Source organism: Kitasatospora sp. NPDC056184 (assembly GCF_042268405.1).
Taxonomy (GTDB): Bacteria; Actinomycetota; Actinomycetes; order Streptomycetales; family Streptomycetaceae; genus Kitasatospora.
Genome location: NZ_JBHJUI010000017.1, coordinates 115532 through 159319 on the forward strand (window position 1 = coordinate 115532; position 43788 = coordinate 159319).

The following is a 43788-nucleotide window of genomic DNA, read 5'->3' on the forward strand; positions in this document are numbered from 1 at the left end:
AAACGCTCTTCTGTGGGTTCTGGTGGGAGGTTTTTTTTTTATACGAGCCCGGGCCTGGGGGGGGGTCCCCCCCCCCCCCCCCCCCGCCCCGGGGGCCCCGGGGGGGGGGGGCGGGGGGGGCCACCTCTTTGTCGTCTTCTGTTTCTGTTGTTCCTAGAAGTCGTCGTCGAAGGAGACCGAGCCCTCGACGGCGACCTGGTACGCGGAGACCCGGCGCTCGAAGAAGTTGGTCAGCTCCTGGACGTTCTGGAGCTCCATGAAGCCGAACGGGTTCGTCGAGCCGTACCGGATCGGCAGGCCGAGCCGCGCGAGGCGCTGGTCGGCCACGGCCTGGAGGTACTCCCGCATCGACTCGGTGTTCATGCCGGGGAGGCCGTCACCGCACAGGTCCTGGGCGAACTGGAGCTCGGCCTCGACGGCCTCCTCCAGCATCTCCGTGACCTGCTTGGCCATCTCCTCGTCGAAGAGGTCGGGCTCCTCCTCGCGGACGGTGTCGACCACCGACATCGCGAAGTCCATGTGCATGGACTCGTCGCGGAACACCCAGTTGGTGCCGGTCGCCAGACCGTGCAGCAGGCCCCGGCTCCGGAACCAGTACACGTAGGCGAACGCGCCGTAGAAGAACAGGCCCTCGACGCACGCCGCGAAGCAGATCAGGTTCAGGAGGAACGCGCGGCGGTCCTCCTTGGTCTGCAGCGAGTCGATGTGGTCGACCGCGTTCATGTACTTGAAGCAGAACTGGGCCTTCTGGCGGATGGAGGGGATGTTCTCCACCGCGGCGAAGGCCGCGTTGCGGTCCTCCGGGTCGGGCAGGTACGTGTCCAGCAGCGTCAGGTAGAACTGGACGTGCACGGCCTCCTCGAACAGCTGCCGGCTCAGGTAGAGCCGTGCCTCCGGGGAATTGATGTGCTTGTACAGGCTCAGCACCACGTTGTTGGAGACGATCGAGTCCCCGGTGGCGAAGAAGGCGACCAGTCGGCCGATGAGGTGGCGCTCACCCTCACTCAGCTTCGCCAGGTCGGCGACGTCGGAGTGCAGGTCCACCTCCTCGACGGTCCAGGTGTTCTTGATCGCGTCGCGGTACCGGTCGTAGAACGACGGGTAGCGCATCGGGCGCAGCGTCAGCTCGAAGCCGGGGTCGAGCAGCATCTTGCGGTCGTCGTCGGACATTACTGGCAGGCCTCGCAGGACTCGGGGTTCTCCAGGGAGCAGGCCAGCGCGGCCTCTTCCTCGGGGGTGAGGGTCGGGGCGTCCACCGGCACCGGCGCGGCGGCGCGGGCGGTGCCCGAGGCGGCCTGGGCGATCCGGGTGGCCGGGCGCGAGCGCAGGTAGTAGGTGGTCTTCAGACCGACCTTCCACGCGTACGCGTACATCGAGCTGAGCTTGCCGATGGTCGGCGCGGCCATGAACAGGTTCAGCGACTGGCTCTGGTCGATGTACGGCATGCGGGCCGCGGCCAGGTCGATCAGCGCGCGCTGCGGCAGCTCCCAGGCGGTGCGGTACAGCGAGCGGATCTCCTCGGGCAGCCAGCCGAGCTCCTGCACCGAGCCGTTGGCGTCGCGCAGCGCGTCGCGGGTCTGCTGGTCCCAGACGCCCAGCTCCTTGAGGTCGCGCACCAGGTACGGGTTGACCTGGAGGAACTCGCCGGAGAGGGTCTCGCGCTTGAACAGGTTGGACACCTGCGGCTCGATGCACTCGTACACACCGGCGATGGACGCGATGGTCGCGGTCGGCGCGATGGCGAGCAGCAGCGAGTTGCGCAGGCCGGTGGTGGCGATCCGGGTGCGCAGCGCGGCCCAGCGGTCGGCCCACGCGGGCGCGGCCGTCGGGAAGTGGTCGATGTGCAGCTCGCCGCGGGCGGCGCGGGTCTCGCCGTAGGCCTCGTGGCGGCCCAGCTGCTCGGCCAGGTCGGCGGAGCGCTCGTACGCGGTGAGCATGATGCGCTCGGCGATGAGCGTGGACAGGCGCGCGGCCTCGGCGGAGTCGAAGTCGATCCGCAGCTTGAAGAAGACGTCCTGCAGGCCCATGACGCCGAGGCCCACCGGGCGCCAGCGCGAGTTGGAGGCGCCGGCCTCGGGGGTCGGGTAGAAGTTGATGTCCACCACGCGGTCGAGGAAGGTGACGGCGGTGCGGACGGTGGCGTCCAGGCGCTCCCAGTCCAGCGCGTTCAGCAGGTCGTCGGCCGACGCGCCCTCGGCGACGTGCGCGCCGAGGTTGACCGAGCCGAGGTTGCAGACGGCGGTCTCGGAGTCGTCCGTGACCTCCAGGATCTCGGTGCAGAGGTTGGAGCTGTGCACCGTGCGGCCCGGCAGCGCGGTCTGGTTGGCGGCGCGGTTGGAGGCGTCCTTGAAGGTCATCCAGCCGTTGCCGGTCTGCGCCAGGGTGCGCATCATCCGGGCGTACAGGGTCTGCGCGGGGATGGTGCGCACGGCCTTGCCGGCCAGCTCGGCCTTCAGGTAGGCCTCGTCGAACTCCGCGCCCCACAGGTCGACCAGCTCGGGGACGTCGGCGGGGGAGAACAGCGACCAGTCCGCGTTGGCGTTGACCCGGCGCATGAACTCGTCCGGGATCCAGTGCGCCAGGTTGAGGTTGTGGGTGCGGCGCGCCTCCTCACCGGTGTTGTCGCGCAGCTCCAGGAACTCCTCGATGTCCGCGTGCCAGGTCTCCAGGTAGACGCAGGCCGCGCCCTTGCGGCGGCCGCCCTGGTTGACGGCGGCGACCGAGGAGTCGAGGGTGCGCAGGAACGGCACGATGCCGTTGGACTTGCCGTTGGTGCCGCGGATCAGCGAGCCGCGCGAGCGGATCCGGGAGTAGGACAGGCCGATGCCGCCGGCGTGCTTGGACAGCCGGGCGATCTGCGCGTAGCGCGAGTAGATCGAGTCCAGGTTGTCCAGCGGCGAGTCCAGCAGGTAGCAGCTGGACATCTGGGGGTGGCGGGTGCCGGAGTTGAAGAGGGTCGGCGAGGAGGTCAGGTACTCCAGCCGGCTCATCAGGCGGTACAGCTCGGCGACCTCCGCGACCGACTGCTCGGTGTCGCCGACCGCCAGGCCACAGGCGACGCGGAGCAGGAAGTGCTGCGGGGTCTCGACGACCTTGCGGGTGATCGGGTGGCGCAGCAGGTACCGGGACTGCACGGTGCGCAGGCCGAAGTACTCGAAGCGGTCGTCGCCCTGAGGGTCGACCAGCGCGTCCAGGGCTTCGGTGTGCTTGGCGACGAAGTCGGCGGTGGTGTCGCCGATGAGGCCCTCGGCGTGGCCGACCGCGATCGAGGTGGAGAACGAGACCACGCCCTGGCTCGCCGCCTCGTCCACGATCTCCAGCGCGAGCAGGCGGGCCGCGAGCTTGGAGTACTGGGGGTCCTCGGCGATCATCGACGCGGCGGCGTCGACGGCCAGCCCGCGCAGCTCGGCGAAGTCGGAGCCGGCGTGGCGGCCGCGGAGCGCGGCGGCGGCGACGTGGCCGGGGTCGACCTGGGGGAGGTCGGCGCTGCGGTCGGTCAGGAGGCGCAGGAGCGCACCGCCGGGGTCGGAGACCGTCGGGTCGGCGGGGGCGGAGCTGGAACCCTGGGCGGGCAGGGTGGCTGAGGCAGCGGTGGTCAAGGCGCTCTCTCCTGGCGGCGGTCGACGGCGGTGGCTCGGGCCGGGCCGTTCGGGGCAGGGGAGGACGCCGCGCGGACCCGGAGGCGTCGCGCGTGTGTCGTCCCCGGCCCGCCCGCGAGGCCCGGAAGGTGGTGCTGGTGCCATGGCCCCTGCGGGGAGGCGTCGGCACCGCCGTCGGCAGGTACTCGGACTCGTGGCGCGCCTGGGGAGGCGGCCGCACACCGCTGCGGGGCAGTCCCGGAATCGCACCGGGTTCCCCTGCGTCGACAGCAGGAGTGAGCATACATCTAGTGCTGTCCGTCCGACGAAGCACCACATGTAGTGTCGCGCGGCTGCGTGTCGGGGGTCGGGTGCGATAGGCTGCCGGGGTTTCGGGCGCCCCTCAGACGGGCGCGTGCCACTCCTGCGCGGGGCGCGCGGAGCACAGCCGCATCCGCACCTGCTGGGAGCCCGCGCCGGTGCCGGTGGGGCCGGCGGACGGGTTCTCCACGCACTTCCCGGTGCCCTCGTTCTGCAGCTGCCCGGTGCCGGTGGTGCGCCAGCGCTGGTCGGGCCGGCGGGTGCAGCCGGTCAGGACCGGGAAGCCGATGTCCGGGTCCTCCAGGCAGCGCGCGGCCTGGCCGACGGAGCCGTCCTCGCCCATGGTCCAGGTCTGGGCCGCGGAGCCGTCGCAGGTGGCGGCGCCGACGGCGGCCGGATCGCCGGCCACCCGGCTGTCCAGGCAGGAGCCGGGCACCGCGGAGGTGATCGCGCCGCTCGGACGGCCCGCGGCGACGTCGAAGGAGAACGCGTCGGTGCTGAGGCCCGCGCCGCCCTCCCAGATCTCGAAGCCGGCCTGGACGGCGCACAGGTAGGAGCCGGCCGGGACGTAGCCGCGCTGGACCGCGTCGCGGGTGAAGGCGCGCAGGTCGAGATCGGTGACGGCGTTGGTGGCGGAGGTCGACTCGTAGGTGATCAGGGTGTGGCTGCTCTTCTTCGGCGCCTCGTACACCCGGTAGGACTGGCCGCCGGTGCGCAGCTCGCCGGACTGCTTGCCGAACGGCGAGGTGCCGTTGCCGCGCAGCCAGACCATCACCTCGGCGCTCTCGGTGAAGGAGCAGCTGCCCCGGGTGGTGCTGTACCAGAGGTCGTAGGAGGCGTTCCAGATGCCGCCGTCGACCTGGGTGGTGCGCCAGCTGCTGGTGGCGTACCGCAGGTTGTCGACGGCGACGGGCAGCGGGCTGACGCCGTCGCCGCCGACCGGGGTGCTGATGTGCGGGTAGGCGCCGGGGCCGCGGGCCGGGTCGGTGAGGTTGCCGCGGGCGACGGCGCTGCGGGTGACGGCGAAGCCGGCGCCGTCGGCGCTGCCGCGGATGCACAGGCCGCCGGAGGCGTTCCACTCGTTGGGGTTGATGATGTAGCGCCCGGAGTCCACCGGCTGCGAGGGGTAGCGGTTCTGAGCGGTGGAGCACAGCTCGCCGGGTTCGGCCGAGCCCAGCGGCGGCGGGGCCGGCGGCGGGGCGACGGCCGCGGTCGAGGGGGAGCCCTCGCGCGGGATCAGCACGGCGCACAGGCAGAGCACCAGGAGGGCGGCGGGGGCGAGCCACCACCAGGCGCGCGGACGGGGGCGCCCGGGGCCGGGCAGGAAGGGGCGGGCCATGGTCGTCGCCTCCCGACGGGTACTGGTGTTCGCTGTGCGGGCCGTCCGGGGCTTCCGGCGGCGTTCCGCGGGCCGGCGGGCCCGCGGTCGGTCGAGGCTATCCGGCGTCGCCCGGTGGAGCCGTCCGGGGCTTGGTGGTGGTCGGCTTCTTCCCCGGACCGGCCGAACCGGAGGGCTTGGTGCCGGTGGACCCGGTGGTGGGCTTCGCGCTCGGCGAGGGCGACGGCGCGGGCGGGGCGGACGGCGACGGCGGGGCGGACGGCGGGGCCGTCGGCGGCGCGGCCTTGAGCGGTTGCGAGCGGACGGTCCACTGCCCGGCGTACCGGGGCGCGGAGACCCCGGCGGCGTACGCCGCGCTGGCCGCGTCGGTGGCGGTGACCCGCCAGTCGACCTCCTTGACGGCCTCGTACCAGATCAGGCCGATGATGTCCGGGTGCTGGGGGAGCTGGGCGAACATCTCGGTGATCCAGCGGGCCTTCTGGCCGGAGCTGTCGGTGGCGGCGGTCTCGGTGATGACCACGGGCTTCTGGCTGAAGGCCCGGAGCTTGCGCAGCGTCGGCTCGAAGATCTGGTCGAACGAGGCGTACTTCTCCAGGCCGACGGTGCCGTAGTAGCCGGACAGGCCGATCCAGTCGACGTAGTCGTCACCGGGGTAGAGCGAGTCCAGCGGGGTGGCGTTCTCGTAGTCGATGTTCGGGCTCCACACCCAGACCACCTTGTCGGCGCCGGCCTGCCGGAAGAGGTCGTGGACGTGCTTCCAGGCCTGGACGTACTGGCCGCGGCGGTTGCCGTTGGCCTGCTCGGCCCACGGGTACCAGTAGCCGTTCATCTCGTGGGCGAAGCGCAGCGCGATCGGGTAGCCGAGGTTCTTGACGCCCTCCGCCCACTGCTTGACGTAGGCGTCGAACTCGCCGCCGATGATGCGGCTCAGCGCGTAGTCGGGCTGCTCGCCGCGGAGCTTGTCGACCTTGGACTCCTTGTGGAAGTCCCAGGGCTCCCAGGCGACCATCGGCATGATGCCGCGCTCGGCCACGGAGTCGAAGATCCGGCGGTCGAACTGCTTGTCCCACCACCCGACGGAGAACTCCAGCACGTTCGGTCGGTGCTGGACGGCGGTGGCGAACTCCTCGACCGGGTCGAGGTCGTAGGGGCCGGCCTTGGTCATGATGCCCATGAAGGCGCCGCCGGGTGCCGGGAACGGGGCCGGCGCGGGCTCGGCCGGGGCCGGGGTGGCGGGCGCGCCGGACGGGGCGCCGGAGGGGTCGGTCGCGGTGGCGGTCGGGGTGGCCGTCGGGGCCGGAGCGGCCAGCGCGGCCACCAGCCAGTCCGGCATCGCGGTCGGCGCGGCGCCGGCGAAGGCGTACGGGGCGGGCGCGTTGCGGGCGTTGTACTTCGGCGCCAGCACGAAGGTGTAGCTGACCATCAGCGCGAGCGCGAGCAGGCCGACGAGCCTGGGCACGGTGATCCGCAGCATCAGCGGCCGCCCTTCCGGCCGCCGCCGGCCGGGGCCGGCTCCAGCAGTTCCGCCAGCTCCGGCCCGGGGTCGGCCCCGGTGCCGTCCGTCCCCGTGCCGTTCCTTCCCGCGCCGTCCGTTCCCGTGCCGAGCGTCCCGGCGGCGGTGTCCGGGCGGCGCGGGGAGGGCAGCCGGGCCGCGTCCTGCCGCTCGGCCCGCCGCTCGGCCCGGGCGATCCGGCGCGCGCTGACGAAGGAGATGACCGGCGGCGCGATGCCGGTGAACATGCTGAGGCCGGCCCAGAACCGGAGCAGCCAGATGCCGTGGTGCAGGGTGAAGCTCGCGCCGAGCAGCCCGGCGGCGACGGCGGCCCAGAGCAGGTGCAGCCGGAAGGTCGAGAGCCGCTCGGCGCTGCGCAGGTCGCCCTTGGCGGTCACCGCGTAGGCGAGCGGGCGGCGCAGCAGCGCGGCGACGGCGGCGGCGACGTACACCGGCCCGGCGAACAGCGCCAGGCCCATGCCGGCCATGCCGATCTCGCGCCGTTCGTGGGCGGCCAGGTTGAAGCGCCGCAGCCACAGCCAGAGCAGGAACCAGCTGCCCATGCTGGCGCCCCACAGCGAGGTCCAGAGCAGGGTGTCGAGCTGGATCGAGGTGATCCCGCAGGCCAGGTAGACGGCGGTGGCGAGGCTGCCCAGCACGGTGGTCGCGGCCACGCTCGGGTAGTAGAACTGCACCAGCCCGTACAGCACCCGCTGGCGCAGCCGCAGCTTGATGCCCTTGCGCAGCCGGGTCCTGATCAGGATCTCCCAGATCCCGAACGCCCAGCGCTTCTGCTGGTTGAAGTAGTCGGTCCAGGAGGTCGGGCCCTCGCCGATGGCGAGCACGTCCGGGGTGTAGACGCCCTTCCAGCGGCGGCCGGTGGCCGGGTTCTCGGTGGCCTGCACCCGCATGCTGGTGAGGTGGTCCTCGATGATCGAGTCCTGGTAGCCGCCGATCTGCTGCCAGGCGGCGGGCCGGTAGAGGTGGTTGGTGCCGATCAGCAGCGGGGCGTCCATGCCGTTGCCGCCGCGCTCGACCAGGCCGGAGAACAGGTACTGCTGCACGGAGGCGCCGTGCGCGACCCAGTTGTCGTACATGTTGCCGTACACCTGGGGGGCGACGACGAAGGCGGTGTCGGGGTCGCGGAAGTAGCCGAGGGTGCGCTCCAGGAAGCACGGCAGCGGGACGTGGTCCGGGTCCATCTGGGCCACCACGTCGTACTTGTGCTCGTGCTCGGCCCGCCAGGAGTTGTGGTTGCCGGACTTGGTCTTCGCCCGGAACTCGCCCTCGGTCCGGTTGTACTCGGGGCGGCCCTTGCGGCTGAAGTGGTGCACGCCCAGCCGGGCGGCCATGGCCTTGACCCGGTCGTCGTCGCCCTCGTCGAGGATCCAGACGTCGACCTCGCCGTCGTACTCGATCTCCAGCATCGCCGCGAGGGTCTGCTCGACGATCTCGATCGGCTCCTTGGACGGCACGATCGTGGTGAGCACCGCGACCTTGAGGCCGGGCCGCGCGGTGAGCGGAACCGGGTCCTTGGCGCGGAAGGCGAAGACCCAGACCGCGAGGTTCTGGACCAGCCGCACCACCTCGACGGTCACCACGGCGCAGAAGCAGATCCGGGCGACGTTGATCCGCCAGTCGGGGGACCAGCCGACGCCCGGCCCGGGTATGTGCGAGGGCAGCAGCAGCCAGCCGACGAACACCAGGCCGGCCACCGCGTTGAGGGAGACCAGCAGCGTCAGCACGATCTTGACGCCGGGTGAGGAGGCGGTGCGGTAGCGGACGGTCTCGACGCCCTCGCCGTCCTCCAGCGGGCCGGTGGTGTCGGCGCAGGCCAGGTAGGCCCGCCGGGCCGAGGCGTTGCGGGACTGGCTGCGGGTGGCGCGCCGCTCGTGCGGGGCCTCGGGGAGGAGTCTGCTGTGGCGTCCTCGCCCGCGCCGGCCGGCGGCGTGCGTCGTCCGTTCCTCGGTGGAGTCCACCAGCCAGTCCCCCGTTGTGGGCCGCCCCGTTGCCCGGGCGGTCGTTGTCGTCCTCGTCCTGGCCCGTGCGTTCCGTGGTGCCCGCCGTGTGGGCGGCGGGCCCGGTGGCCGCTAGTGAGCATACGGGCACACCCCGGTGACGGATCATCGGGGGGCGGGGACGACGGTCGGACGCCGTTCGTCCGGTTGTTCCCGGATCAGGGGGTGATCTTCACCGAGTTGGCGATCTGGTCCATCAGCGCGAGCGACGGGCCCTCGGGGGACTGGTCCAGGCAGATCTGCAGCACCGGCACGGTGGTGGCCCCGGCCGCCGGGGTCACCTCCAGGACGCCGCAGTAGGAGTCGGGGGTCGAGGAGCCGCTGGACATCGGTACGTGCCAGAGCGCCAGATAGCCGTCCAGGCCCTGGATCTTGACGGTGGACTGCTTGACCGGCTCGGGCGGCGTGGGGGCGTCGGAGCCGAAGCGGGCGTTGTACAGCAGCTGGCCCATGCCGAGGACCATGGACTTCGGGTCGGACCAGCCGCCGTTGAACACCCGGAGGTTCTGCACGACCAGGCCGCGGGTGCAGGCGCCGCTGCCGTGGCCGACGCAGGCGTACGGGGAGACCGCGTAGCGCACGTCGGTGGGGTTCTTGGCGTCGCTCTGGACCTGCCAGTCGGCCGGCAGCATGAAGTTCATCTTCGACTCCTGGCCGGTCACCGGCTTCCCGCCGGACAGCTGCTGACCGCCGGTCAGGGCGGTGCCCATGAAGCCGTTGGGGCTCTTCGGGTCGGCGGCGACGTCCGGGCCCGTGGTGCGGCCGGCCGAGGGGGTGGCTCCGGTCTCGTCGGCGGTGCGGTTGCCGACGACGTAGCCGCCGGCGGCCATGACCACGGACAGCACCACGGCGCCGACGCCGATCAGCACCCGGCGGCGGGTGCTGCTGGGCTCGACGGTCTCGAAGACCACGGAGGTCGGGGTGAAGGGCCGCGGCGCGGCCGGGGCGGTGGACGCGGCGGGCGTGGTCACGGTGGGCGTCGCGGCGACCGAGGGGGCGGGGCCGAAGGCGCCCGGGACGCCCTGGTTCGGGACGCCGCCGGCGGTCCCGGTCGTCACGGTGGCGGCGTCGGTCCCGGTGGTCGGCCGGGTGCGGCCGCTCCATGCGGATCCGTCCCACCAGCGCTCCGTGTTGGGCTGCCCGGAAGGATCGTCGTACCAGCCAGCCGGCGTGCTCCCCGTCGTCATGCGGCGGATCCTAGCAGTCGGTCAAATGCGATCGTCATACCCGTTGGCGGATCGCGCCCTTGGGCTCAGGGGCGGCGATCGAGGGGCCTGACGGCCGCTCAGAAGGCCGTGCTGTAGACCATCAGGTCGATGCCCGGGACCGGCGACCAGTCACGCTCCGGGGCTCGGCGGAAGCCGACCCGCTCGTAGATCCGGTGCGCGGTGGTCATCCCCGGCTGGGTGGAGAACGCCATGCCGGCCAGGCCCAGCTCGCGGCTCCGGGCGACGGCGGCGCGCACCAGCGCCTCGCCGGCGCCGCGCCCGCGGGCGGCCGCGGCGGTGGCGAGCATCCGGATCTCGCCCTCCTCGGGGGTGGCGATGTCGGCCCACTCGGTGCCGCCGACCGCGAAGGTGACGCAGCCGAGGACCGTCCCGTCGGCCGCGTCCACCGCGACGAGGAGTTCGGCCTCGGCGGCCCGGGTGGCCGCGTCGCGCAGCCGGTCCACGTAGACGCTGTCGGGCGCGGTGAAGCCGTCGCCGACGAAGGCCTCGACGGTTATGCGGCCGGCTTGCTCGTACTCCTCGGCGCGGGCCGGGCGGATGACGATGTCCATCCGGCCAGTGTGCCGGAATCCCGCCGGACGGCGCTGAGCGGGGGGCGGGCCTCCGCTTCGGCGGCCGTGGCGGTGGCGGCAGCCGTGGCAGCGGCGGTGGCGGGGTCGGCGGCCGGGCGGAGCGAGGCGGCGGGCAGGGTGCCGTAGAGCCGGTCGGGCAGGGCGGGGTCGTCGGGGTAGCCGCCAGGACGGTGCCAGTTGTCGCGTCCGGTGGCCTTCTGCCGCGCCACGTCGCGTCCGATCAGTCCGCCGAGCAGGCCGAACCCGCCGACGGCCCCGAGCAGGGCGAGTGCGCTGGCGAGCGTGTCGGAATCCATGGCTCCACCTTCGCCGCAACACCGCGCGGCGGCGAGTGGCAGGAACGCCTTATTGCATCGAAAAACTGCCAGCGGTCGGGCTACCCTGGCGGCATGCTGAAGAACGTCGTGGCCGTGGTCATGGAGGACGTCCACCCCTTCGAACTCGGGGTCGCCTGCGAGGTGTTCGGCCTGGACCGGAGCGAGGACGGGCTGCCCGCCTACGACTTCGCGCTCGCCGGCGCCCGGTCGGGCCTGCACCGCACCCACGCCGGCTTCGCCGTCGACGTCCCGCACGGGCCCGAACGGCTCGCTGCCGCCGACCTGGTGGTGGTCACCGCCAGCTCGATGCGCGCCGAGTACCCGGCCCCGCTGCTGGACGCGCTGCGGGCGACCGTCGAGCGCGGCGCCCGGGTGCTGTCCATCTGCAGCGGCGCCTTCGTGCTCGGCGCGGCCGGCCTGCTGGACGGCCGCCGGGCCACCACGCACTGGCGGTACACCGCCGAACTGGGTGCCCGCCATCCGAGGACCACCGTCGAGCCGGACGTCCTCTACGTGGACGACGACCCGGTGATCACCTCCGCCGGCACGGCGGCCGGCATCGACGCCTGCCTGCACCTGGTGCGCAAGGTGCAGGGCGCCGAGGTGGCCCGGGGGATCGCCCGCCGGATGGTGGTGGCGCCGCACCGGGAGGGCGGACAGGCCCAGTTCGTGCACCGCCCGCTGCCGGAGGGCGACGGCGAGTCGCTGGCCCCGCTGCTCGACTGGATGCGCCACCACCTCGACGAGGAGTCGACCGTCGAGCAGCTGGCCGCCCGGGTCCACATGTCGCCGCGCACCTTCGCCCGGCGCTTCCACCAGGAGACCGGCACCACCCCGCACCGCTGGCTGATCGGGCAGCGGCTGCTGCTCGCCCAGCGGCTGCTGGAGTCGACCACCGAGCCGGTGGACGCCATCGCGGCCCGGTGCGGCTTCGGCAACGCGGCGACCCTGCGGCACCACTTCGGCCGCCGGCTCGGCACCACGCCGCTGGCCTACCGCCGCTGCTTCGCCGAGCCGGCCGCCGCCGTCGCCGTCCGGGTCTGAGCGCCGCCGTCCCGGGCGGCCCGCCGTCCCGCCGCCCTGGGCACCCCGCCGCCTCGACCGCGGCGACCGCGGCGTCCGCGACCGCGCTCGCCGCCCGCGTCCGGCGCCCCGCGGGCTCAGCCCGCGTCCTCCAGGTGCCCGGTCTGGTTCCAGCGGTCCGGCCGCAGCCGGCCGCCCTCGGCCCGCCAGACGCTGGCGGAGCAGTTGCGCACCGGCTCCAGCGCGGTCAGCTGCTCCTCGGTGAGCCGGTCCAGCACGTACCGGAGCATGAGCACCGTGCAGTCGTGCGCGACCAGCAGGACCGGACGCCCGGCCTCCTCCGCGCAGATGTCGCGCAGCGCGCTGCGCACCCGCAGCGCCACGTCCGCCCAGGACTCGCCGCCCGGCGGACGGTAGTACAGCTCGCCCATCTTCCGCCGCCGGGCCGCCTCCGCGGGGTGATCGGTCTCGATGGCGGCCTTGGGCAGCATCTCCAGCACGCCGAGCTCGCGGTCGCGCAGCCGCTCGTCGTAGCGGACGGTGAGCGAGACCGGGACGGCGCCCAGGCCGGCGGCCTGGGCGAGCGCGATCCGGGCGGTCTCGGCGGTGCGGACGTAGGGCGAGCACCAGACGCTGCGCGGCCGGTCGGCGCTGGGCAGCCCGGCCCACCAGCGGCCGAGCGCCTGGGCCTGCTGCTGGCCGTGCAGGGAGAGCGGGATGTCCGCGTCCCGGCTGCTGATCGGCACGCTGAGCGCGCCGGCCGCCTCGGCGAGCTGGAACTCGACGTTGGCGGTGGACTCGCCGTGGCGGGTGGCGATCAGGACGGAGGGGACGGGGGGCAGCCCGGCGGCCGCGGTCGCCGCGGCGGCGCCGGCGGTCCGGTGCGGGGCGGCCGGCCGGTGCCGTCCGTCGGTGTGGTGCTGGCCGTTGAGGGTGGTGCCGAGTTCTGCCATACCGCCGCTCCCCGTGGGTCGATCAGTTGCCGGCCGGTTGCCGGTCCGGTCTGGTTGGTGCCCTGAGTGTGGTGCCCCATGCACCCGGCTGTTCATACATATGATCGCGCCGCCCCCTCCAGTGTTGACCGAGGAGACGGCGCGACCACAGGGCGCGCAGGGCGTATCAGTGCGCCGCCACGGGCTCCGGCGCGTCCTCGGGCTCCTCCTCGCCGCCGTCGGCGCTGTAGTCGCCCGGCCGGGTCTCGTCCGGCCCGTCCGGCGCCTTCACGGCGCGCAGGACCAGGGTGAGCGCCACCGCGACCAGCAGGTTGAGGACGAAGGCGGTGAGGCCGATGTAGCCGATCTCGCCGATGCCGGGGATCTCGGCGGCGTTCCCGCCGAAGTGCCTGGTCTTGGGGCTGGCGATCCCGTAGGCCTCCCAGGTGCCGTAGACCATGCCGGCCGCCCAGCCGGCGAGCAGCGCCCAGTGGTGGAACCAGCGGGTGAACAGGCCGCCGACGATCGAGACGAAGGTCTGCAGGATCCACAGGCCGCCGAGCAGCTGGAGGTTGATCGCCGCCTGCTTGTCCATGCCGAGCACGAAGACCAGCGCGCCGACCTTGACCAGCAGCGAGACCAGCTTGGCGACCCGGGTCTCGTCGGCCGGGGTGGCGGAGGGCCGCAGGTACTCCTTGTAGACGTTGCGGGTGAACAGGTTCGCCGCCGCGATGGACATGATCGCCGCCGGGACGAGCGCGCCGATGCCGATGGCCGCGAAGGCGACGCCGGTGAACCAGTCGGGGAACATGTCCTCGAACAGCTGCGGCACCGCGAGCTGGGTGTTGAAGCCCTTGTCGCCCTTGCCGATCCCGGCCGCGATCGCCATGAAGCCGAGCAGCGCCAGCAGCCCGAGCATCAGCGAGTACGCGGGCATGATCGCCATGTTCCGGCGCACCGTGGTGCGGGACCTGCCGGCCAGCACGCCGGTCACCGAGTGCGGGTACAGGAACAGCGCCATCGCCGAGCCGAGCGCCAGCGTCGCGTACGTCCACTGCTTGTTCTCCGGCAGGGTGAGCGAGCCGACGGACCCGGGGGCGGCGAACCGCTCGCCGACCGCGTCGAAGATGTGGCCGTAGCCGCCGAGCCGGATCGGGATGTAGACCACCGCGACGATGATCACCACGTAGACGAGGGCGTCCTTGACGAAGGCGATCAGCGCCGGCGCGCGCAGCCCCGAGGAGTAGGTGTACGCGGCGAGCACGCCGAAGGCGATGAACAGCGGCAGGTCCTTGACGAACCAGTTGGCGCTCTCGCCGCCGCCGACGCCCAGCACGTCCAGCACCGCCTGGATGCCGACCAGCTGGAGCGCGATGTACGGCATGGTGGCGAGGATGCCGGTCAGCGCGACCACCAGCGACAGCGGCCGGGAGCCGTAGCGCCCGCGCACGAAGTCGGCCGGGGTGACGTAGCCGTGCACCCGGGAGACCGACCAGAGCCGGGGGAGGAAGAGGAAGACCAGCGGGTAGGCGATGATCGTGTAGGGGACGGCGAAGAAGCCCGCGGCGCCGGTCGCGTAGACGGCCGCGGGGACGGCGACGAAGGTGTACGCGGTGTAGAGGTCGCCGCCGAGCAGGAACCAGGTGATCCAGGTCCCGAAGCTGCGCCCGCCGAGGCCCCACTCGTCGAGGTGGAGCGCGTTGTCGGCGCGCCGCCACCGGGAGGCGAGGAAGCCCATCACGGTGACCAGCAGGAAGAAGAGGACGAACACCGCCAGCGCGGGCACGTTGACCCCGTTCACCGGGCGCCACCACCCTTCCGCGCCCGGGCGGCCCGGCGGGCCTTCTCGTCCCGGTCGACCAGCAGGTAGGCGGCGACCGTGAAGACGGCGGAGACCGGCACCCAGAGCAGCTGGTACCAGTAGAAGAAGGGGACACCGCCGGCTTCGGGCCCGGTCTTGTCGTACGAGCCCACCCAGAGCATCGCGACGATCGGCACCAGCAGGGCGAGCGCGGCCAGCACCCGCTCGGCGGTGACCGCCGGGATGCCGGGGCCGCCGGGTTCTTCTGGCTCGGGCATGACAGGTCGGTCGGTGAGGTCTGACGACATGGTTCGGCTCCGCTCCGGAGGGTTCACCTCGCCGGCGCCGCAACCCCCGGGCAGCCGCACGCCCCCCGTGGGTCCGCCGAGCAGCACCACTGGTGATCGGCAGTCAGTACGGATGCGGAATCTAGAGCATCGGGTGATCCGTGTCACCGGATCCGGGACACTTTCCCGCCATCCGGATCTCCCGCGCGCCCTCCCGACGCAACGAGCCCCGGCGCGCGCCCCTCGCGCGCCGGGGCCCGGAAGCGTACGGGCGCCGGGCCGGACTACTCCGGCCGCTTGAGGCGGGTGATGAACTTGTAGCGGTCCCCGCGGTAGATGGAGCGCACCCACTCGACCGGGTCCCCGTCCGGGTCGAAGGAGTGCCGGGAGAGCTGGAGCATCGGCAGGCCGAGGTCGGAGCCGAGCAGCCCGGCCTCGCGGGGGTTGGCCAGGGTGGTCTCGATGGTCTCCTCGGCCTCGGCCACGGTCACCCCGTAGACCTCGCGCAGCGCGGTGTACAGCGAGTTGTGCTTGGCCAGGTTGCGGCGCAGGGCGGGGAAGCGCTTGGCGGACAGGTGGGCCACCTCGATGGCCATCGGGTCGCCGTTGGCCAGCCGCAGGCGCTCGATCCGCAGCACCCGGCCGCCGGGCTTGATGTCCAGCAGCGGGGCCAGCCGGTCGTCGGCGGAGATGTAGCCGATCTCGATCAGCCGGGAGGTGGGCTCCAGGCCCTGGGCGCGCATGTCCTCCGTGTAGGAGGTGAGCTGGAGGGCCTGGGCCACCTTGGGCTTGGCGACGAAGGTGCCCTTGCCCTGGATGCGCTCCAGCCGGCCCTCGACGACGAGCTCCTGCAGGGCCTGCCGGACGGTGGTGCGGGAGGTGTCGAACTGTGCGGCCAGGGCACGTTCGGGCGGAACCGGGGTGCCGGCCGGCTGGGTCTCGGTAAGCTGCAGCAGGTGGCGCTTGAGGCCGTAGTACTTCGGCACCCGGGCGGTGGGGTCCGCGCCGCCCTGCGTGGCGGGAATCCTCGCCTGGGGGTCGTTGACCTGGGCCGTGCTGCCCCCGTCGCTGCTCATCGGACCTGTCTCCCGCTTCTCGCAGGGCTCCCGGGGAGCCCCACCACATGATTAACGGCTCACATCGTTGCATGTATGGCTACGGAACGAATACCTCATCACGCGATGAACGATGTGCGGTGTCGGCTTGATAACGGGTGGTCCGGATCGGTCGAACAGCCGTTGACAGGCCCATTGGTCTAGGCCAAGCTCCAGGCATCTGGTCTACACCACTAGGCCGGTCACTATGAATCCCCCCACCCGTTCGCTGGAGTCCGCGGCACCATTCCTCCCACCTTGCGTGGGTATGCCGCTGCCACCCGACGGGGGTAACCAAGGCATCCCTCAGGAGGATGGCGTGAAGCGTCAGCTCATCGCGGCGGTCGGTGTCGCGGCCATGGTTGTTGGTCTCGCGGCCTGCGGCTCGGACGCCAAGAAGGACGACAGCAACAACAACGCGTCGGGCAACTCGTCCGCTGCCGCGGGCAAGAAGGACTACAACGGCAAGACGCTCAAGGTGTGGCTGATGTCCGGCTCCGCCCCCAAGGGCTGGGACGACGCGGTCAAGACCGAGTTCGAGTCCACCTACCCGGGCTCGAAGGTCGAGTACCAGGTCCAGGAGTGGACCGGCATCGGCCCGAAGGTCACCGCCGCGCTGTCCGAGGGCTCCGTCGACGTCCTGGAGATCGGCAACACCCAGACGGCCGGCTACGCCGCCACCGGTGGTCTGCTGGACATCACCAAGGACAAGGCCGCCCTCGGCGGTGCCGACTGGGCCGCCAACCAGAGCGAGTCCGCGATCCTGGACGGCAAGCAGTACGCCGCCCCGTGGTTCGTCACCAACCGCGCGGTCACCTACAACAAGGACCTCTGGGCCGCCGCCGGGCTGAGCATCCCGAAGACGCTGGACGAGTTCTACACCGCCCTGGAGAAGCTGAAGACCACCGCGGGCGTCACCGACCCGATCTACATGCCGGGCCAGGAGTGGTACGTCTACTTCGGCCTCCTCACCAGCGAGGGCGGCAAGCTGGCGAAGAAGGACGGCGACAAGTGGGTGGGCGGCCTGTCCACCCCCGAGGCGCAGAAGGCCTTCGACGTCTACAAGAAGCTCCAGAGCTACTCGACCACGGGTCTCAAGGACAAGGACGAGGCCAAGCCGCAGCAGAAGGACGTCTTCGGCGGCGGTGGCATCGGCACCATCATCGGCCTCGGCTGGGAGGTGCCGGACGAGAAGTCCCCGGTGACCAAGGACAAGATCGGCCACTTCGCCCTCCCGGGCAAGACCGCCGACAAGCCCTCCGGCGTCTTCCTCGGCGGCTCGAACATCGCCATCGCCTCGGCCAGCAAGAACACCGAGATGGCCAAGGACTTCCTGAAGATCGCCCTGAACGACAAGAACGAGGGCGCGATCGCGGCCGCGGGCAACATCCCGAACAAGGCCTCGCTCAACGACAAGGTCGCCGGTGACTTCGCCATCGCGGCGAAGGCGGCCTCCTCGGTCGGCGGCATCACCCCGACCACCCCGAACTGGTCGGCGGTCGAGAACGACCCGAACCCGATCAAGGAGTTCCTGACCGGGGCCCTGACCGGCGACTACAACGCCGCCGCGAAGAAGGCCGACGAGGAGATCGCGAAGCGCCTCAACGCCAAGCAGTAGCAGTCGAGCGGCGTCGCTCACCGGCTCCCGGCGGGGGGCCGGTGGGCGGCGCCTGTCCGTCGTGGTCGGGTTGTGAGGAAGAGAGAACGATGGCTGTGCATTCGGAGCGGGTGCAGACACAGTCCCCGGATTCAGGGAAGGCTGCTGTGGCCACTATGAAGACGGACGCCGTGCGCGGTGGCGGCGCCGGCACCCCGAAGAAGAGCGCCAGACCGGCCGACGGGCGGAGCCTCGGCTCCCGGTCCGCGCCGTACCTGCTGCTCCTGCCGGCCACACTGGCCACCCTGGCCCTACTGGGCTGGCCCCTGCTGAAGACCATTCTGGTCTCGTTCCAGAACCTGAACGCGCGCCAGCTCGTCCAGCACCTGACCGAGTGGAACGGCTTCGAGAACTACACCGAGCAGCTGTCCGACCCGGAGTTCTGGTCGGTCACCGGCCGGTCCGTGGTGTTCACCGCGCTCAACGTCTTCCTGATCATGGCGGGCGGCGCGCTGGTCGGTCTGCTGCTCAACCGGCTCGGCAAGAAGATGCGGCTGCTGCTGTCGATCGGCCTGCTGCTCGCCTGGGCGATGCCGGTGGTCGCCTCGACCACGGTCTACACCTGGCTGTTCGAGGCCCGCTTCGGCGTCGTCAACTGGATCCTGGACGCCCTGGGCTGGCACTCGATGGCCGCCTACAACTGGACCAGCACCCAGTACTCGACCTTCTTCGTGATCCTCCTGCTGCTGGTCTGGGGCTCGATCCCGTTCGTGGCGTTCAACATGTACGCGGCGCTGACCACCATCCCGAAGGAGCTCTACGAGGCGGCCCGGATGGACGGCGCCGGCCCGGTCAAGATCTTCACCGCGGTGATGTTCCCCAACCTGAAGCCGTTCTTCCTGGCCACGACCTTCCTCGAGGTCATCTGGATCTTCAAGGCCTTCACCCAGATCTACGCGATCAAGGCCGGCGGCCCCGACGGTCTCACCCGCACGCTGCCGATCCACGCCTTCCTGGAGGGCTCCGGCCGCCAGCACTACGGCACCGGTGCCGCGATCGCGGTGCTCACCATCCTGATCCTGGGCGTCCTCATGGCGTACTACTTCCGGATCATTCTGAAGCAGGAGGACGAGCTGTGAGGCGCTCGCTCATCGGACGCACCTGGCCGAACGTCGTCGCGGTCGTCCTCTTCGTCTTCTTCGCGTTCCCCGTCTACTGGATGATCAGCACGGCCTTCAAGCCGACGAAGGACATCGCCAGCTCGACGCCGGTGTTCATCCCGTTCGACGCGACCCTGGACCACTTCAAGACCGCGGTCAACGTCCCGAAGTTCTGGACGTACACCGCCAACAGCTTCATCGTCACCGTCCTCGCGGTGGTGATCTCGCTGGTGATCGCCACCCTGGCGTCCTTCGCCATCGCGCGGATGAGGTTCCGCGGCCGCAAGACCTTCGTGCTGGTCATCATGGCCGCCCAGATGGCGCCCTGGGAGGTCATGACCATCGCGGTCTACCTGATCTCCCGCGACAACGGCATGCTGAACAGCCTCGTTCCGCTCACCGCCTTCTACATGATGATGGTGCTGCCCTTCACCATCTGGACGCTCCGCGGCTTCATCGCCGCGGTGCCGAAGGAGCTGGAGGAGTCCGCGATGGTCGACGGGTGCACCCGCACCCAGGCCTTCGTGAAGGTGATCTTCCCGCTGCTGGCACCGGGCCTGATGTCCACCTCGCTGTTCGGCTTCATCACGGCCTGGAACGAGTTCCCCCTCGTCCTGATCGTCAACAAGACCGACGGCCAGACCCTGCCGCTGTGGCTGTCCTCCTTCCAGACCGCCTTCGGCAACGACTGGGGCGCCACGATGGCGGCGTCGACGCTGTTCGCCCTCCCGGTGCTGATCCTGTTCGTCTTCCTGCAGCGCAAGGCGGTCGGTGGCCTCACCGACGGCGCCGTGAAGGGCTGATCCCCCGTGAGCATCCTCGTTCCCACCCTCCCGGCCTCCGGCCAGCTGCACCGTGACGCGCTGACCGTCCTGCAGCCCGGCTTCGTCGGCACCGAGCCGCCGGAGTGGCTGCGCCGCCACCTCGCGGCCGGCCTCGGCTCGGTCGCGCTGTTCGACCGCAACGTGGCCGACCTCGGCCAGCTCGCCGCGCTCACCGCCGCGCTGCGGGCCGAGAACCCCGACCTGCTGATCGCCATCGACGAGGAGTCCGGCGACGTCACCCGCCTGGAGGCCGGCTCCGGCTCGTCCTGGCCGGGCAACCTCGCCCTCGGCGCCATCGACGACCCGGCGCTGACCCGCGACGTCGCCCGCGAGCTGGGCCGCGCGCTGGCCGCCGCCGGCGTCAACTACAACTGGGCGCCCACCGCGGACGTCAACTCCAACCCGCGCAACCCGGTCATCGGCGTCCGCTCCTTCGGCGCCGACCCGGAGCTGTGCGCCCGGCACACCGCCGCCTGGGTGGAGGGCCTGCAGTCGGCCGGTGTCGCGGCCTGCTCCAAGCACTTCCCCGGCCACGGCGACACCGCCGTCGACTCGCACCACGGCCTGCCGGTCATCGACGTCGACCTGGACGTGCTGCGCGACCGCGACCTGGTGCCGTTCCGGGCCGCGATCGCCGCCGGGACCAAGGCCGTGATGACGGCCCACATCATGGTCCCGGCGCTCGACCCCAAGCTGCCCGCCACGCTCAGCCCCGCGGTGCTGCGCGACCTGCTGCGCGCGGCCCCGGAGGACGGTGGCCTCGGCTACCAGGGCCTGATCGTCAGCGACGCGATCGAGATGGGCGCCATCGCCGACACCTTCGGCATGGGCGAGGGCACCGTGCTGGCCCTGGCGGCCGGCGCGGACGCGATCTGCGTGGGCGGCGGCCTGGCCGACGAGGACACCGTGCTGATGCTGCGCGACGCCATCGTGGCGGGCGTGCAGTCCGGCCGGCTCCCGGAGGAGCGGCTCGCCGACGCGGCCGCCCGGGTGCGCGCGCTCGGCAGCTGGGCCCGGATCGCGGCCCAGGGCGAGCGGCCGGAGGCGGACCTCGCGGTCGGCCTGCGGGCGGCCCGCCGGGCGCTGCGCGTGGTCCGCGCGCCGGGCCGGGAGGTCCTGCCGGTGACCGAGCGCCCGTTCGTGGCCTCGTTCTCCGCCGAGCCGAACATCGCCGTCGGCGACGTCACCCCGTGGGGCGTGGCCGGCATGCTGGCCGACCGCTTCCCGGGCACCCGCACCCGCGAGGTCGGCCCGGAGGCCGCCGAGGCCGCGGTGCTGGACGCGACGGTGTCCGAGGTGCTGGCCGGGGCCGCCGACCGCCACCTGGTGCTGGTGGTCCGCGACGCCCACCGGCACGAGTGGATGGCGGCCGCGCTGGCCCGCCTGCTGGCGGCCCGTCCGGACGCCGCGGTGGTCGAGATGGGCCTGCCGCAGTCCGAGCCGGTCGGCGCCCTCCACATCGCCACCCACGGTGCCGCCCGGGTCTGCGGGCTGGCCGCCGTCGAGGTGCTCACCGGCCAGTCGGTGGCCGTCGGCTGAGTCCTCGTAGGACCGTCGCACCGGGTGCCCGAGGCACCCGCCCAACGGGCCCGTCATGCGCATGCCGCATGACGGGCCCGCTGCGTTCTCCCGCCGTTGGGTGCCGTGTGACCTGCGGCTTCGTGATCTGACCGTGTTCCCTCAAATCTCCCTTAAGGCAGCCTTAAGTTCTACTTAGGGTGATCGTCGGGCGACTGATCGCCACGCGGTACAACAGGTCTGCAACGGCCTTGACCGCCAGGCCATTTGGCGTTGACAGCAACAGTGGTCTAGGCCAGGCTCCAGTCCATCCGGTTCGAATTTCAATTTCGCCGGATGTGGTATTGGCCCACCCCGAAGCTCTTCGCCGCCCCTCCCCGGACACCCGTCCCGTCGGGCGCCGGCGCGCCGCCGGCGGGCACAAGCACTAAACCCTCGGAGGATGGCGTGAGAAAGCGTCGGTTCATGGCGACGGTCGGCATCATGGCGCTGGCCGCCGGACTGACGGCGTGTTCGTCGGGCGGCTCGGCGTCGGACGGCGCCAAGACCGCCTCGGCGGACCCGCAGTCCGAGACCGGTACGGTCACGGTCTGGCTGATGGACGACGCCCAGAAGAACTGGCCCGACCTCGTCCAGCGGGTCAACGACGAGTTCGCCGCCAAGTACCCGAAGGCCACCCTCAAGCTGGCCTACCAGGGCTGGGCCGACAAGGTGGCCAAGCTCGACAAGGCGATCACCGACGGCAACGCCCCGGACGTGGTCGAGCTCGGCAACACCGAGACCATGAAGTACGTGCTCTCCGGCGCGCTGGCCCCGGTGGAGCGCAGCAGCTTCGACAACTCCGACACCTGGATCAAGGCGCTCGCCAACACCTGCACCTACCAGGACAAGCTCTGGTGCGTGCCCTACTACGCGGGCGCCCGGGTCGCCATCTACAACTCGGCGGCCTTCCAGCAGGCCACCGGCAGCGCCGACTTCCCGAAGACCGAGGACGAGCTGCGTGCGGCGCTCGACAAGATCGCGGAGAAGAACAAGAACGACCGGACCTTCTCGGCGCTCTACATGCCCGGCGCGTTCTGGTACGCCGCGATGAGCTACGTCTCCGCGTACGGCGGCGCCATCGCCCGCTTCGACAGCGGCGGCAACTGGCACGGCACCCTGAGCGACCCCAAGTCCCAGCAGGGCATCAACCACTTCGTCGACCTGGTGCGCAAGTACAACAAGGGCGACCAGGTGCTCAACGAGCAGAACCAGTTCGAGGCGATGGCCCGCGGCCACGCGGCGTCCTTCTACGGCAACGGCTACGAGTCGGCCAGCGTCGTCGCGCCGGTCACCGGCGACCCGAGCCTCAAGGACGCCGTCAAGCTGGCCACCATGCCCGGCCCGGGCGGCAAGCCGCTGCCGACCTTCATCGGCGGCTCGGCCCTCGCGGTCACCGCGAAGTCGCCCTCGGCGGCGCTGGCCACCGACTGGGTCCGGATGTTCACCAGCGCCAAGTCCGAGCAGGCGCTGGCCGACAAGGACATCCTGCCGAACAACCTGAACCAGCTGAACCCGCTGAAGAGCAAGCCGGCCACCGCCGCCGCGGCCAACGCGGTGCCGGACGCCTGGTTCACCCCGCTGGCCCCCGGCTGGGGCGCGGTGGAGAAGCAGAAGATCCTGCCCGACATGCTGACCGCGATCCTCAAGGGCAAGCCGGTGGACCAGGCCACCAAGGAGGCGGACGCCGCCATCGACCAGCTGATCAACAAGGCCGGCTGAGCCGCCGTCCCCCGGACGCCGGAGCCCCTCCCCGCACCGCCGGGAGGGGCTCCGCGCACGCCGGGGCCGGGGGCACCCGCCGTGACCGCCTCCTCGGATGTGCCCCGGGCGGGCGGCCCCCGTAGGATTGCCGGAGTATTCACCGCAGCGAGTGTGCGGACTCGCCGCCGTAGAGGTCCCCGCCGGGCATTCCCGTCCGGCCGGGGTGGAACCATCTCATCGGAGGCCCCACACGATGTCCGACACGCAGACCGTCCCTGGCCGGATCATGGCGGCGGAGATGGCCGAGCAGCCGGCCGTCCTGCAGCGCATCCTCGACGAGGGCGCCCCCAAGATCTTCGAGATCGCGTCCCGGATCGCCGCCCGCAAGCCGCGGTTCGTCCTCCTGACCGCGCGGGGCACCTCGGACAACGCCGCGCTGTACGCCAAGTACCTGATCGAGATCCTGCTGGGCAAGCCGGCCGGCCTGACCTCGATGTCCACCACCACCGCCTACGGCGCCAAGCCGGACCTGACCGACGTGCTGGTGATCACGGTCAGCCAGTCGGGCGGCTCGCCGGACCTCGTCGCCTCCACCAAGGCGGCCCGCGAGGCCGGTGCGATCACCCTGGCGGTGACCAACAACGCCGGTTCGCCGCTGGCCGAGGTCTCCGAGTTCCACATCGACGTGCTGGCCGGCCCGGAGAAGGCGCTGCCCGCCACCAAGACCTACACCGCCGAGCTGCTCGCCCTCTACCTGCTGATCGAGGGCCTGCGCGGCGGCGACGGCGCGGCCGCCAAGGGCCTGCCGGAGCTGGCGTCCGGCATCCTGGCCCGCCAGGACGAGGTCAAGGCCCTGGCCGAGCGCTACCGCTTCGCCCAGCGCCTGGTCATCACCTCGCGCGGCTACGGCTACCCGACCGCCCGCGAGGCGGCGCTGAAGCTCATGGAGACCACCTACATCCCGGCCTCCCCGTTCTCCGGCGCCGACCTGCTGCACGGCCCGCTGGCCATGGTCGACAACGTCTCCCCGGTCATCGCGATCGTCCCGGACGGCAAGGGCGGCGAGGCCCTGCAGCCGGTCCTGGACCGCCTGCGCGGCCGCGGCGCCGACCTGGTCGTGGTCGGCCAGCAGGCGCAGGTCGAGGCGGCCTCGGCGGGCTTCGCGCTGCCGGCCGGCGTGCCCGAGGAGGTGCAGCCGATCCTGGAGATCCTGCCGCTGCAGCTGCTGGCCTACGAGGTCACCATCGCCCGCGGCCAGGACCCGGACGCCCCCCGCGCGCTCGCCAAGGTCACCGAGACCCACTGACGCGCCCCGCGACGCACGAGCCCCCGTCCACAGCCTGTGGACGGGGGCTCGGCCGTTCTCCGCCGGTTTCCGGTCTCCTCCGGCCCGCGGGGCGGAACCGGGTCCGGGAAACACTACGGGCCACGGCGCCGACACGGGACCCTCAACCCATGCGGCTCCGCGGCCCGGAGCTGTCGTCGGGCGCCGGTGACGATCGAGAACTGTGCGGGGTCCTCGTTCGGCGGCGTCCGACCGAGGAGCGGCATCGCGCGGTCAGGGCAGTTGCGCGGGTGCCTCTCCTTGGTGCCCTTTCATTGTGGACTAGACCAATCTGGGTTGTCCAGGCCTCCCCGAAAATTGGTCTGGACAACTTGGGGGAGGGGTGCGCGCCGCACGTCGCCGGGGGTACGCGGGGCCCGTCCGCACGCCCCTGGGGCTACGCTCGCCCTGTGCCCTCGCTGAACGAACTCGTCCGCCGCCACACGACCCTGACCGGTGCCGATGTGGAGTGGCTGCACATGCTGGTCTCGGAGTGGCAGCTGCTCTCCGACCTGTCCTTCGCCGACCTGGTGCTCTGGATCCCCACCTGGGACGGCATCCGCTACGTCTCGGTCGCCCAGATGCGGCCCAACACCGGTCCCACCTCCTACCAGGACGACATGGTCGGCCACCTCGTCCCGCGCGGCCGCCGGCCGCTGCTGGACGCCGCCTACGACGAGGGGCGGATCGTGCGCGAGGGCGACCCGGAGTGGCGCGAGGAGGTGCCGGTCCGGGTCGAGTCCATCCCGGTGCGGCGCGAGGGCAAGGTGCTCGGCGTGATCGCCCGCAACACCAACCTGCTGACCGTGCGCACCCCCAGCCGGCTGGAGCTCACCTACCTGCAGAGCGCCTCCGACCTCGCCCAGATGATCGCCGCCGGCACCTTCCCCTACCCCGGCGTCGAGCAGGCCGACATGGACGCCGCGCCGCGGGTCGGCGACGGCCTCATCCGCCTCGACGCCGACGGCGTCGTCACCTACGCCAGTCCCAACGCGCTCTCCGCCTACCACCGGCTCGGCCTCACCACCGACCTGGTCGGCAGTCACCTCGGCCGGACCACCGCCGACCTCGCCCCGCCCTCCCGGGCCGCCGTGCACGAGGCGCTGGTGAAGCTGGCCAGCGGCTGGGCCCCCCGGCAGACCGAGATCGAGGCCCAGGGCGGCGTGGTCACCCTGCGGGCCATCCCGCTCAAGCCCAAGGGCACCCTGACCGGCTCCCTGGTGCTCTGCCGGGACGTCACCGAGCTGCGCCGGCGCGACCGCGAGCTGATGACCAAGGACGCCACCATCCGGGAGATCCACCACCGGGTGAAGAACAACCTGCAGACCGTCGCCGCGCTGCTGCGCCTGCAGTCCCGCCGGATGGAGTCCGAGTCCGGCCGGGCCGCGCTCGACGAGGCGGTGCGCCGGGTCGGCTCGATCGCGATCGTGCACGAGACCCTCTCCCAGGCGCTGGACGAGCAGGTGGCCTTCGACGAGATCGCCGACCGGGTGCTGGCCATGGTGATGGAGCTGTCCCAGGACGGCCGGGTGGCGACCCGCCGCAGCGGCAGCTTCGGCATCCTCTCCGCCGAGGTGGCCACCCCGCTGGCGATGGTGCTGACCGAGCTGCTGCAGAACGCGCTGGAGCACGCCTTCGGCCCGAGCGCCTCCGGCAACCTGGAGGTCAGCGCGCTGCGCGGGCGGGCGCCGGCCACCGGCATGGGCTGGTCGGACAGCTGGAACGGCGGGGCCCGGCCGGAGGAGTACCTGCTGATCACGGTGCAGGACGACGGCAAGGGCATGCCGGAGGGCTTCGACCCGCAGCAGGCGGGCAACCTCGGGCTGCAGATCGTCCGGACCCTGGCCACCGGGGAGCTGGGCGGCACCTTCGACATGGTGGCCGGCCCGAACGGCGGCACCAAGGTGATCCTGGAGATCCCGGTGCGCTGAGGCGCGGAAGCGCAGAGGGGGCGTGCGTCCGCTGGAAGCGCCGGGCGCACGCTTCTTCGCACCAACGGCTTCACCCGGAGGCGCGGACCGGAGAAGAACAGGCCGGAGAAACAGAAACGAGGCCCTGTCGACCGGGGGGGGGTGGGTCGACAGGGCCTCTCAACCCGTTCCGGCCGTCGGGGGGAGTCGGCCGGAACGGGGGCTCTGAGTGGTGCGACACCAGCCGGTGCGTTGCACACGGTGAGCGCCACAGCTCCACAATATTGCTCTAAGTGAACAGTATCAAGTGGCTGGGCGGGCGGGTGTCGCGGGGCCTCGTCGAGCAAGGCCCTTTGTGCGGAAGGCTTCACCAGGAGGTGCAGGGGAAGCCTGTGATCATGTGTTGATCGGTGCTGCGGTTACTGCTGGTACTACGGCGTGTGATCAGGCGGTGCGGGCGCGGTTGCGGGCGGCACGGCGCTTCATGGCGCGGCGCTCGTCCTCGCTCATGCCGCCCCAGACGCCGGCGTCCTGGCCGGTCTCGAGGGCCCACTGGAGGCACTGCTCCATGACCGGACAGCGGCGGCACACGGCCTTGGCTTCCTCGATCTGCAGCAGAGCAGGACCGGTGTTCCCGATCGGGAAGAACAGCTCCGGGTCCTCTTCGCGGCAGACAGCGCGGTGGCGCCAGTCCATGGTCGTCCAACTCCTCCTGCCGGCGGGGGTTGCCCGATCGGCACATCGATGGTCCTTGTGAATGTGAACGCTTTCACGAATCCCGCAACAGCAAAAGAGACCAAAGGCCCACCGGGCCCGGGAGGTCTGTGCTGGGGAGGGATTCGCGCGATTCGAGGGACACCCCGCGGTCGGCCCCCCAGGTTTCGAGGGTTGCCGTCGCTGCGATGTGTCCCGATCGCCATGTAGAGGTTCGCAAACCTCGGGCCCGGATACAACCCCCTTCAGGGAGGAATTTTGGATTCTTCGGTGTCGCCTAGCTCACAGCCAGTACTTCTATGGAGTGAAGGGGGCTTGTGCGTTCGAGAAGAAGGAGGAATGGCCCTTCTAGTCACACAATCACACGCAGTGCCCGCCGTACGCCTGTGAAACTGACGCGACTCCTGGATCCAAGGTGGTCGCCGTCGACCTGGAACGGGACCGGTTCCTCCGAAACCAAGGTGAAGTGGCGGACGTCGTGATAGGAGACGACATGCTTCCCGGAAGGGCCGGTCGGCGCGGGCTTGTTGCTCGAAGGACCGTGCGACCGCAGGATCTGACGGACCGTTCGAGCGATGCCGAACGCCGTCATCCGAGTGATGCCGAAGACGTCGAGATCCGCGTCGAAGGAGGCGCGCGGAGAGGGGTAGACGGGGCGGTTGCCCAGGAACGTCCACGGCGAGGTGTTGCTGACTATCGCCAGCGCCAGGCCCGGCACGGGCTCGCGGCCCGCGAGCAGCAGTGAGACCGGGCCTGATCTGCGCTGCTCACGCTGGGTGACGAAGTGGCGGAGCGCCTGGGTGACGTAGAGCGCGTGGGTGGACTTGCGTCCCGCCCGGCGCTGCTCCTCGACCCGGCCGACCACTCCGGCGTCGAAGCCCAGGCCGGCGGTGAAGGTGAACCAGCGGTCCGGCAGCCCGTCGGTCATCGCCTTGCCGAGCCCGATCGGCCGCTCGCGCCGGTGCTCCAGGGCGTCCAGCAGGGCGCCGGTCGCCTCCACCGGGTCGTTCGGCAGGCCCAGCGCGCGGGCGAACACATTGGTCGACCCGCCGGGGACCACGGCCAGCCGCGGGACCCGGTCGCCCGGGCCGTGCGCGAGCAGTCCGTTGACCACCTCGTTGACGGTGCCGTCCCCGCCCAGCGCCACCACCAGGTCGACCGCGCCGTCCTCCACCGCCTCGCGGGCCAGGTCGCGCGCGTGGCCGCGGTACTCGGTCTGCGCCACCTCCAGCTTGAGGTCGCTCCGCAGGGCGTGGATCAGGACGTCCCGGGTGCGACCGCTGGTGGTGGTCGCTTTCGGGTTGACGACCAGGAGAGCGCGCATGGGCCCAGCCTACGGGTCGGTACGGACCGACCGGCGGCTACCCTGCTGGAGTGACCGCAGAATCCTCCGCACCCGTACCCGCGCCCGGCGCCGACCGGCCGGCCGCCCTCGCCCTGGGCGCCGCCATCACCGCCGTGGAGGGCGCCGCGCTGGCCGTCGTCGGCGTCTGGGACATGGTCGCCGCCCTGTCCGGCCAGTCCAAGCAGCTCGCCCTGAACGAGTTCGGCGGCCTGGTGATCGTGATGCTCGGCGTGCTGCCGCTGCTGGCCGCCCGGGCGCTGCTCAAGGGCCGCCGCTGGGGCCGCAGCCCCGCCGTGCTGACCAACTCGATCTGCCTGCCGGTGGCGTACTACATGTGGCAGAGCGGCGGGGCGATGGCCGGGGTCGGCGTGGGCGTCGGCCTGCTCGGCCTGGTCGGCATCGGCGCGCTGCTCAGCCCGAAGGCGACGGCGGCCCTCTACGCTCCGCACGAGGGCTGAGCGCGGAGGACCGCCGCTTCCGCACGACCTTCACGACCGGACGGCCGCCGCTGAGCGGCCGTCAGTCGTCTTCCCGGGCCTACTCCTCCACGAGGAGCTTCTCCCGCAGCTGCGCCAGCGTCCGGGCGAGCAGCCGGGACACGTGCATCTGCGAGATGCCCACCTCGGCGGCGATCTGCGACTGCGTCATGTTCCGGAAGAACCGCAGCACCAGGATCTTCTGCTCGCGGGGCGGTAGTTGGGCCAGCAGCGGCTTGAGGGACTCGCGGTACTCGACGCCCTCCAGCGCCTCGTCGGTGGCGCCCAGGGTGTCCGCGACGGCCGGCGACTCGTCGTCGCTGTCCGGCACGTCCAGCGACAGCGTGGAGTACGCGTTGGCGGACTCCAGCCCCTCCAGGACGTCCTCCTCGGAGATCCCCAGGTGCTCGGCCAGCTCGTGCACCGTGGGGGAGCGGCCGTGCCGCTGGGAGAGCTCGCTGGTCGCCGTGGTCAGCGACAGCCGCAGCTCCTGGAGCCGGCGCGGCACCCGGACCGCCCAGCCCTTGTCCCGGAAGTGCCGCTTGATCTCGCCGACGATGGTCGGCGTGGCGTAGGTGGAGAACTCGACCCCGCGCTCGTGGTCGAACCGGTCCACCGACTTGATCAGCCCGATGGTGGCGACCTGGGTCAGGTCGTCCAGCGGCTCGCCCCGGTTGCGGAACCGCCGGGCCAGGTGCTCGACCAGCGGGATGTGCATGCGCACCAGCTGATTGCGCAGCTCGACGCGCTCCGGGGAGCCCTCGGGCAGCGCCGAGAGCCGTACGAACAGGGCCCGGGCCGCCTCGCGGTCCGGTGCGCCGGAGCGCTGCGGGCCCTGGGCGGGCACCGCCGCGCGCAGCGCCTCGCCCGCCCCGGCGGCGTTCCCGGCGTCCGGGGCGGCCGCCGGGTCCTGGGTGTCCCCGGCGTCCGGGAGGTCTGCGGCGTCCGGGCGGTCCGCGGCCGACGGCACGGGCGGGGGCGACGGATCGGGCGACGACTGGGGCGTCGGCTCGGTCGGCTGGCTCATCCGGTGGGCGTCCTTCGGGTGCGCTTCGTCGTTGGCGGCGAGGCCGGGAACGCTCGCCTGGGTCGGTACGGCAGGGCCCGCCGTCGCGAGGCCGGTACGGTCCAGATCACTCACGGCCATTCCCCCGTTCCGTTCCGGGAGCACCGGGACCGTCGGTCCCGGTTCGTCTCGTTGGTCGTACCGCCGGGTGGGGGCGGTACCGGGAGCCGTCCGTCCGGCCCGGTGGTGCCGGGCGGACGGCCCTTGTTCGGTGCTGCTGCCGCGCTGCCGCGGCGGACCTAGTGGGCGGCTGGGCCGCCGCGCTTCTTGTGCAGGCTGATCGACACGGTCCTGTCCTCGGCGACCGCGGACTCGACCTCGCCCGCGAGCGCGGAGAGCACCGTCCACGCGAAGGTGTCCCGTTCGGGCGCCCGGCCGTCGGTGGTGGGTGCCGAGACGATCACCTTCAGGGAGTCGCCGACCAGTCGGAACTCGCAGGAGAGGACCGACCCGGGGACGGCCTGCTGGAGGAGGATGGCGCAGGCCTCGTCGACCGCGATGCGCAGGTCCTCGATCTCGTCCAGCGTGAAGTCCAGCCGGGCCGCGAGGCCCGCCGTGGCCGTCCGCAGGACCGAGAGGTAGGCCCCGGCCGCGGGCAGCCGGACCTCCACGAAGTCCTGCACTCCGGGCTCGCCGTCGATCTGGGACACCCTCACCTCCTGGGTGACGCGCTGTGCTTCCGGGCCGGTGGCCGCGGCACTGTCTGTTGCTTGGCTCAACTGCTTCGCCCCAACTGTCCAGAGGGGTGGTGCGGTACGTACCGGTCATACCCCTCGGGGGGTGGCCGGACGCCGCCGTCCGCCCGAGACGTTACCGCGTTCCTGCCCCGGTGCGGGAGTCACTCATGGTAAGGCATCGCGACACAGGGTGGCAGTGGTCCGGACGAGGCCCCTGCGCGCCTCCTGCGCGCGCTGTCCGCGCGCCGGTCTCAGCGGGTGCCGGCGGCGGTGAGCGCGTCCCCGGTCAGGCGGTAGACGGTCCACCCGTCCATCGGCTCGGCGCCGAGCGACTTGTAGAAGTTGATCGAGGGGGTGTTCCAGTCCAGCACCGACCACTCCATCCGGGAGTAGCCGCGCTCGACGGCGATCCGGGCGAGTTCCAGCAGCAGGGCCTTGCCGTGGCCGCCGCCGCGCGCGGTCGGGCGGACGTAGAGGTCCTCCAGGTAGATCCCGTGGGTGCCGCGCCAGGTCGAGTAGTTGAGGAACCAGAGCGCGAAGCCGACCGGCTCGCCGGTGGTGTCGTCCTCGGCGATCAGGCCGAACAGCGCGGGGGCGGGTCCGAAGAGCGCGCCGTGCAGCTGCTCCTCGGTGGCGACCACCTCGTGGAGGGCCTTCTCGTACTCCGCGAGCTCGCGGATCATGGCGTGGACGACGGGGACATCGGCGGGGAGGGTGGTGCGGATCATGACTCCGAGCCTACTGGGCCGGTTCGTTCTCGTCCCAGGCCTGGACGGAGGTCTGGTCGACGATCCGCCCGTCGCGCAGCTCGGCGGTGGAGCTGACCAGCACCCGGATCCCGTCCGGGTAGCGGCAGGACTCCAGGAAGGCGAGGCGGTCCGTCTGGACCACCACCTGTTCCAGGGTGTGGCTCATCTCGCGGGCGTAGAGGTCGTCCAGCATCGCGCCGATCTCGTCCCGGCCGTGCATCACCAGGGGGTGGCTGGGCTGGGTCTTGCGGTCGACCACGCGCAGTTCGGCGTCGTCCGCGTAGAGCGCCAGCAGGGCCCGGGCGTCGGCGCGCTCGATGCCCTCGCGCAGGGCCCGGACGTCGAAGGCGGACGGTGCGGCCATGGTGGTCATGTTCTCGCTCCTCCGGTCGGTTCCGTCGGCTCGTACTGTTGAGCGTACGCCCGTCGGAACCGGCCGGAGGAGCGTGCCGGAGCGGCGGCCGGACGGGCCCGGCTCAGCGGGCCGGGACGGTCCGCAGGTACTCCGCCAGGGCGGTGATCGCGGCCGGGTTGCGCGGGCTCTCGACCAGGTCGACGTAGTCGAGCACGAAGATCCGGTCGTTGCGGACGGCCGAGACGCCGGCCAGCGGCGGGAAGGACTTCAGGAACCTCCGCTTCGCCTCGGCGTCCGGGGTGCCGTAGTTGTTGATCACGATCACCTCGGGGTCGCGCTGGACCACGCTCTCCCAGCCCACGGTGGTCCAGGAGTCGGCGACGTCGCCCATCACGTTCCGGCCGCCGGCCTTGGCGATGATCTCCTCCGGGGCGGCGAAGCGGCCCGAGGTGTACGGCTTGTCCTCGCCGCTGTCGTACAGGAAGACGCCCGGGCGGTGGGCGGGCTCGGGGACGGCGGCGATCTGCGCCTTGAAGTCGGCGACCAGCTTGTCGGCCCGGTCCCGGACGTCGAAGATCTCGCCCAGGTTGACGAGGTCGGTGTACAGCGCGTCCAGCGGGGACATCACCCCGCGCTCGGCGCCCTTGCCGCTGCGGCAGGACTCGGTCAGCACGTAGGAGCCGATGCCCAGGCCGGACAGCGCCTCCGGGGTGAAGCCCCGGCCCTCGTCGAAGCCGTAGTGCCAGCCGTCGACCACCAGGTCGGCCTTGGCGTCCAGCACGGTCTCCTTGCCGATCCGGTCCTTGGAGAGCCACTTGGCCCGCTGGTAGCCGTCCTTCCAGGCGACCTTGTCCACCTGGCCCTTGTCGTCGGGCATCACGTAGCCGGCCATCCGGTCCTCCAGGCCGAGCGCGAACATCAGCTCGGTGATGCCGACGTCGTTGGTGACGGTGCGGGCCGGCTTCTCCTTGAAGGTGACCTCGGTGCCGCAGTTGACGACGGTCACCGGGTAGTGGGCGGAGGCGGTGGCGGCGCCGTCGCCGCTCGGGGCGATCTCGGCGCCGCAGCCGGTGAGCGCGAGGGCGAGCAGGGCGGCGGCGGCAACGGCCTTGGTGCGCATGGGGATCCTCGGGGGCGGGGCGGTCGGGGCGGGGGAGCGGGGGGTCACGGCAGGCGGTCGAGGAGCAGCTGGACGGCGCCGGTGACCGGGTGCCGCACGGGCGTCGCGCGGACCTTGAACACCTCGGCCAGCAGCTCCGGCCGGAGCACCTCGGCGGGCGGCCCGGAGGCGACGATCCGGCCGTCCGCGATCACGTGGAGCAGGTCGCAGTGCCCGGCCGCCAGATTGAGGTCGTGCAGCGCGGTGAGCACCGTCGGCCCGGCCTCGCGGACCAGCGACAGCACCTCCAGCTGGTGGGCGATGTCCAGGTGGTTGGTCGGCTCGTCGAGGACCAGCACCTTGGGCTCCTGGACCAGCGCGCGGGCGATCAGCACCCGCTGCTTCTCGCCGCCGGACAGGCTCAGGAAGCCCCGGGCGGCCAGGTGCGCGGCGCCGACCCGGCGCAGGGCCCCGGCGCAGCGCTCCTCGTCCCCGGCGGAGGGCCCGGCCAGGGCGCCGCGCCGGTGCGGCAGCCGGCCCATGCCGACCACCTCGGCCACGGTGAAGTCGAACTCGGCGGAGTGCTCCTGCGGCAGCGCCGCCACCCGCCGGGCGGCCTCGCGGGGGGCGAGCGCGTGCAGGTCCTCGCCGCCCAGCAGGACGGCGCCGGCGGCGGGCCGCAGCGCCCGGTAGACGCAGCGCAGCAGGGTGGACTTGCCGCTGCCGTTCGGGCCGATCAGGCCGACCACCTGGCCGGCGGCGGCGCCCAGCGTGACGTCGTGGACCAGCCGGACGCCGGCCAGGTCGACCGAGACCCGGTCGACGGCGAGGTCCAGCGCGGCGGGGCCGGCGGCGGTGGTGGCGGGGGCGGTCACCGGCCACCGCCGAAGGAGTAGCCGCGGCGGCGCATCAGCAGCAGGAAGCACGGCACCCCGACGGCCGCGGTGACCACGCCGATCGGCAGCTCGGCGGGTGCCAGCAGGGTGCGGGAGACGATGTCCACCCAGACCAGCAGCAGCGCCCCGGCGAGCGGGGCGACCAGCAGCACCCGGCGGTGGCCGGCGCCGACCAGCATCCGCACCAGGTGCGGGACCATCAGCCCGACGAAGCCGATCGCCCCGCTGACCGCGACCACGGTGCCGGTGACGGCCGCGGTGACCACGAACAGCTCGCGGCGCAGCCGGTCCGGGTCCACGCCGAGCGAGGCGGCCGTCTCGTCGCCCATCGCCAGCGCGTCCAGCCGCCCGGCGGAGCAGGCCAGGTGGGCCAGGCCGGCCAGCACGGTGGCGGCGGCGATCGGCACCGAGCCCCAGGTCGCGCCGCCGAGGCTGCCGAGCAGCCACATCATGGCGGAGCGGGCGGCCTCGCCGCGGGCGGCGGCGAAGACCATCAGCGCCGTCAGCGCGGAGAAGCCGTAGGACATCGCGGTGCCGGTGAGCACCAGCCGCAGCGGGGTGAGCCCGTGGGCGGTACGGGCCGTCAGGTAGACCAGCACCATGGCGAGCAGGGCGGCGGCGAAGGCGGAGACGGAGATCGCCCAGACGCCGAGCGAGGCGAAGGCGCCCAGCATCAGCACGGCGTTGGCGCCGACCGAGGCGCCGGAGGAGATGCCGAGCACGAAGGGGTCGGCGAGCGCGTTGCGGACCATCGCCTGGACGGCGACCCCGGTGGCGGCGAGTCCGGCGCCGACCACGGCGGCCAGCACGGCGCGCGGCAGCCGGATCTCCCAGACGATCGCGTAGGCGGCGGCCTCGTCGGCCTCCAGCCGACCGCCCGTCAGCCCGGCGCGCAGCAGCCGCAGGACCTGGCTCCAGCCGAGTCCGGAGGAGCCGACGGCGACGGTGCAGACCAGCGAGACGAGCAGCGCCGCCGCGAGGACGGCGGCCAGCGGTACGGCGGGTGTCCTGCGCGGGCCGGGTGGGGCCGCGTCGGTGACCGGTGCGGTCGCGGTGCTGCTCACTGTGGCGCGCCTTGCCTCGGGCCGGGGAGGGCGCGGGGCGGCGCGCCCGGGCACGGCTCCGCCGGGGCGCCATCCCCTCGCAGTCCACGGCGAGTTGTCGGGAGGTCGGCGTCCTCGGGCGATCGGGCTCACGGGGCGCGGGGCACCGTTTACCGTTGCGGGTCAGCGCCGGATTCGCACCGGCTTCCCCCTCGGGACGCCCTGGCAGCATAACAAGCACTGAGGTCAGGCAACCCTTACCGGCCGGGCTGTGGCGACGGACACACGCGAGCGCCCCCGTCCGGGGTGCGGACGGGGGCGCTCGGCGGGAGTGTGCGGGGATCAGCCCTGCTTGGTCTCCCAGAAGATCTTGTCGACCTCGGCGATGAGGTCGAGCAGCGCCTGGCCGGTGGCCGGGTCGGTGGACGCCTTGGCGGCCGAGGCGGCCTTCAGGGTGTCGTTGACGAGCTGGTGCAGCTGCGGGTACTTCTCGAAGTGCGGGGCCTTGAAGTAGTCGCTCCACAGCACCGAGATGTGGTGCTTGACGGCCTCGGCGCGCTGCTCCTTGATGATGACGGCGCGGGCGCGGAAGTGCGGGTCCTCGTTGGCCTGGTACTTCTCCTGGGTGGCCTTGACGGACTCGGCCTCAAGGCGGGCCTGGGCCGGGTCGTACACGCCGCAGGGCAGGTCGCAGTGGGCGTGGGCGGTGGCACGCGGGGCGAACAGACGAGAGAGCATGGGGAGTCCTTCCTTAGATCGTCTTCCCGCGCCCGAGGTTACCCCTCGGGTCCTGCGGTTTCTCGGCCGGGCGGCGGGCCTAGGGCAAAAGGCGGAGCCGGAACCGGGTGAATCCGGACATCGGCGGGTGACGGTCCGTGCGGCAGACTGGTGTGCGACCGCGGGACGCGGCGGGACACGGGCCAGGAGGAGGAGTCGTGGCACGGAGCGCGGATCCGGAGGAACCGGAGGACGGAGCCCCGGCGGGCGGCGCGCCGTTCGGGCTGATCGACGTGGCGGGGGACTCGATGGTGCCGACCCTGCGCGACGGCGACCAGCTGCTGGTGCGGTACGGCGCGCGGATCCGGCCCGGCGCGGTGGTGGTCTTCCGCCACCCGTTCCAGCAGAACCTGCTGGTGGTGAAGCGGGCCGACGGCCGGCGGTCCAAGGGCTGGTGGCTGCTCTCCGACAACCGGCCGGTGGACAGCGACAGCCGCAGCTACGGCGCGGTCCCGGACGAGCTGGTGCTCGGCCGGGTGCTGCTGCGGCTGCGCCCGCGCCCGGCCTGGCTGGCGCCCGGCCCCCGGCTGGAGCGGCTGCTGCTCTCCGGCCCGCTGGCCCGGGTCCCCGGGCTGGCCCGCCGCCTCGGCGTCTGGGTGCGTCCGGAGGAGCTGCCGGGCTCCTGACGGGCCTACTCCGCCGGGTTCCCGGCCGCGGCGGCGGCCTCCAGGCGCTTGCGGGCGCGGTAGGCGGCGACGTTGGCGCGGGTGGCGCAGCGGTCCGAGCAGTACCGGCGGGAGCGGTTGGTGGAGGTGTCCAGGTAGGCGTTGCGGCAGGGCGCGGCCTGGCAGATGCCGAGCCGGTCGGCGCCCAGCTCGGTCAGGTGGACCGCCAGGCCCATGCAGGCGACGGCGCTGAAGTGCGCGGTGGCGGTGGGGGAGTTGTCGGCGAGGTGCAGGTGCCAGCGGGGCCGGCCGGCCTCGTCCAGGTAGTCGTGGCCGGAGACCAGCGGGCTGACCGGGAACTCCATCAGCAGGCTGTTCAGCAGGTCGACGCTGCGGATCTCCTCGCCCTCGGCGGCGGCCTCGAAGACCCCGCGCAGCCGGGTGCGGACGGCCCGCAGCCGGGGCAGGTCGGACTCGTCGGCGAGGTCGCGGGCCCGGGCGGCGTCCGAGAACAGGCCGCGCACCGCGTCCACCGAGGTCAGCGAGTCGGTGCCGCGCCCGGGTTCCTCGGTGTTCACCAGCCGGACGGCCAGATCGGCGTACGAGGCGAGCTCCACGGTGGTCCTTCCAGAGATCGGTAACAGGCTTATTGCCCCAAGCCTATTACCCGAAGGGCGAATGCGGGAAAGCGGCGGCGCCCGGCAGGACCGGCCTGCCGGGCGCCGCGGAGCGGTGCGCTCAGAGCACCTTGGAGAGGAAGGCGCGGGTGCGCTCGTGCCGGGGGTTGGTGAGGACCTCGCGGGGGTTGCCGGACTCGACGACCACGCCGCCGTCCATGAACACCAGCGCGTCGCCGACCTCGCGGGCGAAGCCCATCTCGTGGGTCACCACGATCATGGTCATCCCCTCCTCGGCGAGCCCGCGCATGACGTCGAGCACCTCGCCGACCAGCTCGGGGTCGAGCGCCGAGGTCGGCTCGTCGAACAGCATCAGCTTGGGCTTCATGGCCAGCGCCCGGGCGATGGCCACCCGCTGCTGCTGGCCGCCGGAGAGCTGGGAGGGGTAGCTCCCGGCCTTCGCGGCCAGGCCGACCCGCTCCAGCAGGGCCATGGCGCGCTCCCTCGCCTCGGCCTTGGACTCCCGCCGGACCTGGACCGGCGCCTCCATGACGTTCTCCACCGCGGTCATGTGCGGGAAGAGGTTGAAGCGCTGGAACACCATGCCGATGTCCCGCCGCTTGAGCGCGACCTCGCGGTCCTTGAGCTCGTAGAGCTTGTCGCCCCGCTGCTGGTAGCCGACCAGCTCGCCGTCGACCCAGAGGCGGCCGCCGTTGATCTTCTCCAGGTGGTTGATGCAGCGCAGGAAGGTCGACTTGCCGGAGCCGGACGGGCCGACGAGGCAGAAGACCTCGTTCTGCTTGACCTCCAGGTCGATGCCCTTGAGCACCTCGACCTGGCCGTACGACTTGTGGACGGCCTCGGCCTTCACCATGGGGCCGCCGGGGCGGGCGTCGGCGGGGGTCTTGGTCAGGTCGGTCATACGTGGCCGCCTCCCTCGAGTCCGGGGACCACGTCGTTCTTGGCCTTCGGGGCGGGCCTGCCGCCGAACAGCAGCCGCAGCCGCTGGATCGGGGTGGGCGGCAGCGTCCGGTTCGCACCACGAGCGTAGTGCCGTTCGATGTAGTACTGCCCGATCGTGAGGATCGAGGTCATGAGCAGGTAGTAGATGCTGACCGCGACGAGGACCGGGATGGTCTGGAAGGTCCGCGAGTAGATGTCGTGGCCGGCGGTGAACAGCTCGGACAGCGAGATGACCTGGACCAGCGAGGTGGTCTTCAGCATCGAGATGGTCTCGTTGCCGGTCGGCGGGATGATGACCCGCATCGCCTGGGGGAGCACGATCCGGCGCAGCGCGGCCGCGCGGCTCATGCCCAGGGCGTGGGCGGCCTCGGTCTGCCCCTCGTCCACGGACTGGATGCCGCCGCGGACGATCTCCGCCATGTACGCCGCCTCGTTGAGGCCGAGGCCGAGCAGGGCGGCGGTGAAGGTGGGGATCAGGGTGTTGGTCGACTCGGACCAGAACTCGGGACCGAACGGGACGCCGATCGAGAGCCTCGGCCAGAGGGCGCCCAGGAAGTTCCAGAACACCAGCTGGACCAGGACGGGGGTGCCGCGGAAGACCCAGATGTAGAACCAGGCCGTTCCCGACAGCAGCGGGTTCGGCGAGAGCCGCATGATCGCGAGGAGCACACCGCCGGCCACGCCCATCAGCATGGACAGGGCGGTCAGCTCCAGGGTCGTGACGATGCCGCGGAGGATCTGCTCGTTCTGCAGCGTGTCCTTGACGACGTCCCACTGGAACGCGGGGTTGAAGATCAGGGCGTGGAGCAGCATCGCCGCGAGGACGGCGATGACGGCGGCTCCGGCCCAGCGTCCGGGGTGGCGGACCGGGACGGCCTTGATGGTCTCGGGCCGTCGCGATGTCACCGCCCCCTGCTCGGAAGATTTCACCTTGGGGCCTCAGGGGGTGTGGTGGAGCGGGGGGTCAGCTCTTGGCGGCGTTGATCTCGGACTTCTCGATCGCGCCGGCCTCGACGCCCCACTTGGCCAGGATCTGCTTGTAGGTGCCGTCGGCGATCAGCGACTGGACGGCGCCCTGGACGGCCTGGGCCAGCGGCGAGCCCTTGTCGACGATGACGCCGTAGGGCGCGCTGTCGTAGGTCTCGCCGAGCTTCTCCAGCTGGCCGTTGGTCTGCTTGATCGCGTAGTCGACGACCGGGGAGTCGGCCATCATCACCTGGTCGCGGCCGGAGACCAGCGCGGTGGTCACGTCGGTCTGCAGGGTGAACTTGTCGCCGTCGTTGGGGATGGCCGGCTTGCCGGCCTTGGCGCAGTCCGGGTTGCGGACGTCGGTGATCTCCTGGGCCTGGGTGGTGCCGGTCTGGACGGCGACCTTCTTGCCGCAGAGGTCCTTCGGGTCGATCTTGTCCGGGTTGCCCTTCTTCACGGCGACGGCGCTGCCGGCGGTGAAGTAGGTGACCATGTCGACGGTCTGCTCGCGCTCCTTGGTGTCGGTGAAGGAGCTCATGCCGAGCTGGTACTTCTTCGCGGTGATGCCCGGGATGATCGAGGTGAAGTCGGCGTTCTGCACGTCGGCGGTCAGGCCGAGCTTCTTGGCGATCGCGTCGGCGAGGTCGACGTCCAGGCCGACGATGTTGCCCTTGTCGTCCTTGAACTCGTTGGGCGCGTAGGAGGCGTCGGCGGCGACGATGAGCTTGCCCGAGCCCTTGACGTCGGCCGGGACCAGCGGGGCCAGGGCCGGGTCGGCGGTCACGGCCGCGACGCTGGCGCTCGGATTGGCGCCGGCGGCACCGCCGTTGGAGGAGGACTTGCTGCTGCCGCAGGCGGTCAGCACGAGCGACGCGGACGCGAGCACCGCCGCGGTGGCGAGGAGGCGGGTGCGCTGGGTACGGACGGTCATGGGGGATCTCCTCCTGAGGGAGAGGTCGGGCGGGGAGCCGCGGGGGAGCGGCGTGCAGGGGCAGCAGAGCCGTACGGCGCTGTACGGGTGGGGCTGGGAGAGCTGCGCAGGGGTGGTTCCGGGTACAGGGGTGGATCCGGGTACTGCGTCTCCGCCACCGTCCGCCGAGGTGGGCGTCGACCGAACCGCCTCGACCAGTGGCCGGCTCGATCCGAGATGGGGGGAATCCTGCCATCTGAGGACGGTCGGGTGGCCCTGATTCAGATCAAAATCGGATAACGAGGGGGCACGCTGTCCGCTATTCGGACGAATACCGTGTCCCTGTCACTCTGTGCATAGGTATGCAGTGCGCCCTGTGGTCTGCCGCGCGACGGGCCGGACCCCGCCCGGTGTCCGGCCCGGACCCGCTCAGATGCCCCCGTTGACCACCGCGTTCTGGGCCGCGCCCGCGGTGACGTTCCACTTGGCGAGGATCTTGTCGTACTCGCCGCTGCGGATCAGCTGGTCGACCGCCTTCGCCAGCACGTCGCGCAGCTCGGTGTCCTCCTTGCGCAGCGCGATCCCGTACGGGTTGGAGCGGGACTGCGAGCCGGCCACCTCGAAGCGGTTGCCGCCGTCGGTGTTCCTCGCCGCGTGGGCGGCCACCGGGGAGTCGTTCAGGCCCACCTGCGCGGTGCCGGCGGCCACCTCGGCCAGCGCCTTGGCGTCGGTGTCGAACTTGTGCACGGTGAGCGGCTTGCCGGCCCGGGTGCAGGCGGTGACCTGGCGGGCGACGATCTCGTCCTGGGTGGTGCCGGACTGCACCGCGACGGTCTTGCCGCAGAGGTCGTCCAGGGTGCGGATGCCCTTCGGGTTGCCCTTGGCGACCACCATCGAGGTGCCGGCGATGAAGTAGTCGACGAAGTCCACCGCCTGGCCGGTCGCCTTGCCGGTCTCGTCCACGCCCTCCCGGCGCTGGCGGACGTCGCTGAGCGCGGACATCACCACGTCGTACTGCTTGCTGTGGAGATCCGGCAGGAGCTTGTCGAAGGGGGTGTCGACGTACTCGATCCGCAGGTCCAGGATCCGGCCGAGCGCCGCGGCGATGTCCGGGTCCAGGCCGTCCGGCTTGCCGTCGGCGCCCCGGAACTCGACCGGCGGGTAGTTGACGTCCATGCCGATGCGGAGCACCTTGGCGGACTGCTGGGCCTTCGGGAGCTGCGCCCGGAGCTCCTGGACCGGGTCCTGGGCCGCGGTCCCGTCGCCGCCGCCGCAGCCGCTCAGCAGCAGCCCTCCGGCGGTGGCGAGGGCGAGCGCGGCGACGGTCGGCCGGCGGGACTGTGCACGGTGGTGCATCGGTTGCTCCTGTGGGAGGGAGGGAGAGGCGCCGCGGCGTCGCGGAGGTGTACGCGAGATGGCGGAAGAACGGATCCTCCCATCCCGACCTGCCGGGCCCGTGGCCGGGTGTGTCAGAATTCGGTACCGGGTGATCCCCGACGCTCGAACCAGACCGCCGGGCCGCAAACAGGCTCGGGGTGCGCAGGAACGGAAGTCCAGGACGACGACTCCGTATCCGAGGCACCGGCCTCCCTCCGTGTCTGCGTTCACTCCTGCGAGTGCGCGTGCGCGTTCGCCATTGCCGTAGCCGGGGCCCGGTTCTCACGGCGCCTGGTGCTGCCAGGTGGCTGTGAGGCGTATGACAACCATGTGACTTGGACGAAAAGGCATGGGTGCGATGCCCTCGTCCGACCTACGCTCGGCCCGGAAGCACAGCGCGGACCAACGCAGACAAATCCATAAACCCTCATCCGAGGGCGCTCGTCCGACGGCGGCGCCCCGACCCAGTCCTCCCCGGGGACGCTTCGGCGTTCCCGGGTTCCGGTTACCGGCCAACGGTCACCGGATGCCGGTGGGCGGCCGGGTCGTCCGCTCCGTCGGCCGGGTGTCCTCGCTCGATCAATGACGAAGAGGTCATCGTGGCAGCGGAGATCATCCACAGCACTACCCAGGACACCGACGATCCGGTCGACGCCGTGTTCGCGCTCCACCGCGGCGGCAAGATGGAGGTCCGGGCGACCGTCCCGGTGCGCGACGCGGACGACCTGTCCCTCGCCTACACCCCCGGTGTCGCGCGCGTCTGCACCGCCATCGCCGAGCAGCCCGAGCTGGTGAACGACTACACCTGGAAGGCCAACACGGTGGCCGTGGTCACCGACGGCACCGCCGTGCTGGGCCTCGGTGACATCGGTCCGGAGGCCTCGCTGCCCGTCATGGAGGGCAAGGCGATCCTGTTCAAGCAGTTCGGCGGCGTGGACGCGGTGCCGATCGCGCTGGCCTGCACCGGGGTGGACGAGATCGTCGAGACGGTGGTCCGGCTGGCCCCCTCCTTCGGCGGCGTCAACCTGGAGGACATCTCCGCCCCGCGCTGCTTCGAGATCGAGCGCCGGCTCCAGGAGGCCCTGGACATCCCGGTCTTCCACGACGACCAGCACGGCACCGCCATCGTCACCACCGCCGCGCTCTGGAACGCGGCCAAGGTGACCGGCCGGGAGATCGGCGCGCTGCGGGCCGTCATCTCCGGCGCCGGCGCGGCCGGCATCGCCATCGCCAAGATGCTGCTGGCCGCCGGCATCGGCGACGTGGCCGTCTGCGACCGCAAGGGCGTGGTGCACGAGGGCCGCGGGGACCTCACGGACGTCAAGGCGGAGATCGCCGGGCTGACCAACCGCACCGGCATCGAGGGCAGCCTGGCCGACGCGCTGGCCGGCGCCGACGTCTTCATCGGCGTCTCCGGCGGCACCGTGCCGGAGGAGGTCGTCGCGACCATGGCCGAGGGCGCGTTCGTCTTCGCCATGGCCAACCCGAACCCGGAGATCCACCCCGAGGTCGCGCACAAGTACGCGGCCGTGGTGGCCACCGGGCGCAGCGACTTCCCGAACCAGATCAACAACGTGCTGGCCTTCCCGGGCATCTTCGCGGGCGCGCTGCAGGTCCGGGCCACCCGGATCACCGAGGGCATGAAGCTGGCCGCCGCCAAGGCGCTGGCCGGCGTGGTGGCGGACGAGCTGACGCCGCAGAAGGTCATCCCCTCGCCGTTCGACGAGCGGGTCGCGCCGGCCGTCAGCAAGGCCGTCGCCGAGGCCGCCCGCGCCGAGGGCGTCGCCCGCCGGTAGCCCTGCGGAGGACCGTGGCCCCCCTCTGGGCCGAAGGGCGTGCCGCTGCCGAGAGCGACGAACGGCCGGCGGGGTACGAGCGCCGGCAGCGGGTCGGAGCGCCCGGCGGCTCAGGGGGGTCACAGCCCCGGGACACGCGTCACAGCTTCGCGTTGTTCCGGGCCCGGGGCGTTCTGGCTATCGTCCGGGGCATGTTTGCTGCCTACGCCGCACGAATCGACGCCGACGACCCGCTGGGCGGGCTGGAGCTGGGCGAGCGCCCCGAGCCGGAGGCCCGCCCCGGGTGGAGCGTGGTCACCGTCCGGGCCGCCAGCCTGAACCACCACGACCTCTGGTCGCTGCGCGGGGTCGGCCTGCCCGCGGAGAAGCTGCCGATGATCCTCGGCTGCGACGCGGCCGGCGTCGACGAGCACGGCAACGAGGTGGTCCTGCACTCCGTGATCGGCCAGAGCGGGCACGGGGTCGGCCCGGACGAGCCGCGCTCGATCCTGACCGAGCGCTACCAGGGCACCTTCGCCCAGCGGGTGGCCGTCCCCACCTGGAACCTGCTGCCCAAGCCCGCCGGGCTCTCCTTCGAGGAGGCCGCCTGCCTGCCCACCGCGTGGCTGACGGCCTATCGGATGCTGTTCACCAACGCCGGGGTGAAGCCCGGTGACACCGTGCTGGTGCAGGGCGCCGGCGGCGGGGTGTCCACCGCGCTGGTGGTCCTCGCCAAGGCGGCGGGCCTGCGGGTCTGGGTGACCGGCCGGGACGAGGCCAAGCGCGCCCGGGCGGTGGAGCTGGGCGCCGACGCGGCCTTCCCGAGCGGGGCGCGGCTGCCCGAGCGGGTGGACGCGGTGATGGAGACGGTCGGCGCGGCCACCTGGTCGCACTCGGTGAAGTCGCTCCGCCCGGGCGGCACGATCGTCATCTCCGGTGCCACCTCGGGCCCCAACCCGCCGGCGGCCGAGCTGAACCGGATCTTCTTCCTGGAGCTGAAGGTGGTCGGCTCGACCATGGGCACCAAGGAGGAGCTGGCCGGGCTGCTCTCGTTCTGCGCCACCACCGGTGTCCGGCCGGTGATCGACTCGGTGCTGCCGCTGGCCGGGGCGCCGGACGCGCTCGCCCGGCTGGCCGCGGGCGACGTCTTCGGCAAGCTGGTCCTCACCCCCTGACGCGCCCCGGGAGGGCGGCGCCCGGAGCACGGAGGCCCGGGGCCGCCCCCCGGGGGGCCGCGGGGCCGCCGCGCGGGGCGCGCGTCCCGGGGGGGCGGCCCCGCCCCCCCCCCCCGCCCCA

Annotated in this window: 39 protein-coding genes and 2 riboswitches; of the genes, 12 read left to right on the forward strand and 27 right to left on the reverse strand. The window is 72.1% G+C overall.

Annotated elements, in window-relative coordinates; translation table 11 throughout:
- Nucleotides 1-153 precede the first annotated feature (153 nt).
- The 8 genes from ACFC0B_RS28925 to ACFC0B_RS28960 all read right to left on the reverse strand — a co-directional run bounded on the left by ACFC0B_RS28925 (nt 154) and on the right by ACFC0B_RS28960 (nt 10845).
- Nucleotides 154-1170, reverse strand: coding sequence for a ribonucleotide-diphosphate reductase subunit beta (locus tag ACFC0B_RS28925; protein WP_350562776.1), 1017 nt, complete (start codon nt 1168-1170; stop codon nt 154-156).
- Nucleotides 1170-3575 carry a ribonucleoside-diphosphate reductase subunit alpha gene (locus ACFC0B_RS28930; RefSeq protein WP_376092176.1) on the reverse strand — a complete coding sequence of 802 codons (2406 nt, stop codon included), beginning with the start codon at nt 3573-3575 and terminating at the stop codon, nt 1170-1172. Before ACFC0B_RS28930 ends, ACFC0B_RS28925 begins: the two co-directional genes overlap by 1 nt.
- 203 nt (nt 3576-3778) lie before the next feature.
- A riboswitch (cobalamin riboswitch) is annotated at nt 3779-3859 on the reverse strand.
- A gap of 122 nt (nt 3860-3981) precedes the next feature.
- Nucleotides 3982-5238: a ricin-type beta-trefoil lectin domain protein gene (locus tag ACFC0B_RS28935; protein ID WP_376092022.1), complete on the reverse strand. Its 1257-nt coding sequence runs from the start codon at nt 5236-5238 to the stop codon at nt 3982-3984.
- Between the two features lie 97 nt (nt 5239-5335).
- Nucleotides 5336-6712 carry a glycoside hydrolase family 26 protein gene (locus tag ACFC0B_RS28940; protein ID WP_376092025.1) on the reverse strand — a complete coding sequence of 459 codons (1377 nt, stop codon included), beginning with the start codon at nt 6710-6712 and terminating at the stop codon, nt 5336-5338.
- Entirely contained in the window at nt 6712-8709 is a 1998-nt protein-coding gene (locus tag ACFC0B_RS28945) for a glycosyltransferase family 2 protein (protein ID WP_376092028.1), read from the reverse strand. The genes ACFC0B_RS28940 and ACFC0B_RS28945 overlap by 1 nt, the downstream gene beginning before the upstream one ends.
- A gap of 197 nt (nt 8710-8906) precedes the next feature.
- Nucleotides 8907-9935: a DUF2510 domain-containing protein gene (locus tag ACFC0B_RS28950; RefSeq protein WP_376092031.1), complete on the reverse strand. Its 1029-nt coding sequence runs from the start codon at nt 9933-9935 to the stop codon at nt 8907-8909.
- A gap of 98 nt (nt 9936-10033) precedes the next feature.
- On the reverse strand, nt 10034-10528 hold the full coding sequence (locus tag ACFC0B_RS28955) for a GNAT family N-acetyltransferase (protein ID WP_376092034.1): 495 nt from the start codon (nt 10526-10528) through the stop codon (nt 10034-10036).
- Nucleotides 10471-10845 carry a hypothetical protein gene (locus ACFC0B_RS28960; protein ID WP_376092037.1) on the reverse strand — a complete coding sequence of 125 codons (375 nt, stop codon included), beginning with the start codon at nt 10843-10845 and terminating at the stop codon, nt 10471-10473. Before ACFC0B_RS28960 ends, ACFC0B_RS28955 begins: the two co-directional genes overlap by 58 nt.
- Nucleotides 10846-10938: 93 nt before the next feature.
- Here ACFC0B_RS28960 and ACFC0B_RS28965 point away from each other — a divergent pair, with 93 nt between their 5' ends.
- Complete coding sequence (locus tag ACFC0B_RS28965; RefSeq protein ID WP_376092040.1) at nt 10939-11910, forward strand: helix-turn-helix domain-containing protein; 972 nt, start codon at nt 10939-10941, stop codon at nt 11908-11910.
- Between the two features lie 116 nt (nt 11911-12026).
- Here the strand turns inward: ACFC0B_RS28965 and ACFC0B_RS28970 are convergent, their stop codons facing one another.
- From ACFC0B_RS28970 to ACFC0B_RS28985, 4 genes are all read right to left on the reverse strand, one after another.
- Nucleotides 12027-12842, reverse strand: a complete 816-nt coding sequence (locus ACFC0B_RS28970) for a histidine phosphatase family protein (RefSeq protein ID WP_376092043.1) — start codon at nt 12840-12842, stop codon at nt 12027-12029.
- Nucleotides 12843-13008: 166 nt separating this feature from the next.
- Nucleotides 13009-14559 (reverse strand): monocarboxylate uptake permease MctP, encoded by a 1551-nt coding sequence (mctP, locus tag ACFC0B_RS28975; protein ID WP_376092179.1) that lies wholly within the window; start codon nt 14557-14559, stop codon nt 13009-13011.
- A 59-nt stretch (nt 14560-14618) separates the two neighbouring features.
- Nucleotides 14619-14900: a DUF3311 domain-containing protein gene (locus tag ACFC0B_RS28980; protein WP_376092046.1), complete on the reverse strand. Its 282-nt coding sequence runs from the start codon at nt 14898-14900 to the stop codon at nt 14619-14621.
- Between the two features lie 293 nt (nt 14901-15193).
- A complete protein-coding gene (locus tag ACFC0B_RS28985) occupies nt 15194-15985 on the reverse strand; it encodes a GntR family transcriptional regulator (protein WP_376092049.1) in 792 nt (263 codons plus the stop codon).
- Between the two features lie 337 nt (nt 15986-16322).
- Between ACFC0B_RS28985 and ACFC0B_RS28990 the strand changes: the two genes are divergently transcribed.
- The 7 genes from ACFC0B_RS28990 to ACFC0B_RS29020 all read left to right on the forward strand — a co-directional run bounded on the left by ACFC0B_RS28990 (nt 16323) and on the right by ACFC0B_RS29020 (nt 26100).
- Nucleotides 16323-17621 (forward strand): extracellular solute-binding protein, encoded by a 1299-nt coding sequence (locus ACFC0B_RS28990; protein ID WP_376092052.1) that lies wholly within the window; start codon nt 16323-16325, stop codon nt 17619-17621.
- Nucleotides 17622-17776: 155 nt separating this feature from the next.
- Complete coding sequence (locus ACFC0B_RS28995) at nt 17777-18739, forward strand: carbohydrate ABC transporter permease (RefSeq protein ID WP_376092055.1); 963 nt, start codon at nt 17777-17779, stop codon at nt 18737-18739.
- Nucleotides 18736-19563: a carbohydrate ABC transporter permease gene (locus ACFC0B_RS29000; protein ID WP_376092058.1), complete on the forward strand. Its 828-nt coding sequence runs from the start codon at nt 18736-18738 to the stop codon at nt 19561-19563. The genes ACFC0B_RS28995 and ACFC0B_RS29000 overlap by 4 nt, the downstream gene beginning before the upstream one ends.
- Before the next feature lie 6 nt (nt 19564-19569).
- Nucleotides 19570-21123, forward strand: a complete 1554-nt coding sequence (locus ACFC0B_RS29005) for a glycoside hydrolase family 3 protein (RefSeq protein ID WP_376092061.1) — start codon at nt 19570-19572, stop codon at nt 21121-21123.
- Between the two features lie 444 nt (nt 21124-21567).
- Nucleotides 21568-22863, forward strand: coding sequence for an extracellular solute-binding protein (locus ACFC0B_RS29010; RefSeq protein ID WP_376092182.1), 1296 nt, complete (start codon nt 21568-21570; stop codon nt 22861-22863).
- Nucleotides 22864-23098: 235 nt separating this feature from the next.
- Nucleotides 23099-24151 (forward strand): SIS domain-containing protein, encoded by a 1053-nt coding sequence (locus ACFC0B_RS29015; protein WP_376092064.1) that lies wholly within the window; start codon nt 23099-23101, stop codon nt 24149-24151.
- A gap of 428 nt (nt 24152-24579) precedes the next feature.
- A complete protein-coding gene (locus ACFC0B_RS29020; RefSeq protein ID WP_376092067.1) occupies nt 24580-26100 on the forward strand; it encodes a sensor histidine kinase in 1521 nt (506 codons plus the stop codon).
- A gap of 423 nt (nt 26101-26523) precedes the next feature.
- Here the strand turns inward: ACFC0B_RS29020 and ACFC0B_RS29025 are convergent, their stop codons facing one another.
- Together ACFC0B_RS29025 and ACFC0B_RS29030 are read right to left on the reverse strand one after the other, a co-directional pair.
- Nucleotides 26524-26775 (reverse strand): WhiB family transcriptional regulator, encoded by a 252-nt coding sequence (locus ACFC0B_RS29025; protein WP_014138019.1) that lies wholly within the window; start codon nt 26773-26775, stop codon nt 26524-26526.
- Between the two features lie 370 nt (nt 26776-27145).
- Complete coding sequence (locus ACFC0B_RS29030; protein ID WP_376092070.1) at nt 27146-28117, reverse strand: diacylglycerol/lipid kinase family protein; 972 nt, start codon at nt 28115-28117, stop codon at nt 27146-27148.
- Between the two features lie 50 nt (nt 28118-28167).
- Between ACFC0B_RS29030 and ACFC0B_RS29035 the strand changes: the two genes are divergently transcribed.
- Nucleotides 28168-28596: a hypothetical protein gene (locus ACFC0B_RS29035; protein ID WP_376092073.1), complete on the forward strand. Its 429-nt coding sequence runs from the start codon at nt 28168-28170 to the stop codon at nt 28594-28596.
- A 79-nt stretch (nt 28597-28675) separates the two neighbouring features.
- On the opposite strand, the gene ACFC0B_RS29040 is transcribed toward ACFC0B_RS29035, so the two are convergent.
- From ACFC0B_RS29040 to sodN, 8 genes are all read right to left on the reverse strand, one after another.
- Entirely contained in the window at nt 28676-29755 is a 1080-nt protein-coding gene (locus ACFC0B_RS29040; protein WP_376092076.1) for an RNA polymerase sigma factor SigF, read from the reverse strand.
- Between the two features lie 164 nt (nt 29756-29919).
- Nucleotides 29920-30330 (reverse strand): anti-sigma regulatory factor, encoded by a 411-nt coding sequence (locus ACFC0B_RS29045; protein ID WP_376092079.1) that lies wholly within the window; start codon nt 30328-30330, stop codon nt 29920-29922.
- A gap of 278 nt (nt 30331-30608) precedes the next feature.
- Nucleotides 30609-31085, reverse strand: a complete 477-nt coding sequence (locus ACFC0B_RS29050; RefSeq protein WP_376092082.1) for a GNAT family N-acetyltransferase — start codon at nt 31083-31085, stop codon at nt 30609-30611.
- A 10-nt stretch (nt 31086-31095) separates the two neighbouring features.
- A complete protein-coding gene (locus tag ACFC0B_RS29055) occupies nt 31096-31479 on the reverse strand; it encodes a nuclear transport factor 2 family protein (protein WP_376092085.1) in 384 nt (127 codons plus the stop codon).
- A gap of 103 nt (nt 31480-31582) precedes the next feature.
- Nucleotides 31583-32581, reverse strand: a complete 999-nt coding sequence (locus ACFC0B_RS29060) for an ABC transporter substrate-binding protein (protein WP_376092088.1) — start codon at nt 32579-32581, stop codon at nt 31583-31585.
- 44 nt (nt 32582-32625) lie between these two features.
- The gene (locus ACFC0B_RS29065) at nt 32626-33396 is read right to left on the reverse strand and encodes an ABC transporter ATP-binding protein (RefSeq protein ID WP_376092185.1); all 771 of its coding nucleotides are present in this window, start codon (nt 33394-33396) and stop codon (nt 32626-32628) included.
- 35 nt (nt 33397-33431) lie between these two features.
- Nucleotides 33432-34520: a FecCD family ABC transporter permease gene (locus ACFC0B_RS29070; RefSeq protein WP_376092091.1), complete on the reverse strand. Its 1089-nt coding sequence runs from the start codon at nt 34518-34520 to the stop codon at nt 33432-33434.
- Nucleotides 34521-34636: 116 nt separating this feature from the next.
- Nucleotides 34637-34712: riboswitch (cobalamin riboswitch) on the reverse strand.
- Nucleotides 34713-34841: 129 nt separating this feature from the next.
- The gene (gene sodN, locus ACFC0B_RS29075; protein ID WP_376092094.1) at nt 34842-35237 is read right to left on the reverse strand and encodes a superoxide dismutase, Ni; all 396 of its coding nucleotides are present in this window, start codon (nt 35235-35237) and stop codon (nt 34842-34844) included.
- A 287-nt stretch (nt 35238-35524) separates the two neighbouring features.
- Between sodN and sodX the strand changes: the two genes are divergently transcribed.
- Nucleotides 35525-35902, forward strand: a complete 378-nt coding sequence (sodX, locus tag ACFC0B_RS29080) for a nickel-type superoxide dismutase maturation protease (RefSeq protein ID WP_376092188.1) — start codon at nt 35525-35527, stop codon at nt 35900-35902.
- Nucleotides 35903-35907: 5 nt separating this feature from the next.
- On the opposite strand, the gene ACFC0B_RS29085 is transcribed toward sodX, so the two are convergent.
- The 5 genes from ACFC0B_RS29085 to ACFC0B_RS29105 form a co-directional block, all read right to left on the reverse strand.
- A complete protein-coding gene (locus tag ACFC0B_RS29085) occupies nt 35908-36498 on the reverse strand; it encodes a CGNR zinc finger domain-containing protein (RefSeq protein WP_376092097.1) in 591 nt (196 codons plus the stop codon).
- A gap of 121 nt (nt 36499-36619) precedes the next feature.
- Nucleotides 36620-37420, reverse strand: coding sequence for an amino acid ABC transporter ATP-binding protein (locus tag ACFC0B_RS29090; protein WP_376092100.1), 801 nt, complete (start codon nt 37418-37420; stop codon nt 36620-36622).
- A complete protein-coding gene (locus ACFC0B_RS29095) occupies nt 37417-38367 on the reverse strand; it encodes an amino acid ABC transporter permease (RefSeq protein ID WP_376092103.1) in 951 nt (316 codons plus the stop codon). The genes ACFC0B_RS29090 and ACFC0B_RS29095 overlap by 4 nt, the downstream gene beginning before the upstream one ends.
- Nucleotides 38368-38425: 58 nt before the next feature.
- A complete protein-coding gene (locus ACFC0B_RS29100; protein WP_376092106.1) occupies nt 38426-39361 on the reverse strand; it encodes an ABC transporter substrate-binding protein in 936 nt (311 codons plus the stop codon).
- A 408-nt stretch (nt 39362-39769) separates the two neighbouring features.
- The gene (locus tag ACFC0B_RS29105) at nt 39770-40696 is read right to left on the reverse strand and encodes an ABC transporter substrate-binding protein (RefSeq protein WP_376092109.1); all 927 of its coding nucleotides are present in this window, start codon (nt 40694-40696) and stop codon (nt 39770-39772) included.
- A gap of 620 nt (nt 40697-41316) precedes the next feature.
- On the opposite strand from ACFC0B_RS29105, the gene ACFC0B_RS29110 reads away from it, so the two are divergent.
- Together ACFC0B_RS29110 and ACFC0B_RS29115 are read left to right on the forward strand one after the other, a co-directional pair.
- Nucleotides 41317-42513 carry an NADP-dependent malic enzyme gene (locus tag ACFC0B_RS29110; RefSeq protein ID WP_376092112.1) on the forward strand — a complete coding sequence of 399 codons (1197 nt, stop codon included), beginning with the start codon at nt 41317-41319 and terminating at the stop codon, nt 42511-42513.
- Nucleotides 42514-42704: 191 nt separating this feature from the next.
- Complete coding sequence (locus tag ACFC0B_RS29115) at nt 42705-43667, forward strand: zinc-binding dehydrogenase (RefSeq protein WP_376092115.1); 963 nt, start codon at nt 42705-42707, stop codon at nt 43665-43667.
- The last annotated feature ends 121 nt before the right edge of the window (nt 43668-43788 follow it).

Excerpts from the sequence above, each read along its gene's own strand:
- ACFC0B_RS29030 (WP_376092070.1), bottom strand. The coding sequence starts at position 28,117 with ATGCGCGCTCTCCTGGTCGTCAACCCGAAAGCGACCACCACCAGCGGT.
- ACFC0B_RS28950 (WP_376092031.1), bottom strand. The coding sequence starts at position 9,935 with ATGACGACGGGGAGCACGCCGGCTGGCTGGTACGACGATCCTTCCGGG.
- mctP (WP_376092179.1), bottom strand. The coding sequence starts at position 14,559 with ATGGGCTTCCTCGCCTCCCGGTGGCGGCGCGCCGACAACGCGCTCCAC.
- ACFC0B_RS29015 (WP_376092064.1), top strand. The coding sequence starts at position 23,099 with ATGTCCGACACGCAGACCGTCCCTGGCCGGATCATGGCGGCGGAGATG.
- ACFC0B_RS28925 (WP_350562776.1), bottom strand. The coding sequence starts at position 1,170 with ATGTCCGACGACGACCGCAAGATGCTGCTCGACCCCGGCTTCGAGCTG.
- ACFC0B_RS29105 (WP_376092109.1), bottom strand. The coding sequence starts at position 40,696 with ATGCACCACCGTGCACAGTCCCGCCGGCCGACCGTCGCCGCGCTCGCC.
- ACFC0B_RS29050 (WP_376092082.1), bottom strand. The coding sequence starts at position 31,085 with ATGATCCGCACCACCCTCCCCGCCGATGTCCCCGTCGTCCACGCCATG.
- ACFC0B_RS29060 (WP_376092088.1), bottom strand. The coding sequence starts at position 32,581 with ATGCGCACCAAGGCCGTTGCCGCCGCCGCCCTGCTCGCCCTCGCGCTC.
- sodN (WP_376092094.1), bottom strand. The coding sequence starts at position 35,237 with ATGCTCTCTCGTCTGTTCGCCCCGCGTGCCACCGCCCACGCCCACTGC.
- ACFC0B_RS28970 (WP_376092043.1), bottom strand. The coding sequence starts at position 12,842 with ATGGCAGAACTCGGCACCACCCTCAACGGCCAGCACCACACCGACGGA.
- ACFC0B_RS28940 (WP_376092025.1), bottom strand. The coding sequence starts at position 6,712 with ATGCTGCGGATCACCGTGCCCAGGCTCGTCGGCCTGCTCGCGCTCGCG.
- sodX (WP_376092188.1), top strand. The coding sequence starts at position 35,525 with ATGGTGCCGACCCTGCGCGACGGCGACCAGCTGCTGGTGCGGTACGGC.
- ACFC0B_RS29115 (WP_376092115.1), top strand. The coding sequence starts at position 42,705 with ATGTTTGCTGCCTACGCCGCACGAATCGACGCCGACGACCCGCTGGGC.
- ACFC0B_RS28985 (WP_376092049.1), bottom strand. The coding sequence starts at position 15,985 with ATGAGCAGCGACGGGGGCAGCACGGCCCAGGTCAACGACCCCCAGGCG.
- ACFC0B_RS29010 (WP_376092182.1), top strand. The coding sequence starts at position 21,568 with ATGGCGACGGTCGGCATCATGGCGCTGGCCGCCGGACTGACGGCGTGT.
- ACFC0B_RS28980 (WP_376092046.1), bottom strand. The coding sequence starts at position 14,900 with ATGCCCGAGCCAGAAGAACCCGGCGGCCCCGGCATCCCGGCGGTCACC.
- ACFC0B_RS28960 (WP_376092037.1), bottom strand. The coding sequence starts at position 10,845 with ATGGATTCCGACACGCTCGCCAGCGCACTCGCCCTGCTCGGGGCCGTC.
- ACFC0B_RS29100 (WP_376092106.1), bottom strand. The coding sequence starts at position 39,361 with ATGACCGTCCGTACCCAGCGCACCCGCCTCCTCGCCACCGCGGCGGTG.
- ACFC0B_RS29090 (WP_376092100.1), bottom strand. The coding sequence starts at position 37,420 with ATGACCGACCTGACCAAGACCCCCGCCGACGCCCGCCCCGGCGGCCCC.
- ACFC0B_RS28935 (WP_376092022.1), bottom strand. The coding sequence starts at position 5,238 with ATGGCCCGCCCCTTCCTGCCCGGCCCCGGGCGCCCCCGTCCGCGCGCC.
- ACFC0B_RS28995 (WP_376092055.1), top strand. The coding sequence starts at position 17,777 with ATGAAGACGGACGCCGTGCGCGGTGGCGGCGCCGGCACCCCGAAGAAG.
- ACFC0B_RS29025 (WP_014138019.1), bottom strand. The coding sequence starts at position 26,775 with ATGGACTGGCGCCACCGCGCTGTCTGCCGCGAAGAGGACCCGGAGCTG.
- ACFC0B_RS28955 (WP_376092034.1), bottom strand. The coding sequence starts at position 10,528 with ATGGACATCGTCATCCGCCCGGCCCGCGCCGAGGAGTACGAGCAAGCC.
- ACFC0B_RS29055 (WP_376092085.1), bottom strand. The coding sequence starts at position 31,479 with ATGACCACCATGGCCGCACCGTCCGCCTTCGACGTCCGGGCCCTGCGC.
- ACFC0B_RS28965 (WP_376092040.1), top strand. The coding sequence starts at position 10,939 with ATGCTGAAGAACGTCGTGGCCGTGGTCATGGAGGACGTCCACCCCTTC.